This window comes from Staphylococcus sp. SUC_1.2, assembly GCF_026222585.1.
On record NZ_JANJPM010000025.1, the window covers coordinates 1 to 41,259 of the forward strand.

The 41,259-nt window shown below is 31.3% G+C and carries 42 protein-coding genes and 1 pseudogene; 2 read left to right on the top strand and 41 right to left on the bottom strand.

Annotated features, from left to right (window positions below; genetic code table 11):
• The 22 genes and pseudogenes from NR218_RS09160 to NR218_RS09265 form a co-directional block, all read right to left on the bottom strand.
• Nucleotides 1–567: type II secretion system F family protein (locus tag NR218_RS09160; RefSeq protein ID WP_265848492.1), on the bottom strand; the 567-nt coding region annotated here is incomplete at its 3' end.
• On the bottom strand, nucleotides 539–1,513 hold the full coding sequence (gene comGA, locus NR218_RS09165) for a competence type IV pilus ATPase ComGA (protein WP_011275668.1): 975 nt from the start codon (nucleotides 1,511–1,513) through the stop codon (nucleotides 539–541). The genes comGA and NR218_RS09160, both read right to left, overlap by 29 nt.
• Before the next feature lie 51 nt (nucleotides 1,514–1,564).
• A complete protein-coding gene (locus NR218_RS09170) occupies nucleotides 1,565–2,191 on the bottom strand; it encodes an MBL fold metallo-hydrolase (RefSeq protein WP_011275667.1) in 627 nt (208 codons plus the stop codon).
• Nucleotide 2,192: 1 nt separating this feature from the next.
• Nucleotides 2,193–2,516 carry an MTH1187 family thiamine-binding protein gene (locus tag NR218_RS09175; protein ID WP_011275666.1) on the bottom strand — a complete coding sequence of 108 codons (324 nt, stop codon included), beginning with the start codon at nucleotides 2,514–2,516 and terminating at the stop codon, nucleotides 2,193–2,195.
• On the bottom strand, nucleotides 2,516–3,502 hold the full coding sequence (locus tag NR218_RS09180) for an ROK family glucokinase (protein WP_037558191.1): 987 nt from the start codon (nucleotides 3,500–3,502) through the stop codon (nucleotides 2,516–2,518). The genes NR218_RS09175 and NR218_RS09180 overlap by 1 nt, the downstream gene beginning before the upstream one ends.
• Nucleotides 3,499–3,702: a YqgQ family protein gene (locus NR218_RS09185; RefSeq protein ID WP_011275664.1), complete on the bottom strand. Its 204-nt coding sequence runs from the start codon at nucleotides 3,700–3,702 to the stop codon at nucleotides 3,499–3,501. The genes NR218_RS09180 and NR218_RS09185 overlap by 4 nt, the downstream gene beginning before the upstream one ends.
• Entirely contained in the window at nucleotides 3,686–5,143 is a 1,458-nt protein-coding gene (locus tag NR218_RS09190; RefSeq protein WP_011275663.1) for a rhomboid family protein, read from the bottom strand. The genes NR218_RS09185 and NR218_RS09190 overlap by 17 nt, the downstream gene beginning before the upstream one ends.
• A gap of 15 nt (nucleotides 5,144–5,158) precedes the next feature.
• Nucleotides 5,159–5,695, bottom strand: a complete 537-nt coding sequence (locus NR218_RS09195) for a 5-formyltetrahydrofolate cyclo-ligase (RefSeq protein ID WP_011275662.1) — start codon at nucleotides 5,693–5,695, stop codon at nucleotides 5,159–5,161.
• A gap of 236 nt (nucleotides 5,696–5,931) precedes the next feature.
• Nucleotides 5,932–6,081, bottom strand: a complete 150-nt coding sequence (rpmG, locus tag NR218_RS09200) for a 50S ribosomal protein L33 (protein ID WP_011275661.1) — start codon at nucleotides 6,079–6,081, stop codon at nucleotides 5,932–5,934.
• Nucleotides 6,082–6,197: 116 nt separating this feature from the next.
• Nucleotides 6,198–8,243 (bottom strand): peptidoglycan D,D-transpeptidase FtsI family protein, encoded by a 2,046-nt coding sequence (locus tag NR218_RS09205; protein ID WP_011275660.1) that lies wholly within the window; start codon nucleotides 8,241–8,243, stop codon nucleotides 6,198–6,200.
• Nucleotides 8,244–8,370: 127 nt separating this feature from the next.
• Nucleotides 8,371–8,970, bottom strand: a complete 600-nt coding sequence (locus tag NR218_RS09210) for a superoxide dismutase (protein WP_037558187.1) — start codon at nucleotides 8,968–8,970, stop codon at nucleotides 8,371–8,373.
• A 455-nt stretch (nucleotides 8,971–9,425) separates the two neighbouring features.
• Nucleotides 9,426–9,848: a Fur family transcriptional regulator gene (locus tag NR218_RS09215; RefSeq protein WP_011275658.1), complete on the bottom strand. Its 423-nt coding sequence runs from the start codon at nucleotides 9,846–9,848 to the stop codon at nucleotides 9,426–9,428.
• Nucleotides 9,835–10,697 (bottom strand): annotated as a pseudogene (locus NR218_RS09220) (metal ABC transporter permease). The gene NR218_RS09215 and the pseudogene NR218_RS09220 overlap by 14 nt, the downstream one beginning before the upstream one ends.
• A 62-nt stretch (nucleotides 10,698–10,759) precedes the next feature.
• The gene (locus NR218_RS09225) at nucleotides 10,760–11,536 is read right to left on the bottom strand and encodes a metal ABC transporter ATP-binding protein (RefSeq protein ID WP_011275656.1); all 777 of its coding nucleotides are present in this window, start codon (nucleotides 11,534–11,536) and stop codon (nucleotides 10,760–10,762) included.
• A gap of 248 nt (nucleotides 11,537–11,784) precedes the next feature.
• Nucleotides 11,785–12,675, bottom strand: coding sequence for a deoxyribonuclease IV (locus NR218_RS09230; protein ID WP_011275655.1), 891 nt, complete (start codon nucleotides 12,673–12,675; stop codon nucleotides 11,785–11,787).
• A 9-nt stretch (nucleotides 12,676–12,684) separates the two neighbouring features.
• A complete protein-coding gene (locus NR218_RS09235; RefSeq protein ID WP_048667946.1) occupies nucleotides 12,685–14,031 on the bottom strand; it encodes a DEAD/DEAH box helicase in 1,347 nt (448 codons plus the stop codon).
• Nucleotides 14,032–14,078: 47 nt separating this feature from the next.
• Nucleotides 14,079–15,179, bottom strand: coding sequence for a Nif3-like dinuclear metal center hexameric protein (locus tag NR218_RS09240; protein WP_011275653.1), 1,101 nt, complete (start codon nucleotides 15,177–15,179; stop codon nucleotides 14,079–14,081).
• Nucleotides 15,169–15,858 carry a tRNA (adenine(22)-N(1))-methyltransferase gene (locus tag NR218_RS09245; protein ID WP_011275652.1) on the bottom strand — a complete coding sequence of 230 codons (690 nt, stop codon included), beginning with the start codon at nucleotides 15,856–15,858 and terminating at the stop codon, nucleotides 15,169–15,171. Before NR218_RS09245 ends, NR218_RS09240 begins: the two co-directional genes overlap by 11 nt.
• A 188-nt stretch (nucleotides 15,859–16,046) precedes the next feature.
• Nucleotides 16,047–17,153 (bottom strand): RNA polymerase sigma factor RpoD, encoded by a 1,107-nt coding sequence (rpoD, locus tag NR218_RS09250; protein WP_011275651.1) that lies wholly within the window; start codon nucleotides 17,151–17,153, stop codon nucleotides 16,047–16,049.
• A 300-nt stretch (nucleotides 17,154–17,453) separates the two neighbouring features.
• A complete protein-coding gene (gene dnaG, locus NR218_RS09255) occupies nucleotides 17,454–19,259 on the bottom strand; it encodes a DNA primase (RefSeq protein WP_016931115.1) in 1,806 nt (601 codons plus the stop codon).
• Nucleotides 19,260–19,318: 59 nt separating this feature from the next.
• Nucleotides 19,319–20,134, bottom strand: a complete 816-nt coding sequence (locus tag NR218_RS09260) for a pyruvate, water dikinase regulatory protein (RefSeq protein ID WP_011275649.1) — start codon at nucleotides 20,132–20,134, stop codon at nucleotides 19,319–19,321.
• An 11-nt stretch (nucleotides 20,135–20,145) separates the two neighbouring features.
• A complete protein-coding gene (locus NR218_RS09265) occupies nucleotides 20,146–20,769 on the bottom strand; it encodes a helix-turn-helix transcriptional regulator (RefSeq protein ID WP_075140644.1) in 624 nt (207 codons plus the stop codon).
• A gap of 338 nt (nucleotides 20,770–21,107) precedes the next feature.
• Between NR218_RS09265 and NR218_RS09270 the strand changes: the two genes are divergently transcribed.
• Complete coding sequence (locus NR218_RS09270; protein ID WP_011275647.1) at nucleotides 21,108–22,499, top strand: glycine--tRNA ligase; 1,392 nt, start codon at nucleotides 21,108–21,110, stop codon at nucleotides 22,497–22,499.
• Between the two features lie 77 nt (nucleotides 22,500–22,576).
• Here NR218_RS09270 and recO read toward each other — a convergent pair whose 3' ends face one another.
• The 19 genes from recO to lepA form a co-directional block, all read right to left on the bottom strand.
• Nucleotides 22,577–23,329: a DNA repair protein RecO gene (recO, locus tag NR218_RS09275; protein WP_011275646.1), complete on the bottom strand. Its 753-nt coding sequence runs from the start codon at nucleotides 23,327–23,329 to the stop codon at nucleotides 22,577–22,579.
• A 31-nt stretch (nucleotides 23,330–23,360) separates the two neighbouring features.
• A complete protein-coding gene (gene era, locus NR218_RS09280) occupies nucleotides 23,361–24,260 on the bottom strand; it encodes a GTPase Era (protein ID WP_011275645.1) in 900 nt (299 codons plus the stop codon).
• Complete coding sequence (cdd, locus tag NR218_RS09285) at nucleotides 24,261–24,665, bottom strand: cytidine deaminase (RefSeq protein ID WP_011275644.1); 405 nt, start codon at nucleotides 24,663–24,665, stop codon at nucleotides 24,261–24,263.
• Nucleotides 24,666–24,684: 19 nt separating this feature from the next.
• Nucleotides 24,685–25,020 (bottom strand): diacylglycerol kinase family protein, encoded by a 336-nt coding sequence (locus NR218_RS09290; protein WP_029376660.1) that lies wholly within the window; start codon nucleotides 25,018–25,020, stop codon nucleotides 24,685–24,687.
• Between the two features lie 4 nt (nucleotides 25,021–25,024).
• On the bottom strand, nucleotides 25,025–25,486 hold the full coding sequence (ybeY, locus tag NR218_RS09295; protein ID WP_011275642.1) for an rRNA maturation RNase YbeY: 462 nt from the start codon (nucleotides 25,484–25,486) through the stop codon (nucleotides 25,025–25,027).
• On the bottom strand, nucleotides 25,487–26,434 hold the full coding sequence (locus NR218_RS09300; RefSeq protein WP_011275641.1) for a PhoH family protein: 948 nt from the start codon (nucleotides 26,432–26,434) through the stop codon (nucleotides 25,487–25,489).
• Between the two features lie 312 nt (nucleotides 26,435–26,746).
• Nucleotides 26,747–27,436, bottom strand: a complete 690-nt coding sequence (locus tag NR218_RS09305; protein WP_016931117.1) for a hypothetical protein — start codon at nucleotides 27,434–27,436, stop codon at nucleotides 26,747–26,749.
• Between the two features lie 18 nt (nucleotides 27,437–27,454).
• Entirely contained in the window at nucleotides 27,455–28,441 is a 987-nt protein-coding gene (gene floA / locus NR218_RS09310) for a flotillin-like protein FloA (RefSeq protein WP_011275639.1), read from the bottom strand.
• A gap of 12 nt (nucleotides 28,442–28,453) precedes the next feature.
• Nucleotides 28,454–29,164, bottom strand: coding sequence for an NfeD family protein (locus NR218_RS09315; protein WP_011275638.1), 711 nt, complete (start codon nucleotides 29,162–29,164; stop codon nucleotides 28,454–28,456).
• 157 nt (nucleotides 29,165–29,321) lie between these two features.
• Entirely contained in the window at nucleotides 29,322–29,498 is a 177-nt protein-coding gene (gene rpsU / locus NR218_RS09320) for a 30S ribosomal protein S21 (RefSeq protein WP_000048060.1), read from the bottom strand.
• A gap of 129 nt (nucleotides 29,499–29,627) precedes the next feature.
• Nucleotides 29,628–30,974 carry a tRNA (N(6)-L-threonylcarbamoyladenosine(37)-C(2))-methylthiotransferase MtaB gene (gene mtaB / locus NR218_RS09325; RefSeq protein ID WP_033080110.1) on the bottom strand — a complete coding sequence of 449 codons (1,347 nt, stop codon included), beginning with the start codon at nucleotides 30,972–30,974 and terminating at the stop codon, nucleotides 29,628–29,630.
• Between the two features lie 5 nt (nucleotides 30,975–30,979).
• Nucleotides 30,980–31,732, bottom strand: coding sequence for a 16S rRNA (uracil(1498)-N(3))-methyltransferase (locus NR218_RS09330; RefSeq protein WP_011275636.1), 753 nt, complete (start codon nucleotides 31,730–31,732; stop codon nucleotides 30,980–30,982).
• A gap of 1 nt (nucleotide 31,733) precedes the next feature.
• Nucleotides 31,734–32,672 carry a 50S ribosomal protein L11 methyltransferase gene (gene prmA / locus NR218_RS09335; protein ID WP_059776561.1) on the bottom strand — a complete coding sequence of 313 codons (939 nt, stop codon included), beginning with the start codon at nucleotides 32,670–32,672 and terminating at the stop codon, nucleotides 31,734–31,736.
• A 4-nt stretch (nucleotides 32,673–32,676) separates the two neighbouring features.
• Nucleotides 32,677–33,810 (bottom strand): molecular chaperone DnaJ, encoded by a 1,134-nt coding sequence (gene dnaJ, locus NR218_RS09340; protein WP_029376661.1) that lies wholly within the window; start codon nucleotides 33,808–33,810, stop codon nucleotides 32,677–32,679.
• Between the two features lie 152 nt (nucleotides 33,811–33,962).
• Nucleotides 33,963–35,798 carry a molecular chaperone DnaK gene (gene dnaK, locus NR218_RS09345; protein ID WP_037558181.1) on the bottom strand — a complete coding sequence of 612 codons (1,836 nt, stop codon included), beginning with the start codon at nucleotides 35,796–35,798 and terminating at the stop codon, nucleotides 33,963–33,965.
• Between the two features lie 50 nt (nucleotides 35,799–35,848).
• Nucleotides 35,849–36,475: a nucleotide exchange factor GrpE gene (gene grpE / locus NR218_RS09350; RefSeq protein ID WP_011275632.1), complete on the bottom strand. Its 627-nt coding sequence runs from the start codon at nucleotides 36,473–36,475 to the stop codon at nucleotides 35,849–35,851.
• 31 nt (nucleotides 36,476–36,506) lie between these two features.
• Nucleotides 36,507–37,484: a heat-inducible transcriptional repressor HrcA gene (hrcA, locus tag NR218_RS09355; RefSeq protein ID WP_011275631.1), complete on the bottom strand. Its 978-nt coding sequence runs from the start codon at nucleotides 37,482–37,484 to the stop codon at nucleotides 36,507–36,509.
• 101 nt (nucleotides 37,485–37,585) lie between these two features.
• Nucleotides 37,586–38,707, bottom strand: a complete 1,122-nt coding sequence (gene hemW / locus NR218_RS09360; protein ID WP_011275630.1) for a radical SAM family heme chaperone HemW — start codon at nucleotides 38,705–38,707, stop codon at nucleotides 37,586–37,588.
• Nucleotides 38,708–38,839: 132 nt separating this feature from the next.
• The gene (gene lepA / locus NR218_RS09365; protein ID WP_011275629.1) at nucleotides 38,840–40,663 is read right to left on the bottom strand and encodes a translation elongation factor 4; all 1,824 of its coding nucleotides are present in this window, start codon (nucleotides 40,661–40,663) and stop codon (nucleotides 38,840–38,842) included.
• Between the two features lie 336 nt (nucleotides 40,664–40,999).
• On the opposite strand from lepA, the gene rpsT reads away from it, so the two are divergent.
• A complete protein-coding gene (gene rpsT, locus NR218_RS09370; RefSeq protein WP_011275628.1) occupies nucleotides 41,000–41,251 on the top strand; it encodes a 30S ribosomal protein S20 in 252 nt (83 codons plus the stop codon).
• The last annotated feature ends 8 nt before the right edge of the window (nucleotides 41,252–41,259 follow it).

Sequence of the window (41,259 nt, forward strand, 5' to 3'; positions counted from 1 at the left end):
TAAAATTACAAAGATTAAAATTAAAATAGTAATGAAAAAGATTAAAAAAGCGGGAAAAGAAGTAATCATTGAGGTTAAGAATTTCTGGTAAAATGATAAATTTACATCCATAGAAATGTATAGTTGTTCAAATTGTGGAATGACAGTATAGTTTAAAACTACTATCATACACATAAAAATACAGCATAATAAGAGTGGATATTGAACAGCTTTAATTACTTGCTGTTTTGCAGATAAATTTGTCTTTAAATATTTAATGGACTCCTCTAAAGCGTCTTCTAAATTACCATATTTTTGTGAAAAATAGATTTGAGTTGTAATTGAATTTGGATAACCTATCAAATTTAATACTTCATAACATGTTTCACCTGACTTAATAGATGCTATGATTTTATTTTTTAATTCTTTATCTCTGTATTTGAAATATAGGTTGATGAACTCAAAACTCTCTAAAAGTGTGAAGCCACTTTTTAATAAGTTTGACAGTGTTTCAAGTAAGTGAATCATTTGTGCACTCGTTAAATTCTTAGATGACAATTTAAAAATATTTACTTGCAGTATCTTCACAAATTGTTCCTTCTTTAGATAATAAATTTAATTGCTGTTGTAAATTATTAAAATTATGTGGCATTGTTTGTTCATGCTCGAAGAAAAATTGTATCTGCTTTTTATCTATTGTTTCACAAATTAAGCGACGCTCATTCTGAGTAGTCGTTATTAATCTTTGATTAGAAATGATATTGATCGATTGAGTTAATTCTTGAATTGAAATTCCCATCTCAAGTAATCGAAGTAATGCACCTCTACAATTAGTGGAATGCATAGTTGATAATACAAGATGTCCACTCAAACTAGCTTGAATTACACATTTAGCAACTTCTGCGTCTCTTATTTCACCTATTAAAATAATATCAGGATCACATCTTAATATAGCTTTAAATGAACTTACGTAGTCGATACCTGCTTTTTTATTAATTGATATTTGAGTAATTCCCTTTAGTAATTGCTCAACTGGGTTTTCGATAGTGATGACATTAAGATTTAATTCTTTATATGCATGTAGAACCATTTGATACATCAGAGTGCTTTTTCCGGATCCTGTGGGTCCAGTTAATAGAATTAATCCCTGTTTTTTATTTACTAAGTGTTTAAAATCGTTAAATTCTTTATATTCTTTTTTTGCTTGAAAATATTGAGGAATTATCCTAATTACACAACTTTCTATACCTAAAGACAAAGGTAATGTTGAAATCCGTAAATAAAAAGTAGATTTAGCTTGATAAGTATAACGACCACTTTGAGCGGATTGATGAGATGAAACGTCCAAACCTGATTTGAACTTCATAAATACTAATAATTTTTGATATACATCTAAGTTGAATATTTCATAAAGTTCAAGGTAATCATTAATTCTAAATTTAATATGAACTTCATCAACTGTAGGAATAAAATGTATGTCACTCGCATTTTTTGAAATAGCTTTATTAACTATCTCTCTGAATAATAGTTTCAAAAAAACACCTCCTACATATATAAACGTAAGAGGTGAAGAATTTACTTTATTTTATTGGCCATCTAAAAATGGATTTAATTGCTCATCATCTACTGTTGTATAAGGACCATGGCCAGGGAATAATGGTAAATCGCCTTCTAATTCAAATAATTTATCTTTAATAGAATCAACCAGTGTTTCATAATCACCGCGATATAAGTCAGTACGACCTATACCATTGTTAAATAACGTGTCACCGACTACAGCGAAATCCTCAAATACATACGTCAAACTTCCAGGAGAATGACCAGGAGTATGCAGTACATTGAATTCAAATCCTTCAATATTGTACTCACCTTCATCTAAATGGTTTGGTTTAACGTCACTAGTAATTAAAGGCATACCATATTGCTTAAACTTAGCAGAACCATTTTTATCAGGATCCTTTAGAAAACTAAACTCTTCTTTATTCATGTATAAAGGTACTTCATATTTATTAACGACATCGTCTAATGCACCAATATGATCAAAGTGCGCATGTGTTAATAAAATTGCTTTTAATGGTTTGTTAATTTGATTTAATTTTTTAAAAATCTTATCAGGTTCACCAGCTGGATCGATTAATATAACACTTTCTTCATTTTCAATAAAATATGCATTAGTATCTACCAATCCTAAAGTTAAGCTTGAGATTTTCATATTATTCTCCTTGATTATCGATATGTTTTTGAACTGATTTTAGTTTATCGTTCATTTTACGAGATTTATCGCGTCTATCATCTATACGTAAGTTTGTGCAAACTCTATCAATACCTTTATTAAACGGCAATTCATGGATTGCTTGTACTACTTCGAATAAGTCTTTTAAATCCCCTTCGATTAGAGTATTCATTGGAGTTAATTGATAATCAATTTTGCCTTCTTGTTTAAAACTTTCTAATTTCATTTGTATCTCTGCAATATATTTACTAACACTTGGTCCTTCAGTTCCAACTGGAATAATAACTACATCAACAATAGCCATTATTTAACACCACCCTTTTCTAATATATATGTTTTAATTAGCCCTGCTGCACCAGTTATTCCTGCATCATTACCTAGTTGAGCTTGAACAATTTCAGTATCTTTTTGAGCCGGAGTGAATGTTAAGTTGTGGTACTCAGTTTTTATATTTTCGATTAAAATCAAACCAGCTGTTGACATACCTCCACCTAAAACGATGTATTTGGGATTGCTTGTTGCGCTAATAATACTACATAAATAAGCGATGTGGTTTGCCACTTTTTCAGTAATAAAGATACAGAATTGATCACCTGCTTTAGCGGCATCAAATACGGCTTTAGCTGTAACTTTATTGTCTTTTATTAACGGTAATATTGATGATTTAAACGTTAATTTTGGATAATAAAAATTAACCAAATTAACGACACCAGTAGCTGAAGCAACAGTTTCTATACAACCTGATTTACCACAATTACAATTAAAGCGTTGATCAAAATCAGTTCTGATGTGACCTATTTCTGCTCCTGATCCATTATGGCCATGGACAAGTTCACCATTAGAGATAATACCTCCGCCTAAACCGGTACCTAATGTTATAGCAACTACATCGTCAGCACCTTGACCTGCACCTTTATGTTTTTCTCCTAATGCCGCTACATTAGCATCATTATCAACATACACAGGACAGTTAATAAATTCACTAAATATTTGTCGAACATTTACACTACCTGGCCAATGCAAATTAACTGCCCCATTAACAATGCCAGTTTCAAAATCAACAGGCCCTGGTACACCAATTCCAACGCCAATGACATCATCAATTTTTAATTGGTGAGTTGAAAGTGTTTCGTTAAATGAATCATAGATATTCTTTAATAATGTTTTACCCGTGTGGTCAGACGTATCTGTTTTAATAGACCATTTGTGTAGTTGTTCGAGTTCGCCATTGAATATTCCCAGTTTACAAGTTGTCCCACCAATATCTGCTGCTAAAATAATATTTTTCATTTATCCTCATTCCTTCTTTGGTTAATTAATAAAATACATTTTAGGTATTCATCTTTAGATAATAGTTCATAATGATATAATGATTTTATTTCTTGTAGCATCATTTCATACATGTCGTTTGGATTTTTAAAATAGATAATAAATCCATAACGCTTTAAAAGCTGTAATACATCATAGAAATTTTTAATTTCTCGATTCATTTGATTGATCCAACTCTTTTTTTAAATTTTTATAATCATTATCGTCAGAATTAATAGTTAAAGCTTTTTTTACATATTTGAGTGCTTTTTCATTATCATCAAGTGCTCTATTTGCAATTGCAAGTTCATAGTTCAAAAGACCAGAATTTGGATGGTTTTTTAAACCACGTTCCCAATCCGCCATGCCCTCTGCTCTAGAACTTGTAGCTGCAGTTATAAGCCCTTTTAAATAATACGTTCGATCGTCATCATAACCTTTGTCAATTGTATGGTTTACAATTGAACTTGCCTCTTTATAATTATAGTCTAATATAGCATCCTCAATTAATTTATCATAAATATTTTCTTCTTTAATAGTAAAAATTCTTACTTGTAATGCAACAAACAAAACAAGCAATATAATTAAGAAAATCCAAAATAAATTACGATTGTGTGTGAAATAATAACCAATTAAAGTGATTAAAACACCACCAATAAATCCTCCTAGATGAGCCATAATATTAATATTAGACATAAATAATGATAAAACAATTAGCACTAATAATGCGATTAACATTTGTCCAATTGTTTTTTTAGAATAGGTCTTACTTACAAACATCATTGCAAAAATTGAGCCTATTAGCCCGAAAATAGCTCCACTAGCACCTACAGATACAGTATGAAGATTAAATGATAGTGAAATAAAATTTCCGAGTAAACCAGAAATCACATAAATCCCTAACATTCTTAATGGGCCGACTATAGATTCGACTATCTTACCGAAAATAAATAATGACAGCATATTCATTAGAATGTGCTCAAAATTAAAGTGTAGAAACATGGATGTTATAAGACGATACCATTCGCCATGAACGACGTTAAAGTGTACTAATCCACCTAAATCTAACAATTTAACATCGGAAAAATGATTTAGATAAAGAATCATTATTAGCCATATTAAAACGTTAATTATGATTAACCCATATGTCATAGGTGTAAAACGCAACATATGTTTATCAATTGGATTTTGTGACAATACACGTCGCTTATAGTAATTTGATAGTTTGTTATCTTGTCTAAACATTAATTTAGTTAATATATTATTATGAATCAATTTATGTAAATCATTGTTATTTGAAATACACATGCTTTCTATTTTAATGGGACTAGAGTCAGCGGATTTGATATTATCAAATATTTGATCTGTGAAATAATAATATTTAACGCTTTTCAATTTAAAATTGAGGTCATCCTCATATTGTTGATAATTATCCAACATTTTAGCTTTATCAAACTGAATTTCTTGGTTCGAAGCGATATCTTTCCTAAATATCACTAGCTTGTTTTTCTTTTTATGTATAAGCCAAATTTCACTATCATTTTTATCAATATTTACAATGTGATAATTGTGATATTTTATAAAATAATAGATTGACTTCCAGAAGTATTTTTCTGTATCCATTAATTCCTCCAAAATTTAAGTATTGAAAATTATTAATTTTTCAACAGGTTGATCATGGGATTCGATTTCAAACTGTGTTAATTGTAGGTCATAAATTAAACTAATAGTATTGGCATTTGAATCACTTAAGAAGCGATCATAATATCCTCCACCATAACCTATTCGATAACCATCATCTCTAAAAGCAACTCCAGGAACAACAATTAAATCTAATTGATCAGTAATTTCAGTGTCATCATTAACATATAATAAGCCTTTTTCATCTTTTTCAAGACGGTTTAAAGATAATAGTTGTTTAAAATTCATTTCTTTTAATTTGTAGTTTGTATTAGGAACAAAGACTTTCTTACCATCAGATAACATCGTTTCGATGATGGGATAAGTATCTACTTCATGAGTCATAGATAAAACAATACCTATTCTTTTCGCATTTTTATATTCAGTATTATTGATTAATTGATTCTTCAACCATGCGTCTGCACGAAGTTTGTGTTCTTTATCTAATTGTTTCATTTGAGATAATATTTCTTTTCTAATCTCTTTTTTACTCATAACATCCCCACTCTCTAAACACTATATATATTATAACGTTATTAAAAGATGATGTCATTTAGATGAAATAAAAAAAGGAGCTAGACAGAATCCATTATGGATTCATAGTCTTGCCCCTGTAAGGATGACTTGAGCCGAAAAACGCAACTCTAGCGTTTAACTATCAAGTCGGCTACTGCAAATTAGCAATGTAGTCTTATAATATTATTTTTGAAACAAACTCTTTAGATGAGTTATTATTTAGTTTCACGGTGTAAAGTGTGTTTATTATCACGTGAACAATATTTTTTCATTTCAACACGTTCAGGATTAGTTCTTTTGTTTTTAGTAGAAATGTAGTTTCTATCTCCACATTCTGTACAAGCTAATGTTACATTTACGCGCATGTTAAATCCTCCTTACCTTTTCTAAATACGACTTTATTATCATACCACTTAGTACAATAATTGAAAAGTATTATTTTTTATACATTAATAATTTCAATCAATTAAAAGTGAATTGGTTACTTTTTATCATCAAAATAATAATTAATGACGTCTCTACCTAAATCTCCGCCATTTAACCATGGTGGTGGAACAGGTTGATTGGTGTAAACAATTGAAAATGATAGTTTAGGGTTATTGATTGGTGCATAACCTATATAAGTTGAATTAACTCTTGATTCACCATCTTGGAATACTTCGGCAGTACCAGTTTTCCCTGCAGAAGGTACTTTTGTTTTGTGGAAACTTGAATAGCCTGTTCCATCTTTTTCATTGAATGCCATTTCAAATCCTTTTTGTACTTCTTTAATTTCATCTTCTGAATTATTTACTTTGTTTAAGACATTGCCTTTAATTTTTTGTTTAACTGGACCTATGTCATCACTATTTGTAGCATCATGAATTGCTAATCCAATGTGTGGTTGAATTCTATAACCATCATTAGCTATTGTAGAAACGTACTGTGATAATTGAATTGGACTATATGTGTCATATTGACCAATTGATAAATCAAGATAATTGCCTGAATTGTTTGTTAATGGTTCAATTTGACCTATTGTTTCATTTGGCAAGTCAATACCTGTTTTAACTCCCAATCCGACTTGATTAAGCCCTTTTCTTAATTTCTGGCCAGCTTCACTTATATCTGTAGGTAAGCCCATTCCACTATAGTAAGGATCTCCGGCTAATTTAAGAGCAGTTTTAAACATATATACGTTTGAAGAGTGCATTAATGCTTCTTTATCATTAATTCTGACTTTATCATTTTTATTAAAGTATGAGCGCTTTGTTAATCCACCTTTAAAATGAAGTGGCTCATCTATCATTTCCTCGCCAACTTTAATCGCATTATTTTGATATCCAGCTAATAGGGTTCCACCTTTTACTGAAGAACCAACTGCAAATTGACCAGTAAAGTTCCCTAAATCATAATCTGTTAGCTTACCATTTTTATCGATTTGTTTTCCTGCCATAGCTAAAATATCGCCATTTTTAGGATTTTGCACTACAATAAGCGCGTTATCCATATCTTTAGCACCTTGACTGCGTAACGTCTTGATTTGATTTTCTAATAAAGATTCTACTTTCTTCTGTAAGTCTATATCAATTGTTAACTGTAAATCATCGCCTCTAGATCCAGGATTAATGACTTCAGAGTTTATGACTTTTCCAGATTTATCAGTAGTATATTTCATTTCTTTTTTCTTACCACGTAAAATATCTTCATATTGATACTCTAAATAGGATTTACCAACTCTATCATTTCGAGAATAACCTTTAGCTAAATATTGTTCGGTCAATTCTTTAGGAATACCTTCACTTGATGTAGATACACTACCAAATATACTTCTTAATGTATCACCATAAGGATAGCGTCGGTCCCAATCCATAGTTGTATTTACACCTGGAAGACTATCAAGTTGTTGTGACACTGCAGCATATTCTTTTTCACTTACATCCTCATTCTTAATTGTTTGCGGGTTCATGGTAGAACCAGCAGACATTTCACGATAAATTGCTAAAACTCGTAAGTCTTTTTTTGATAAACTATTAATTTGTTTGTCTCCAACCTTTTTATATAATTGTTTATCATATTGATCTTGGGTAATACTACCTTCATTTAACATTGAAGTTTCTTTTTTCATTAATTTGTCTACTTCATCTTGGTGTTTCTGAATCCAAAAATCTTGTTTATCTCTTTCAGTAATTTTGTCAGTTTTCATAGTAATGAGAGATGACAATTTTTTTGCAGTATCGAGCATATCTTTTTGACTTGTTTTCCTAGATCTTGTGTATGTAATCGTTAGTTTAGAAGCATTATCTACTAATACTTTTCCATTCCTATCAAGAATTCTTCCCCTAGGAACAGATTCATTTACAGTTATGTTTTCATCGTTTTTTACTAGTTGGCTGTATTGGGAGCCTTGCGCAATTTGTAAATATCCTAACCTTAAAACTATAATTCCAAATATAACTACAATAGCACCAAACACAAAACTTATTCGTTTATTCATTGTGTGCTTTATTTTTTCGTCATTAGACTTTTCCTTTAACCTTTTAAGCAAGATAACCTACCTCAATTATTAAACATGTTTACTCATAAATGATATATGAAAATCAAACATATTACCATCATTTTAATAAAAAAAGTGGCCTCTTATAGAGACCACATGTTAAATAGGAGATATAGAATTATTTTGTTGCATTGTATAATTCGTCAACTTTTTCCCAGTTAACAACATTCCAGAAAGCACTAATATAATCTGGACGTTTGTTTTGATATTTAAGGTAATATGCGTGTTCCCAAACATCTAAACCTAAGATAGGTGTTTTACCTTCCGTTAATGGGTTATCTTGGTTAGGTGTAGTAACAATTTCTAACTGACCATTGTTAACTACTAACCATGCCCAACCTGAACCGAAACGAGCTGCTGCTTTGTCAGCGAATTCTTTTTTGAATTCATCTAAAGAGCCCCATTGTTCTTTGATTTTATCAACAACAGTACCTTTTTCTTCAGAATTAGGAGTTAATAATTCCCAGAATAATGAGTGATTTAAGTGTCCGCCACCATTATTACGAACAGCTGTTTGAATATCTTCAGGTACACTATCTAAATTAGCAACAATTTCTTCAATTGATTTAGATTCAAGATCTGTTCCCTCAACTGCAGAATTTAATTTGGTAACATACGTGTTGTGGTGTTTGTCATGATGGATTTCCATAGTTTGTTTGTCAATGTGTGGTTCTAATGCATCTGCTGCATATGGTAAATTTGGTAATTCAAAAGCCATAATTAATCATCCTCCTAAAAATTCGTTACATTTATAATAACAAGTTATTAACTAAGCAACAAAATATTTGCTTGCAACTAATATTAATACGCTTATTATCATCTTACTTTTATAATATAACTCAAAATGATAACTTTTAAACATAATTACAGACTATAATTGGTTATTTTTAAATAATTCCTACTTTTGACCTATGTATATCAAATTTTTTTAATTACATTTAATTTTAAGATTGTTAAATTAAACTGGAGTATGAATTGTTTTCTATTTTGTAAATCTATTAAATTTTTAATGGAATTTCAGTCAACTGACTCAAAAAAACTGAGAAAGCTACAATTAACACTTTCTCAGTTTAGATTGCTAATATATATTTGCAATTTTGTCTTACAATAATTCATTTTTAAATTATTTAAGTATATTAGCAAAAACAATTGATATTTATAATTCATAAAATTTTATTTTGAGTTTTGTTTTTGACATTCTTCGCATACGCCATAAACTTCTAATTTATGGGTGTGAATATCTACATTAGGTAGATACACCTTTATTTGATCAATTGGGCAAAAATCAATGACTTTAGTATCACCACAATTTTCACAAATAAAGTGATGATGGTGATGATTCATACAAGCAATTCTAAATTTCATTTCACCATCTAATTCAGTACTCTCAATAATTTTTAAGTCTTTAAATAAATGTAAATTACGATAAATTGTATCGAAAGAGATACCTGGATAATCTTTGTCTAATTGTTGTTGAATATGTTTTGCATTAATGTATTTATCTTCTTTAACAAAAATATTAATCATATCTTCACGTTTCTTAGTATATTTCAAACCATTATCTTTTAAAATTTTAATTGCATCATTTGTATTCATAAGTTATTGCCCCTTTTTAAGTCTTACAATTGATTTTTGGAATAACATTGTAAGTCCTAATAATAAAACTAATAGTACTACAATAACACCACCTGGTGAAATATTCATATAAAATGCTAAAACAAGGCCCATTATAACTGAAAATTCGCCAATTATGACACTTAAAATGATTAATTGTTTGAAACCTTTAGTTATTCTCATTGCTATAGCAATGGGTAATGTTATTAATGCACTGACTAAAAGTATGCCAACCACTCTCATTGAAGCAGAAATTACCATAGCCACTATAACTATAAATAAAAATTGAATCCATTTAGGAATATTTATAACTCTACTATATTCTTCGTCAAATGAAAGTATAAATAATTCTTTATAAAATAAAGTAATAAATAAAACAACGACAATTGATATAACTACAACCGTTAATAAATCACTAAGGCTGACCGCACTTATGGAACCAAATAGTAAACCTACAATTTCTTGGTTAAATCCATCTGCAAGAGAAATAAAAATGGCACTTAGTGCAATCCCTGCGCTCATAATAATTGGTATGGCAATCTCTTGATAATTAGAATACGATGTTCTTAACTTTTCAATTAAAAGCGCACCTACGATAGCAAATAATATACCAAACCACATAGGATTAATAATAGCTAGTGCGGGTGACAAAGTTAGTATAAACATGCCAAATGAGATGCCGCCTAATGTAACATGGCTAAGCGCATCTGCAATCAAAGATAATCTTCTTACAACTATAAAAGCCCCAATTAAAGGTGCAATAAATCCAATTAAAATACCACTAAGTAATGAATATCTCATGAAGTCGAAATTTAATAACGCTTCAATCATAGATATCACCACTTACTTGTTTAATTAATACATTCATTTTGTTACTCCTAATATATTAAATTTTAAACTTCACAACATTCTCTATTATGTTGATGATCTACAAATTTAATGGGGTGACCATAAATTTTAGAAATTTCAACTTCGTCTAGTTTTTTGAAGTCCTCGGTTGATCCATGGAAATGTAAATGTTTATTTAAGCATGCTACTTTTGTTGCTGTATCAGCTACAACGCCAATGTCATGTGTTACTAATATAATCGTTATACCTTCATCTTTTAATTTTTCAAGCGTTTCATAAAATTCACTTACATGTTTTGCATCAATACCATTTGTAGGTTCATCTAAAACTAAGACAGAAGGATTGGAGATTAAAGCTCTCGCAATTAATACACGCTGTTGTTGTCCGCCGGAAAGTTCTGCAATATTTTTGTTGATAAGATGATTGATATTTAATCTTGTTAAAACTTTATCGACAAGTGCTTCATCTTTTTTATTAAATTTTTGAAATAACTTTTTAGTTTTAGTAAGACCACTAAGTACCACTTCTTTAACACTTGCTGGAAATCCAGCATTAAAAGCTGTAGCTTTTTGTGATACGTAACTTATCTTTAAAGCAGATTGATTTTGCTTTTTATATGATTTACCATCTATATATATTTCGCCCTTTTGCAACGGAAGCAACCCTAATATGATTTTTAGTAAAGTAGACTTACCTGCTCCATTGGGACCCACAATTGCTAAAAATTCACCTTTATTTATGTGTATATTAATATTTTCTAAAACTTGTTTATTATCAAATTGATAATCGATATTTTTTAATTCAAAAACAGGTTGATTCATTATTTCACCTCGTTTAATACTATACAATTAAGTTTGGAAGTTGTAAATAGTAATGTTTACGACTTGATTTGAAAGATAATAAAATGGAGCGATACAGAATTATTGTAAAATTCAATGTATCACTCCTGTGAAAATTATTAAGTCTGTGAAAAGTTAAGGTCTAACGCTTCTTAAGGTTATACAGCTATTGCTTTATTTCATCATAGCCCTAAATATTAATAGTTGATTCAGCTTCCAATTAATAGTAATTATTGTTGAAGAATTTTATCTTTTAATTCTGAATCAAATTGTTGTGCTTTTAACATCTCTATCTCAAATTTATAAGGTGGTTTTTTATTTTTTTTATCTTCACCAACATAGGGTGTTTCTAAAATTTTAGGAATATCTTTGAAAACATCATGGTGTACTACATAATTTAATGCGTCAAATCCAATGTGACCGAATCCAATATTTTCATGTCTATCTTTATGAGCACCTTGCTCATTTTTACTATCATTAACATGAACCACTTTTATTCGATCTAAGCCAATAATTTTATCAAATTCATTTAATACACCATCAAAATCCTCTTTAATGTTATATCCAGCATCATGAGTGTGACATGTATCGAAACAGATTGATAATCGATCATTATGTGTGACGCCATCAATGATCTGAGCAATTTCTTCGAACGTGCGTCCTACTTCAGATCCTTTTCCAGCCATAGTTTCTAGAGCGATACGCACATCATTATCATGAGTTAAAACTTCATTCAAACCTTTAATAATCTGTTGAATACCTTTATCAGCACCAGCGCCCACATGTGAACCAGGATGTAGAACAATATCTTTAGCACCTAAAGCTTGTGTTCGTTCAATTTCATTTTGAAGGAAATCTACCCCTAATTGAAAGACTTCCGGTTTTGTAGTGTTAGCGATGTTTATAATATATGGAGCATGGACGACTAAATTAGATAAACCATATTTATCCATGGCCTCATGTCCTTTTTCGATATTTAAATCCTCTATGCTCTTTCTTCTTGTGTTTTGAGGTGCGCCAGTATAAATCATAAATGTAGACTCACCAAATTTGTGTGCTTCTTCTGCAGAACCTTCTAACATCTTTTTACCACTCATGGAAACATGTGACCCAAGTAACATTGCTTTCACCTAACCCTTTTTATTATTTTTTCGTTGTTGTCTATTTTGTCTTTTACTAAATTGTTTTCTTTCTTGTCTCTTCATTCTTTCGACTTCTTGTTTGAATTTCTTTTTATAACCTGGTTTGACTTTATTTTTAGTCTTACTTCGCACTTTATGCTTCACTTCGTTCGTTAAGTGATCGTCTTTTCTTACACGCTTACGTCGAGTATTATGTGCTTTAATTGGTGTTAATTCATTATTTTTAACATCAACATTTTCAAAATGGTAGCCTTTATCTTCAATTAGTGTGATTAAATGTTCTTCATCCGGACTATAGAGTGTTATTGCCACACCTTTATAATTACCTCTACCTGTTCTGCCCACACGGTGTGTAAAGAAGTCAATATCTTTAGGTACGTCAAAATTAATAACATGACTAACGCCTTCAATGTCTATACCTCGAGAAGCTAGATCACTTGCGATTACAAATTGAAACTCTAAATTGCGTATACGTTTCATTTGTTGCTTACGCTCTCTTGGTGTTAAACCTCCGTGTATCATGCCAACTTTAATTCCAGCAGCATTGAGTGAATTTGCCAGCTCATCCGCATTATCTCTACTATTACAGAAAACGATACCTAGGTATGGATTTAAAATATCGATTAATTGAAGTGTTTTATCTACTTTTTCAGTTCCTTTAGTTGGAATTAAATAGAATTCAATATTTTTTTTATTTTGAGACTTGGAATCCACTTCTACATATTCCGGATTGCTTAGATATTTATTTAAAAATGGTTGTAATGATTTAGGAATTGTAGCACTGAAGACAGCTATATGTGAATTTTCATCTAAGCGTGAAGCAATTAAATCTACATCTTCAATTAATCCTAAATCAATCATTAAATCAGCTTCATCCACTATAAGATAAGATGCCAAATGCGCATGTAGATGCCCACTTTGAGCTAGATCATTAATTCTAGTCGGTGTTCCTATTACTAATTGCGGTTGATTACTTGTACGCTGTCTATCTTTCTCAATATCTGTACCACCAATAAACAAACTAACTTTAATGCCCTGTTTAAAAGTAGCTAGATGATTTGCTGCCTGATATAACTGTTGTGCTAATTCTCTTGTAGGTGCCACCACGATAGATTGAGGTTCTTTATTTTCAACATCTATTTTATCTATTAACGGTAATAAAAATGCATGCGATTTCCCTGTACCTGTTTGAGATTGACCTATTAAATTTACGCCTTTTTTAATTCTTGGAATTATTCTATTTTGTATTTCAGTTGGTTTATCAAATTTTAAGTCTTTAATTGCTTCTATAAGTTTTGAGTCTAAATTAAATAATTCAAATGGGTGAGTTGCCATCGATTTGGCCTCCTTAAAATATTCAGTTGAAGTTGTTTTAATTCAATTTACATGTAGTTGAATGGATCGGTATTGATATTAGAAGCATCAATTGGAAAATCTATACTTTCATCATATAGCCATTGTTCTAATAATTCTTTAAGTCCCTCTCTCATCACATACTCACTGTAATGATTGATATCTAAAATGGTCATACCATACGTTTGTGCATCTAATGCATCGTGGTGTTTAACATCTCCAGTTATAAAGATGTCTGCACCTTTGTTAAATGCAAGTGCCTCATAACCAATTCCCGCACCACCGATGATAGCTACTTTTTGGATATGTTTATTAGCATCGCCTGTATATCGAACACTTGGGATATCAAGTTCATGTTTCACAAATTTTACAAAGTCTGTTAATGACATCGCATCTTCTAAAGTGCCAATTTTGCCAAGACCATAATTTGCAGTTTTAGTCATTTTAATAAAATCATAGACAGGAGTTTCATAAGGATGATTGTCTATAATTGCTTTTTCAGCTAATGCATATTGGCTAGCTTTAATCATGAATTCAATTTTAACTTCATTTACATATTCTATGTTATTCAGCTGACCTAGATGTGGATTAGCATTTCCTACAGGTTTAAATTGGCCTTTACCTTCAGTTTCATAAAAACAATACTCGTAATTACCTTCTTTGGCAAGTCCATGTTTATCAAGACTATCTTTAAAGTTTTCTACATTATCCTTAGGTATATATGTTTGAACTTTATAATACGTTTCATTCTCTTGATTTAAAAATTGTATATCTTGCAATTTTAATTTATTAGCCAACATTTGGTTAACACCGTAAACGTAATTGTCTAGATTTGTGTGCAACGCAATAAGGTTGATATTGTGACGAATTATTTTTTTAATTAATTGACCATAGCCATCATCAATGATTGATTTTACCCCTTTAAAAATCAAAGGATGGTGAGCAATAATCGTATTATAGCCTTTGTCGATAGCTTGGTTAACAATCACATCTGTACAATCCAAAGTCGTTAATATACCATTGATTTCAGATTCATGATTACCTATAAGTAATCCAACATTGTCCCAATTCTCAGCTGTCTCTAATGGCACATGTGTATCGATAATAGACATTAATTGTTTAATTTTCATTATTTAACACCTCTGTTATTAATGATATATCATTATCTATCTCTTTAAGTCTCTCATGATGTAACTCTGAATTCAATTGATTACGAATGTGATTTAAAGCTTCTAATTCATGACGCCATTTTTTATAAAATATTTCATTTTTATTTTGTAATAATTTCGGTCCAAATTTTAATTCTTTTTTGTCTAAATGATCCTGATGACCCATATGCGCTGCAACCACAATTTCATAGATATGTCCTTTCTCTTCTAAAATGACTTCTTCTATGATTTGGTAATTCAGTGTCATGAGCGTGTATCTTAATACTTCAGTTTGAATATTACTTTGTAAGATTAATCTAGGACCATTTGCTAAGTGAATGCGTCCTTCATTCAATATTCTTGCTATAAGCGGACCACCCATGCCACAAATTGTTATATTTTGAATAGATTCATTCTGACGAAGTACACTTAATCCGTCCCCTAATCGAACATCGATAACATTATTGAGCTGATTATCTGACACATTCTTTTTCGCTGCTTCAAAAGGCCCTTTTATGACTTCACCTGCAATAGCATGTGTAATTAGACCATGTTGAATCGCATAGATAGGAAGATAGGCATGGTCTGAACCAATGTCAGCTAAGTTTCCCGGAACAAGATAGTTGCACACAGTAGTTAATCTTTGGTTTAAAGTTATCATAGATATCTCCTTTACTATAAAAAGAGACTGGGACAAAGTTAAGTGTCTCAGTCTAGCATTTTTCTAAAGCACATTATAGTAACACCTATAACAAAGTGTAATCATTACTAATTCGACTCGTATATAAGTGTTCAATCTATAATGTGTAATGAAAAATAAATCAATTTAAACTCGAATTATTTTATTTATTAATCCATAAAGTCTTTTAGTCGCTTGCTACGACTTGGATGTCTAAGCTTTCTTAAAGCTTTAGCTTCAATTTGACGAATTCTTTCACGCGTAACACCAAAGACTTTACCAACTTCTTCAAGTGTTCTTGTTCGACCATCATCTAAACCAAATCTTAAGCGTAAAACATTTTCTTCACGGTCAGTAAGCGTATCTAAAACATCTTCTAATTGTTCTTTTAAAAGTTCGTAAGCTGCATGATCAGATGGACTTTGCGCCTCTTGGTCTTCAATGAAGTCACCTAAATGACTATCATCTTCCTCACCTATTGGCGTTTCTAATGATACTGGTTCTTGAGCAATTTTAAGAATTTCACGTACTTTTTCTGGAGGTAAATCCATCTCTTCTCCGATTTCTTCAGGTGCAGGATCACGACCTAAATCTTGTAATAATTGTCTTTGAACACGTATTAACTTATTAATTGTTTCAACCATGTGAACTGGAATTCTAATTGTACGTGCTTGGTCGGCAATCGCTCTTGTAATTGCTTGTCGAATCCACCAAGTTGCATAAGTGGAGAATTTAAATCCTTTACTAAAATCAAATTTCTCAACAGCTTTTATTAATCCCATGTTACCTTCCTGAATTAAATCTAGGAATAACATGCCACGACCTACATATCTTTTTGCAATACTTACAACAAGTCGTAGGTTAGCTTCTGCTAAACGAGACTTAGCAATCTCATCACCTTGCTCAATTCGTTTAGCTAATTCAATTTCTTCTTGAGCACTTAGTAGATTAACTCGGCCAATTTCTTTTAAGTACATTCTTACAGGGTCATTAATTTTGACACCTGGAGGGGCACTTAAATCATTTGGGTTTAATTTTTCATCAGTATCTGAGCTATCTTTCTCATTTACTAAACTAATATCATTATCATTTAATTGGTCAAAGAAATCATCCATTTGATCAGAATCCATATCGAAATTTTGCAATTTTTCGGCTATTTCCTCATGACTAAGGTGACCTTCCTTTTTACCTTTATCGATTAATTGTTTCTTAACATCTTCTAATGTTAATGTCGGATCTATTGTTTGTTTTTTAATTTTAACTTGGTTATCAGACATGAAAAGGCCTCCCAATAGTAATATATGCTTTCAAACAAGATATTTAATTATATAATATTTCAATATAATAAGAAAAGTATTAATAAAAATTCATAATAATGGTAACATTTCATATTCAATATTTGAATGTTTAATATCAATTATATTTAAACGACATCACATTAATTAAATATTACTTATGTTCCATATCTACCCGTTAAAAACGCATAATAACCATTATACAATAATGGTTATTAAATAGAAATACTATTTATATGATTTATTAAAGTATGCATTTTCATAGCAGTTTTATAGTAATAGTTACATACGAGCTTTATTTTTATTAACGATTTGTTCCAAATAATATTTTTGCAATTCTACGTCGCCTATCCGTGACGCTTCACGTAATTTATGATTTAATTCTTCAAGTGTATCTCCATACTTTGATTCATTGATGACATTCATGTAATCTTCTATTTCACTATCATAAGGTTCTTGATTTATATCATAATTATCCAAAGCGATAATTGCATCTCTCAAATTATCATTATCTGTGTAAAGTATCATATCGCTAATTGTATAACTGTCATTTTCAGCGTAAAAATCTTCTAAAACACTATATATACGTTTGAAAAATTGATTATCAAAGTCATCACTTTCAAGTTGCTTATGATAATTTAAGAATAAGTCTTTATCATTCATAAAATGTTTAAGTAAGGCTCTTTCAGCACTTTCATGTTTTGATAAATGACTAAATAAATTATTTGAGTTATTTTGTATTTCAATATCATATGATTGATAATCATTAATATAAGGCTCGCTAGGAATATATTGTTGTTGATTCAATACATTGCTATTTAGAGTATTAGAATCCACATTAAATAAATGTGCTACATCTTTGATTATCTTATTCTGCAAAATTTGAGAATTCATTAATGCAATATCTTGGGTAACTTCTTTAAGATAGCGTTCATAAGCTAAGTCATTATTAGCAATTTCATCTTTGTGTTTATTTACTTTATAAATGATAAATGATTTCTTTTCATTATTTACATATTCAAGAAATTTTTCATTACCATATTTTGTTATATACTCATCTGGATCCATATCTTTAGGTAATTGAACAACAAAAACATTGAATCCTTGTTGTAGAAGGTGTTGCCCAGTTTTAATTGTTGCTTCTTGACCAGCGAAATCACCATCAAACATTAGAGTAATATGAGATGTTAATTTTTTAAGAACAGTAATGTGTTCATCTGATATAGCTGTTCCCATACTTGCGATGACTGGTTTTAGTCCTGATGAATCGGATTTAATTACATCCATAAATCCTTCTAATAATATGGCTTCATCATTTTTTCGTATATGTTTTCTAGCATTATCAAGATTATATAATAATCTTCTCTTTTGAAATATGGGTGTTTCCGGGCTGTTTAAGTATTTAGGTTCTTGATTATTGTATGTTCTACCTGAATAGCCCACAATACGACCCTGAGCATTATTTAAAGGGAACATAATGCGATCTCTAAATCTATCAAAATAGCTGAAATTTTCTTCATTTCGCGATAAAAGACCAGCTTCGTACGCGAGTTCTATATCATAACCTTTTTGTTGTAAAAAGTCATGACAAAAGTGAGTATGATTAGGAGCATAACCAATACCACGTGATTTAATAAGCTCTTCAGTAAAACCACGTTTTGTTAGATAATTTAATGCCTCTTCACCTTCTACTGTCTTAAGCAAAGCATATTGATAGTATTCATGCATTAATTCATGCATCTCAATCATTGTTAAATCATTCGATGCTATTTGACTTGTATAGTCACTACTATTACCAATATCAACTGAAATGTTAATTCTTTCTCCTAACTCTTTTACAGCCTCTACAAATGATAAATCTTTTATCTCTTGAGTAAATTGAAAGACATTACCACCTTTTTTACAACCAAAGCAGTGACAAATTTGTTTATCTTCAGATACAGTAAACGAAGGAGTCTTCTCATCATGAAAAGGACACAAACCAATGTAATTGCGTCCTCTCTTTTCTAATTTTACATATTCACTTACTAAATCCAAAATATCGGTCTTATCTTTAATTTCATTAATTACTGATTGTTCAATACGCAATATATATCACCTATAAATTGTAGTCATAATATTATACTTTGTTTAAAGATAAATTAAAACTATTTTGATTGGCTTTCGATTATGTTAATAACATCATTAGCTGTTTCTTCAATTGCTTTATCTGATACATCAATGACTGCACATCCAATTCTGTCTACGATATCTTCGAAGTATTTAATCTCTTCTTTAATACGTATTTCATTAGCGTATCTTGCTGAATCACCTAATCCAAGTTGTTTCAAACGTTGTTTTCTAATACGATTTAATTTTTCTTCACTAATTCTTAAAGCGATGCATTTTGATGAGTCAATGTCAAATAACATGTCCGGTGGCGTTACTTCAGGTACAATTGGAACGTTCATTACTTTATAACTTTTATGGGCTAAATATTGAGATAAAGGAGTTTTAGATGTTCTTGAAACACCAATTAATACTATATCCGCTTTAGGTAATCCTTTAGGGTCTTTTCCATCATCATATTTTACCGCAAATTCAATTGCATCAATTTTCTTAAAATATGCGTCATCTAAACGATGGACTCTACCAGGTTGATTATATGGATTCTCTTCAAAAGCATCTTTCAAATAGCCCATTAATGGTCCCATAATATCAATAGAACGTAACTTATTAGTACCTATCTTACTTTCCATATAAGTTTTCATTTCTGGTTTAACTAGCGTATAAACTATAATTGCATTTCTGTCATTTGCTACTTGAATAACTTCATCAATGTCCTCTTTTGTCTCGATATAGGGATACCTTAAAAATTCATGTTTACATTCCTTTGGATTGAATTGAGAAATACATGCTCTTGCTACTAATTCAGCAGTTTCTCCAATTGAATCAGATGCGATGATTATCTTTATATTCTCCATCGTTCTACCACCTATTCTTTAAATAATGATACAAATAATTTTGCAATTGTTGTTTTTGAAATTCTACCAGTGACTTGATATTTATTATTACCTTTATTTTTCACAATGGGTATTGAGTCGATTTCTTTTTCTATCATTTGATCTGCAGCATATATAATAAGTTCATCTTCTTCTAAATAAGTTAAGTTAGGCATTCTAGACATGTTTACACTGATAGGCATTGTATGAATATCCTCTCCAATCATAGATGCTCGTAACAAATCCTTTCTTGAACAAACGCCTATAAAATCATTATGCTCATTTGTAATGAATAAAGTGCCTGCGTCTTCTAAAAAGATGGTACAAATTGCATCATAAACAGTCATATCTTCTTTTACAATGACTGGTGGAGACATATAGTCTTTAACAACATATTGGCGTAATTTATCGGTCATTAATTTGTTTTTAGATTTTCCTGAATAATAATAACCAACTCGAGGTCTAGCTTCTAAAAAACCGGACATAGTTAAAATTGCTAGGTCAGGTCTTAGAGTAGCACGCGTTAAATCTAATTTTTCGGCAATGTGTTCTCCAGTGATTGGTCCACCGCTTTTGACTATTTCAATGATTTGCTCTTGTCTTTTACTAAGTTCTATAGGTCTTCACCCCTTTTTTATTCACGTCTATTATACCTATTTATTAATGTAGCTACAAATACATATAATTTCTTGCTATTAAATAATCAATCTATTAAACTAATAGTAAGCGAGTTAAGGATGGTGTAAGCTTAACAATTTTAATTTGGCTAATATTAAAACTTTATAAAAGAGAGTGGCTACACTAATTTGGGTGGAACCGCGGGTTATTAAGGTATCAACTATATTAAAACAATATAGTATAATAAATTAACTCGTCCCAAGATAATGATAAATGTAATTAATACATTTATTTATTGTCTTGGGGCGTTTTTATGTATTAAATAAGGAGAGATTATATGGTTAAAGATATGGAAACAATTGTATCATTAGCGAAACACAGAGGATTTGTATTTCCTGGTAGTGATATTTATGGTGGATTATCAAATACATGGGATTATGGCCCATTAGGTGTTGAATTAAAAAATAACGTAAAAAAAGCATGGTGGCAGAAGTTCATAACTCAATCACCATTTAATGTTGGTATTGATGCTGCAATTTTAATGAATCCTAAAACTTGGGAAGCTTCAGGTCACTTAGGTAACTTTAATGATCCTATGATTGACAATAAAGATAGTAAGATTCGTTATCGAGCAGATAAATTAATTGAAGATTACATGCAAAAAGAAAAAGGCGACGAAAACTTTATCGCTGATGGTTTGAGTTTCGATGAAATGAAACGTATTATTGATGATGAAGGTATTGTGTGTCCGGTAAGTGGAACTGCTAATTGGACAGATATTCGTCAATTTAATCTTATGTTTAAAACATTCCAAGGTGTTACAGAAGATTCTACAAATGAAATCTTCTTAAGACCAGAAACAGCACAAGGTATTTTTGTGAATTACAAAAACGTGCAACGTTCTATGCGTAAAAAATTACCATTTGGTATTGGCCAAATTGGTAAGTCATTCCGTAATGAAATTACACCAGGAAACTTCATCTTCAGAACTAGAGAATTCGAACAAATGGAATTGGAATTCTTCTGTAAACCTGGTGAAGAAATTGAATGGCAAAATTATTGGAAAACATTTGCTAGTCAATGGTTAAAAGATTTAAATATCAATGAAGAAAACATGAGATTACGTGACCATGACGAAGAAGAGTTATCTCATTACTCTAATGCTACGACAGATATCGAATATCGCTTCCCATTTGGTTGGGGTGAATTATGGGGTATCGCAAGCCGTACTGACTTTGACTTGAAAAAACATAGTGAACATTCAGGTGAAGACTTTAAATATCACGACCCTGAAACAAACGAAAAGTATGTTCCATACTGTATTGAACCATCTCTTGGTGCTGATCGTGTTACATTAGCATTCTTATGTGATGCATATGAAGAAGAAGGTGTTGAAGGAAGCAAAGATGCTCGTACAGTGATGCATTTCCACCCTGCTCTAGCACCTTATAAAGCGGCTGTTTTACCATTAAGTAAAAAATTATCTGAAGAAGCTATTAAGATTTTCGAACAATTAAGTTCTAAATTTGCAATTGATTTTGACGAGTCTCAATCAATTGGTAAACGTTACCGTAGACAAGATGAAATTGGTACACCATATTGTATTACATTTGATTTTGACTCATTAGAAGATAATCAAGTTACAGTACGTGACCGTGATTCAATGGAACAAGTGCGTATGCCTATTTCAGAGTTAGAAACATTTTTAGCAGAAAAAGTGGCATTCTAATAAAAAATGAATAATTAGTACTAACCCCACCTCAAATTTCTTTGTGGTGGGGTTTTAAGTGTGAGTATTGTTGTATATTAATATTCTATACGTTTAAGTTGGTTAATTAGCTTTTGACCTTTAAAGTACATGCCTGCATATTCTTTATAGATTAATAATATTAATTCAGACATTTCATCTAATATTTCTTGACTAATGTTAAATTGATTCATTTTATCAATGGGTAATTTTTGTAAAACATCTAATAAGTATAACGTTTTGTTAGATATTCGAAAGGCATGTGGGTCTTTATATAATTCTGATTCAAGAATAGTTCCATCATATACAAAACTATACGCAACTAATTTTGATTGATCATAGCTATTTGAAATAGCTGAGTGATTAAAAAATGCTGTAAACCCAAAACGATTCATACATTTTAAAAGAACTATAATTGACATTAATTGAGCTGAATCACCATTTGAGATCTTTTCAAGTACGAAGTGTAAAAGTTTGTAATGGAATGGTGAAATGTCATCATTATCCATAGAACGTTCAATTGCCTCTGTACATAACGTAGCATAACTACTATTAAATATATCTAAACGTAAATCATAATATTGATTGATAACATCAACTGAACTTAATGTACCCATACCTTTCCATTTATTATAAATAAATAAGCCATACACAAATAGTTGCGTATGGGCTTGTAAACCTGTTTTTGATTTTTTAGCTCGTCTAACCATTAATGGTATTTTTGCACCATGCTCGTTTAATATTGTAATAATTTTATCAGATTCTCCATAATCTACGGACTTTATGATGATACCTTTTTGCTTTTCGAGCATAGTTTCACGACCTTTCTAAAATCAAATATGTTTAATCTTGATCTTCAATATATCCCATTTGACGAATAAAATTAACTTTATTTCTCCAATCTTTTTGAACTTTTACCCAAAGTTCTAAATAAACTTTTGAGCCTAGTAACATTTCAATATCATGTCTTGCTCTTTTACCGACTTCTTTTAGTTTTTTGCCGCCTTTACCGATAACAATACCTTTTTGTGAGTCTCTCTCAACATAAATAGTAGCTTCAACTCTAACACGCTCGTCATTTTCTTTAATCATTCTATCTACATTTACGCCTATTGCATGCGGGATTTCTTCACTAGTTAAATGTAAAATTTTCTCACGTATGATTTCACTGACTACAAACTGTTCAGGGTGATCTGAGATTTGATCATCCGGATAGTATTTTGGACCTTCAGGTAAATATGTTTTTAGCACATCTATAAAATGGTCGACATTTAGTCCTTCTAATGCAGATATTGGTACAATTTCAGTAAAATTCATGTATTTTTGATATTGTTCTATTCTTGGCATTAAAGCATCAGGATGAACTAAATCGATTTTATTTAATACTAAGAAAACGGGTGTCTTAACATTCTTTAGCATTTCCATGATATATTCATCGCCACGACCAATTTCTTCATTGACGTTAACCATGAACATGATTGCATCAATTTCAGATAGAGTATTTTTTGCAACACGCATCATATAATCACCTAATTTGTGTTTAGGCTTATGAATACCTGGTGTGTCTAAAAATATGATTTGCGCATCATTTCTAGTCATTACACCTTGAATTTTATTTCGAGTTGTTTGAGCCTTGTCGGACATAATTGCAATTTTATGGCCAATAACTCTATTCATAAATGTAGATTTTCCTACATTCGGTCTTCCTATTATTGATACAAATCCTGACTTATGTTCTGTCATTTATTCTAAATCCTTTCCTGAAAAGCCATGTGGTAATAAATCACCCACAGTTGACTCAAGTAATTCCCCTTTATGGTTTGTCATATATACCGGCATATCATCATCGCATAATTCTTTAAGTACCTGTCTACAAGTTCCGCAAGGAGAAGAAGGTTTTTCAGAATCAACAGTTACTGTTATTGATTCAAAATCTCCAGGTCGATAACCTTCAGAAATTGCGGCCACTAAACTAGAACGTTCAGCACAAATGGTAGCAGGGTAAGCTGCATTTTCAACATTAGCGCCATAGAACGTACGGCCGTCTTTGGTCTTTAAATAAGCACCTACTTTAAAGTTGCTATATGGTACATACGCACGGCTCTGAGCCTCTCTAGCTTCTTGAAAATAATGTGATTGATAAGTCATTTAAACATCCCCTTTATAGTTAGAAAATATGAGGTAAAAATACAACTAATCCAGTTATTAAAGCAAATATTGATACCAACATAACACTAAATGCGGCAATATCTTTAGCTTGTTTAGCAAGTTCATGATAATCCATTGTAACTAAATCAACTACACATTCAATTGCAGTATTAACTGCTTCTAAGGTTAATACTAAAAAGATGGCTAATAATATAAATAACCATTCTATAGCACTCAATTGATAAATATAACCTAAAATAATTGTTATAAAAGCAATAATGATATGTAGTAAATAATTATGATCTTTTAGAAGAAGCGTTTTTAACCCATCATACGTATGTTTAAAACGTTTAATATGTTTAATCTCTAGTCAATCCATATGCGTTTAGTATAGTGTCTTGACGGCTAAACATTACTTTCTCATCTTCTTCATTCATATGATCATAACCTAATAAATGTAAAAATCCATGAAGCGCTAAAAATCCAAGTTCTCTTTCAAATGAATGCCCAAATGAGTCAGCTTGCTCTTCAGCTACATTAGTGCAGATAATAATATCACCAAGAACTCTAGGCATATCTAGTCCAACAATTTCTGGTTCGTCTTCTTCAAGAGCGAATGAAATAACATCTGTTACTTTATCTTTATCGCGATAAGTTTTATTTATTTCTTGAATTTCATTTTTATCTACGAATGTGACTGAAAGTTCAGCATCCTCGTTAATTTGCTCTTGTTCTTTAGCAAAATTTAGTAAATCTTCAATCTGATGATACCAAGATTCATTTACCAGGTCTGTATGATCATTAAAATCAATTGTAAACATTTAAATGTCTCCTTCATAGCGATCAATTATTTTACTTACTAATGGGTGTCTTACAACATCACTTTGATCTAATTGCATAATATTAATTCCTTTGACACCATGTAATTTTTTGACAGCTTCTTTTAATCCACTTTTAACACCTTTTGGTAAATCGATTTGAGTTTGATCTCCTGTTACTACCATTTTAGAACTAAACCCAAGTCGTGTTAAGAACATTTTCATTTGAGCATGCGTTGTATTTTGAGCTTCATCTAAAATTACAAACGCATCATCAAGTGTACGACCACGCATATAGGCTAAAGGCGCAATTTCAATAGTACCTCTCTCTATAAATCGGGCAGTTTGTTCTCTTCCTAATACAGTGTTTAATCCGTCATAAAGAGGTCTTAAATAAGGGTCTACTTTTTCTTTTAAATCACCGGGTAAAAATCCAAGAGACTCTCCTGCTTCTACAGCTGGTCTTGTTAATACAATACGTTTTACTGAGCCCTTTCTTAGTTGTTTAGCTGCATATACCACTGCTAAAAAAGTTTTACCAGTACCTGCAGGCCCAATGCCAAAGACTAAGTCATTATTCTTCATTGCATTAACATATAGTCTTTGTCCCATAGTTTTTGCTCTAATAGTTTTTCCGTAAGCATCTTTTGTAATTTCTTCGTCATATAAATCAATAAGGTGATGTATTGTATCATTTTTAGCCATTTTTATTGCAGCTTCTACATCTTTTAATGTAATTGTGTTACCCATTTCAATTACTTTTAATAAATTTTTAAGAACTAATTCTGACTTTTCTACAGGCTCTATTTTTTGGCCTTTGACTGCTATTTCTTGGCCACGAGCATGTATTTCGACATCAAATGCCTCCTCAATCGCATTAATATGTTCATCATTATTACCAATTAATGCTTGAGAATGGTTAATATCGTCTATTTGAATTATTCCTGGCATACAAGCGCTCCTTTTCACTTAAACAATGTAAAATCTTTTGATTATATCAGTTTCACTTAAGATTCAAAAATTAAACATGATTTGTTAATCTTCAAAAAAATAAAACTTAATTGAGTTTAGTAAATTTACTTTCATTTAAATTTTACTAAAGTCTGTTAAAGTATACAAATTTAATTGGCTTTATGTGCTGATTTATTAAATTGTAATATGAGCCTTTTCTTTTTAATTAAATAAAACAACCCGAAAATCATTTAAAAATGAAATTCGGGTTAAATATAATCTTTAATTATAAAATAATAACATTTCTTCAAATTATAATTGTTTAGGTTTATTGAGAATTTCTTGCCATAGAATACCATTTACAACAGGATCATTATCAAACTGAAAACTTTGATGTGTCATATCTTGTTCTATTGCTTTACTATTTAACAATTGTTTTAATCTATAGCGTTTGGTACGTTCAGATAGATTTTTATCATTGATAATAGCTCTTGCATTATTTTCAATTCTAGAAAGTTGTTTTTCTTTTTCACGGTCGATTTCTGTACGTACGTTATATAAATCGTCTACAAGTTGTTTTTCTAATTCTTTTTGAAGTTTATTCGAGTCTCTATTGCTCTCGCGTGAATTGGCAGATTGACGTGTTTCTCTTTCAACTCTGCCACGTTGTCTTGCAGAACGCTCTAATTCCTCTGGTACGCTCTCTTTTTCGATTTCTTTTTCAAGTTTTTGATCCTGATAAACACGTTTAGTGTTAGTTTGTTTATCTTTCTTTTGTTGGTTAGTTGTTTTATCTTCGTTTGTAAATTCCTTTTCTAACTCACTAAATGCTTCTTCAATTTGCTCAAAAAACCCTTTTTCATGAGTTTCTTTTTTGTCAGAAGTTGACTTTTTTGGATGAGGGGGTCTTTGATTTTTTCTATGTTCATGACTTTTATCCCTCATCGCACTAATACCTGTAACAATTATGGATATTATAAAAATTATAATACCAATATTCATCTAATCACCCCTTAAATTTTACTTTGGTGATTCATCTTCATTTTGTTCAGTACGTTTGTTTATCGCATTTCTCATGCCAGTGTCAGCCTCTACGTTTTTTAAATTGTAGTAATCTTTGACACCCAAATTGCCTTCACGTAATGCTTCTGCCATCGCAAGTGGAACTTCAGATTCTGCTTCAACCACTTTAGCACGCATTTCTTGAACACGCGCTTTCATTTCTTGTTCAGAAGCTACGGCCATAGCACGACGTTCTTCAGCTTTAGCTTGTGCAATATTCTTATCTGCAAGTGCTTGTTCTGTTTGTAAGTCAGCACCGATATTTTTGCCAATATCTACGTCAGCGATATCAATAGATAAAATTTCGAAGGCTGTACCTGAATCAAGACCTTTACTTAAGACAGTCTTAGAAATGTTATCAGGGTTCTCAAGTACTTGTGTATGATGCTCACTTGAACCAATAGTAGAAACAATACCTTCACCTACACGAGCAATGATTGTTTCTTCTCCGGAACCACCAACTAAACGAGAGATGTTTGCACGTACAGTAATTCTAGCTTTCGCTTTTACTTCTATACCGTTCATTGCAACACCAGTAATAAACGGTGTCTCAATTACTTTAGGGTTTACAGACATTTGAACTGCTTCAAGAACGTCACGTCCAGCTAAGTCAATAGCTGCACCACGTTCGAATGGTAAGTTAATATCTGCACGTTGAGCAGCAATATTAGCGTCGACTACTCTATCTACATTACCACCTGCTAAGTAATGTGATTCTAATTGATTTGTTGTAAGGTTCAAACCTGCTTTATGTGCTTTAATTAATGGACCAATTACCTTACGCGGTGATACTCGACGTAATCTCATACCTACTAATGTTCCAATACCTACTTTAACTCCAGCAGCAATTGCTGATATCCAAAGTCCTACTGGGACAAATGAGAATAACACTAGTAAAGCAATAACAATGATAACTGCTATAACTATAATGCCTAATCCAAACATTTAACCACTCCTCTATGTATTTTCAATTTCTCTAACAACAACTCTAGATCCTTCTACCTCAAGAATTTTAACTTCCTTATTTCTTAAAATAAAAGCGCCATCTGATACGGCATCTATTCTTTCATTATCAAGCGTTATAATTCCTGCAGGTCTTAAATCTGTCACAGTACGAGCTGTTTGACCAACTAAATGAGAACGATCATCGTGAGATCTATATCCTGCTTCTGAATTAGTAGAATCTTTTAACACAACTTTATCTAAAAATGGAATTTTCCTTTTAAACCATTTCACTAATATCACCCATTCAATAATTGCCAATATTGATGCAATCACAACATTTAATAGCATTAGAAGAATGTTATCTCCTAACATAATGATGCTAAGTATAATCAATGATATGCCAATAATACCTATGATTGCGCCAATGACAAATAATTCGATAATAACGAGTATTGCTCCAACGAAGAATAGCAATACAGAAATAAGATTAACATCACCGTTAATTAAAAAGCCGAGGAAGAGAATTAAAAGTGCAAGCATTGCGATAATTCCTGCAAAATTAATACGCTTCGAATACAATTGATATAAAAAGCCTAAAAAAATGATACACGTTAATATAAGTGATATTAATGGACTCGTTACAATCTGAGATAGATTATTGAATAAATTATTAGTAGTTAAAATGGAATTGATAACTGTATGTATTGCATTGAAATAGTTCACAATTTCACCTCGCTCTCAATTTCGATTATACATGAATACACTTAGTTATAATAGTGATAGTAGAATCTTTAACATAAAAAAGCTCTCGACTAGTTTAACTAATCGAGAGCATATATATAATTAATATTCTTGTTGAGGGAGTCAACAGAGTTATTAATTATTTGAATTTACGTTTACGTGCTGCTTCTGATTTCTTTTTACGTTTAACACTTGGTTTTTCGTAAAATTCACGTTTACGTACTTCTTGGATAGTACCACTTTTAGATACTGAACGTTTAAATCTACGTAATGCATCTTCAAGTGATTCATTTTTACGTACTACTGTTTTAGACATCTGTATTTCCCTCCCTCCAAATATCAACGGAACTTTAAAGTCATTGCATAGTAAGATACAACTATGCTTTACTTAGTATAATATATGAATTTATTATGGTCAATTCCAAATTATTATAAATTTTAAAAATTATAATAATACACCTTCTTCAGATTTGTTCGTTGCGTGTTCCACAATTCTCACGACTTTACCTTTATTAATAGGATAATCAGCTTTAGCGATTTTTACTTTTACAATTTGACCGATTAAAGAGTCATTGCCTTCAAATTGTACTTTCATATAGTTGTCAGCATATCCCACCAATGTTCCTTCTATCTCACCAGCTTCTTCAGGAATAACTTCTAAAACTTCATCTTCAAATTTAGAGGCATATTCTTTAGCTAATTGATCACTTAACGTGATTAATTTATGCACACGTTCATTTTTGATAGTTTCATCAATTTGATCATCCATACGAGCAGCAGGTGTACCAATTCTAGCTGAATAAGGGAAGACATGTAATTCAGAGAATTTGTGTTTAACAATAAAATCATAAGTTTCTTGGAATTCTTCTTCCGTTTCACCTGGAAATCCAACTATAACATCGCTTGTAACAGCTAAATTTGGTAGCGCATCATGTAATTTCGTGATTCTTTCTGAAAAATGTTCCATAGTATATTTACGTCTCATTCGTTTTAAAACAGTATCTGAACCTGATTGTAATGGAACATGTAAATGTCTAACAACTTTATTTGAACGTTTTAGAACATCTATGACCTCATCAGTTAATTGACTGGCTTCAATAGAAGAAATTCTAATTCGTTCAAGTCCATCAATTTCTTCTAAATCACGGAGTAACTGTGCCAAATTATAATCTTTTAAATCTTGACCATAGCCACCGGTATGAATACCTGTTAAAACAATTTCTTTATAACCAGCGTTAACTAATTGAGTAGCTTGTTCAACCACTTTTTCTGGATTACGTGAACGCATTAGTCCACGCGCCCATGGTATGATACAAAATGTACAGAAATTATTACACCCTTCTTGGATCTTTAGTGAAGCTCTTGTTCTATCAGTAAAATATGGTACATCTAATTCTTCATACGTACGATTTTTCATGATATTTCCAACACCATTGATTGGTTGACGTTCTTCTCTGAACTGTTGGATATAGTCTAATAGTTTATGTCTATCCTGTGTACCCACCACTACATCTACGCCAGGAATTTCCATGATTTCTGCAGAAGATGTCTGAGCATAACACCCTGTCACACATACCACTGCGTCTGGATTTTGTCGAATTGCTCTTCTAATTATTTGTCTACTTTTTTTATCTCCAGTATTTGTTACTGTACAAGTGTTGATTACGAAGACGTCTGCATTAGTTTCAAAATCAACTCTGTCATAATTAGCGTCTTTAAATAATTGCCAAATTGCTTCAGTTTCATAATGGTTTACTTTGCAACCCAATGTGTGAAACGCAACTGTTGACATAATATTCACCCCATTAATTCATTTTCATAACTGATAGCACTTAAAGCGTAAAGTGGCGCCGTTTCTGCCCGTAAAATTCGAGGTCCTAAACCAACATTGAAACTCGTTTCATTTAATAAAGTGATTTCTTTTTCTGAAAAGCCGCCTTCAGGACCAAATATTAATAAAATACGATCGTTAGTTTTAAACTTTTTCAAGGTTTCTTTAAAAAGACTAACTTCACCACGTTTTGCTTCATCTTCGTATGCTAACAAGATATAGTCATAATGATTAATAGTATCATAAATCTCATTTAAATTCGACTTAAAAATTATATTAGGAATAATTAAGCGATAACTTTGTTCAGCAGCCTCTTTAATAATCTTTTGCCAGCGTTCTAATTTTTTTTGAACTTTATTTGGGGTAAGTTTTACTACAGATCTGTCCATTTCTACAACTATAAAACTATCAGCACCTAATTCAGTAGCTTTTTGAATTAGCCATTCATATTTATCGGCTTTAATTAATCCACTACATATAGTAACTTGTACTGGTAACTCTGAATTGATATCAATCTGCTCTATTAGTTTAATTTCAATTGATTCATTTTCAATAGTAATAATTTCCGATTTAAAAACTATTTTATCTTTAAATGTTATAATAATCTGATTACCAATTGTATTTCTCATCACATTAGTAATATGATGTATATCTTCTTTATTTGTTATAAAAAAACGCTGACTTTCATCAGCGTTTTGATCGATAAAGTATCTTTGCAAATTATTCACTCACTTTCTGACCTACAATACATACCCAACCATTGTCATGATTTACTGATTTAATATCAAATCCAACATTTTGCATTTTATTTAATATTTGTTTATGTTTTTCCTCTATAATGCCTGATGTTATAAAATAACCATCTTTATTTAGAGTATTATAAGCATCTTCAATCATATCTTCAATAATATGAGCTAAAATATTTGCAATAACAATATCAAATTTTTCAGTTTCATTCTTTAATAAGTTTCCTGGTACAGCTTCAATTGCATCTTCACAATGATTTTTAGCAAAGTTTTCTTTAGCAACGTTAACAGCCAATTCATCAATATCCAAAGCTTTAATTCTTTTAACTCCAAGTAAATGACTGGCAATACTTAATATACCAGAACCTGTTCCAACATCAATGACGGAATTGTCAGAATCAACATAGGTCTCAATTGCTTTTAGACACATGCTTGTTGTTGGATGATCTCCAGTTCCAAATGCCATACCTGGGTCTAATTCAATACACATTTCAGAATCATCTTCTTTAGTGTATTGTTCCCAACTTGGCACAATTGTGAATTTTTCTGAGGCTCTAAAGGGATGAAAATAATTTTTCCACTCGTCCTCCCAATCTACTTCAGCTATAGTTTGCTCAGAAAAATTTAAAACAGTTGAATCAATATTTTCAAGGTTAGTAACAGCTGTCTTAATTTTATTTCTTAGAGAATCATCAAACTTTAATTCGTTGAAATAAGCTTTTAATCGGACACCTTTTTCAGGATAATCTTCTTGTTTCAGTTCATAAATTTCACCGAATTTATCGGCAGGTTGATTAATTAAATCATTAGAATCTTCAATTACAACACCATTTGATCCATAATTTTCTAATATATCAGTTACTAAAGGTTCAACTTCATGGTTTACAACAATCGAAAGTTCTGTCCAGTTCATTCGGTTATTCTCCTTTAAAGAATTTGCGTGCTCTGTCTTTAAAATTAGATGGTTGTTCTTCAATCGATTCACCATTTAATTCAGCAAACTCTCTCATTATTTCTTTTTGTCTATCTGTTAGTTTTGTAGGTGTAACTACTTTAATATTAACAAATAAATCACCATGACCATATCCATGAACATTTTTGACACCTTTATCTTTTAATCGGAACTGTTTACCAGTTTGAGTGCCAGAAGGAATTGTCAACATAACATTACCATTGAGTGTTGGAACTTTTATTTCATCCCCAAGAGAAGCCTGAGGGAAACTAACATCTAAATTGTAATAAAGATCGTCTCCGTCACGTTCAAATTTATCAGATGGTTTGACCCTAAATACGACATACAAGTCGCCATGTGGTCCGCCGTTTTCTCCTGGTGTTCCTTCGCCAGCAAGTCTAATTTGTTGGTCATTATCTACACCTTCAGGTACAGTTACTTCTAATTTAACTGTTTTATTTTCTGTACCTTTACCATGACAAGTTGGGCATGGTTCTTCGAATTCTTGACCTGTTCCATCACATTTTGGACATGTTTGTTGCGTTCGTACACGGCCTAAAATTGTATTTTGCTCAACTGACACGTGACCTGCCCCATTACAATAACTACATGTTTTTTTACTAGTACCTGGTTTAGCACCATCGCCATTACAAGTGTGACATGTCACATCTTTACGAATTGAGATTTCTTTTTTAGTCCCAAATACAGCTTCTTCAAATTCTAGTGTCATTGTATATTGTAGATCATCACCTTTTCTTGGTGCATTAGGATCTCTTTGACGTGAGCCACCAAAGAATGAACTGAAGATGTCTTCAAATCCACCTCCACCAAATCCACTAAAGTCTTGGCCACTAAATCCTTGACCACCAAAACCACCTTGAGGTCCGTCGTGACCAAATTGGTCATAATTTGCTTTTTTATTATCATCGCTTAGGACTTCGTAAGCTTCTGAAATCTCTTTAAATTTCTCATCTGCACCCTCTTCTTTATTGATATCAGGGTGATATTTTTTTGATAATTTACGATATGCTTTTTTAATTTCATCTTTAGATGCATCTTTACTTACACCTAGGACTTCATAATAGTCTCTTTTAGCCACAATCATCTCTCCCTTAACTTAATTATTAACTAGGTTTAAAAGAACGAAGTTATAAAAGAAAAAGTCAAAGCCAATGTTCAATTGACTTTGACTTTTTGGCTTACATTCATAATAGTTTGCTAATTAAAGCATACTTTACAAACGGTTAGCAATTATTTTTTATCTTCATCATCATTAACTTCTTTAAATTCAGCATCTTCAACATTGCTATCGTTTTGAGTTTGTTGAGCACCGTCTTGTGCTTGTTGCTGAGCTTGTTGAGCTTGTTGATATACTTTTGCTGATAAATCTTGAATTACTTTTTCAAGTTCTTCTTTTTTCGCTTTAATATCTTCGATGTCTTGTCCTTCAAGCGCAGATTTTAAAGCATCTTTTTTGCTTTCCGCATTAGATTTATCTTCTTCACTAATATTGTCGCCAAGGTCAGTAATTGTTTTTTCAACTTGGAATACTAAGCTATCTGCTTCATTTCTTAAATCTACTTCTTCACGACGTTTTTTATCTGCTTCAGCGTTTTCTTCGGCATCTTTAACCATACGATCGATTTCTTCATCAGAAAGCGCAGAGCTTGATTGAATAGTAATATTTTGTTCTTTATTAGTACCTAAGTCTTTCGCAGTAACATTTACGATACCATTTTTATCAATATCAAATGTTACTTCGATTTGTGGCACACCACGTGGAGCCGGTGGAATGTCAGTTAATTGGAATCTTCCTAAAGTTTTGTTATCAGATGCCATTGGACGTTCACCTTGCAATACGTGAATATCCACTGCTGGTTGATTGTCAGCTGCAGTTGAATAAACTTGAGATTTTGAAGTTGGGATTGTAGTATTACGTTCGATCAACGTATTCATACGTCCACCCATAATTTCAATACCTAATGATAATGGTGTTACGTCTAATAACACAACATCTTTAACATCACCAGTGATAACGCCACCTTGAATTGCAGCACCCATTGCTACTACTTCGTCTGGGTTTACACCTTTATGAGGATCTTTACCAATTTCTTTTTTAACAGCTTCTTGAACTGCTGGGATACGTGTTGAACCACCTACAAGAATAACTTCGTCAATTTCAGAAGTTGATAAACCAGCGTCTTTTAATGCTTGACGAGTTGGTTCCATAGTTCTTCTGATTAATGAATCAGCTAATTCTTCAAATTTAGAACGAGTAAGACTAATTTCTAAGTGTAATGGACCACTTTCACCAGCTGAAATAAATGGTAATGAAATTTGAGTTTGTGAAACGCCAGATAAGTCTTTTTTAGCTTTTTCTGCAGCGTCTTTTAAACGTTGTAACGCCATTTTATCTTGAGATAAATCTACGCCATTTTCTTTTTTGAATTCTGATACTAAGTAGTCAATAATTACTTGGTCAAAGTCATCACCACCAAGTTTGTTGTCACCTGCAGTTGATAGTACTTCGAATACACCGTCACCTAATTCAAGAATTGATACGTCAAAAGTACCGCCACCTAAGTCGAATACTAATACTTTTTGATCTTGATCAGTTTTATCTAAACCGTATGCTAATGCAGCTGCAGTAGGTTCGTTGATAATACGCTCAACTTCTAAACCAGCAATTTTACCAGCATCTTTAGTTGCTTGACGTTCAGCATCATTGAAATATGCAGGAACTGTAATAACAGCTTTATCTACTTTGTCACCTAAATAACTTTCAGCAGTGTTTTTAAGGTTTTGTAATACCATAGCTGAAATTTCTTGAGGTTTATAAGATTTACCTTCAATATCTACTTTATAGTCAGTACCCATATGACGTTTTATTGATTGTACAGTATTTGGGTTAGTGATAGCTTGTCGTTTTGCTACTTCACCGACTTGTGTTTCACCATTTTTGAATGCCACAACTGATGGAGTTGTTCTAGCACCTTCTGGGTTTTGAATTACTTTAGGTTCATCGCCTTCTAAAACAGCTACACATGAATTTGTTGTTCCTAAGTCAATACCGATTACTTTACTCATAATAAAATTCCTCCAATTTTAAAATTTAATATATGGTATTTTTCGTCAATTTATTGATTTACTTTTACCATAGATGGTCTCAATACTCTATCTTTTAACTTATAACCTTTTTGTAGTTCTTGAGTAATATCACCAGATTTGAAATCTGGATTATCATCTTGAACAACAGCCTGGTGGAAGTTAGGGTCAAAAGCTTGACCTTCAGATTCAATTTCTTCTAAACCATTATCTTTAAGTGCTCTTAGTAAACTTTCGTGTACCATTTGAACACCTTTTTGAAGTGATTTAAATGATTCATCATCACCTTCAATTTGTAGTGCGCGTTCAATATTATCAATCGTTGGTAAAATATCCGTTAAAACACGTTGAGATTGATAAGTTTTATTTGTTTCATTTTCTTTCTGAATTCGTCTTTTATAATTTTCGAATTCAGCATATAATCTTAAATATTTTTCTTCATTTTCATTAGCTTTTAATTGTAATTGCTGAATTTCTTCATCTTTAGGATCAACTGCAGTTTCTTCAGAACTTTCTTCGTTCGAACTGTCGTTAGATGAATTATCACTATCAGAAGTAGTATCTTCAACATTTTCAACTGTTGATGTGTCTTCATTCTTTACTTCTTGTTCTTCAGTATATTCAGAATTACTTTTTACTGATTCATCTTTTTCTGTCATTTTTTACCCTCCAATATAATTACAATTAAAATCACCATATTTGGTTAAGTAATTGAATCACATTCTGATAACGCATTGCTGTAGGTCCAATAACCGCAATTTGACCTTTCAATGAATTGTCGAAGTGATATTGACTCGTTACAATCGATATATCACTAAGGCTTTCATCAATCTCTTTTCCAATCTTAACGTTAATATCATTAGTTGAAATTGTCTGTAGTAATTCAGTGATTCTTTCAGATTCTAGATATTGCAAAATTGGTTGAATTGACGAAACATTAGATTCATTTAACGCATCAATTAGTTTAACCTTTCCACCTAAGAAAATGCTATTACTTTGTTTGCTAATATGAGAATTTATCATCTTAACAATGTCATTAATGAATTGATTTTCTTCATTTGAGTTGGCGAAAGAACGAATTTTATCTGATAGTTTAGCGCTTATTTCTATATTATTATTACTAATAAAATTAGAAATGGCGATTAATCTATCGGATGATAACTCAAGTGCAGAATTCAAGTGAAAATGCTCAACATGACCAGAATTATAAATAATTACTAAAATCATGATTGAATCATTTGCCTTAATTAAATGAACATTATTAATCATTTCTTCACTATGTTTTGGACGAACAACTAATGTTGCATAATGAGATTTCATTGATAACTCATTTGCAAAGTAACTTAATGCTGAAGAAATATCATAGTGATTCTCAATTAATAGTTGATTTAAACGTTGTATTTTATTTTTGTTTTGACGAGAGGTTTGTTTTAACAATTGATCGACATAAAGTCTAAACCCTTCTTCGGAAGGTGAACGCCCTGAAGAAGAATGCGTCTTCTCTAAAAAGTTCAAATCTTCAAGTTGCTTCATCTCATTCCTTATTGTTGCAGGACTGACATCTAAATGATGTCTATCAATTAAAGCTTTAGAACCTATAGGTTGTCCTAAATCAACATAATCTTCAACAATTGCATTTAAAATGCTTAATTGTCTTTGTGTAATCATGTTTTCACCTCATTAGCACTCTTTTGTCCTAAGTGCTAATTATAATTTATCAAATTGGTCAAAGTAAGTCAACGTTAAAGCTTTACTTTTTGGATTTTTTATTAATTTAATAAGAAAGCTTCAAATACTTCGTTGCCTATAACCTTTCCTCTTTCAGTAAGTGATATGTTTCCGTCCGTTTCAATCAAAAGTTGTTTTGATTTCAAATCATATATTGTTTCTCCAAATATGTCATCTAATGTTTGACCAAATTTTAACTTGAAACGTTCACGATTGACTCCTTGATTCATTCTCAAGCCTAAAAACATTTCTTCTTCCATCTTTTCGTTCAAGGTTGGACAACTAGAGGTTAAAACAGGTCGTTTTCCATTATTAATAGCATCAATATAGTGGCGAACTGGATTTAAATTTGTATAGCGTTCACCTTCAACATATCCACTTGCACCTGCTCCGAATCCGTAATATTCCTCATTAAACCAATACACTTTATTATGATCGGATTCATGATTAGTTTTAGCAAAGTTGGAAATTTCATATTGTTTAAAGTCGGTTTGATTTAATGTTTTCATTAGGTATTGGTACATTTCAGCGCCTAAGTCTTCATTCGGTAATTTCAATTTCCCTTTACGATACATATTATAAAACTGTGTCTTTGGTTCAAGTATTAAACCGTAACTTGAAATATGGTCAATATCCATATTAATTGCTTGGTTTAAACTATCTGCAAAATCATCTATCGTTTGTTCAGGTAAATGGTACATTAAATCAAGACTTATTGAATTAATACCAGCTTTCCTAGCATTATTTACTGCATTATAGATATCTTGAGTGTTATGCGTTCGTCCTAATATTTTTAATAACTCAGGTTTAAACGTTTGCACACCCATTGAAATTCGATTAACACCATACTGTTTAAGTAACTTAACTTTATTTAAAGTAAGTTCATCTGGATTTGCTTCAAAACTAAATTCGCCATTTATCGAGAATTTTGAATTTATCGCTTGTAATAAACGTTCTAATTGCATTTCACTTAGTGCAGTGGGTGTGCCTCCTCCAACGTACATTGTCTCTAGTTGTTTTGTTTTACTAAATGACATTTCTTTTATTAAGGCAGCAATGTATTCATCTACTGGCTGTTTATCAATAAAATATTTATTGAAATCACAATAAGTACAAATTCTCACACAAAAAGGTATGTGTATGTACGCACTTTTAACTTCCAATGTTACACCCCTTTTTATAACTTAAAAAAGAGATTGAGACTTTGTAATATAAGTTAGTAGCTTCTTTATCAATAATATTCATTATTGTTATGATATCTACCAATTTATATTCGTCTCGACCTCTTTTATGTTCTATTCATCATCCATTTTTAGTACAGCTAGGAAAGCATCTTGAGGAATTTCAACACTACCAACGGCTTTCATTTTAGCCTTACCTGCTTTTTGTTTTTCAAGTAACTTACGTTTACGGCTAATATCCCCACCATAACATTTAGATAATACATTTTTACCCATTGATTTGATGTTTGTTCTTGCAACAATTTTTTGGCCAATAGCTGCTTGTACAGGTACTTCAAATTGTTGACGTGGTATAAGCGTTTTTAATTTTTCAACTAATGCTTTTCCACGTTCGTATGCAAAGTCTTTATGGACAATAAAGCTTAAAGCATCAACTTTATCCCCATTAAGTAGGATGTCCATTTTCACTAAGTTACTTTCTTTATTTTCAATAAATTCATAATCAAATGAAGCGTAACCTTTAGTGTTGGATTTAAGTTGATCAAAGAAATCAAAAACAACTTCAGAAAGTGGTATCTCGTATACGATATTAACTCTAATATCATCTAAATAATCCATATTAATAAATTGTCCACGTTTACGTTGGCATAACTCCATAACTGCTCCAACGTAATCATTTGGAACCATCATTGTAGCTTTCACATATGGTTCATAAATTGAGTCAATCTTATCTCTTTCTGGCATTTGAGCCGGATTATCTACTGTAACCTCTGATCCATCCTTCATAATACATTGATAAATTACTGATGGCGCGGTAGCAATCAATTCAATACCAAATTCTCTTTCAATTCTTTCTTGAATGATTTCCATGTGAAGCATTCCTAAGAAACCTGTTCTAAAACCAAAACCAAGAGCCTGAGAAGATTCTGGTTCAAATTCTAATGAAGCGTCATTTAATTGTAATTTTTCAAGCGCTTCTCTTAAATCATTATAGTCTTTATTTTCAATTGGGAACAAACCACAATATACCATTGGGTTCATTTTTTTATAACCTTTTAATGGTGCTTCAGCTGGTCTATTAGCATGAGTAATTGTATCACCCACACGTGAGTCATCAACATTTTTGATGCTTGCAATAATATACCCTACATCACCTACAGTTAGTTCTTCTATAGGTAGTTGTTTAGGAGTATTAATGCCTACTTCACTAACTTCAAATTCTTTACCTGTAGCCATCATTTTAATTTTATCACCAGCTTTAACAACGCCTTCCATCACACGTATTGATGAAATAACACCTCTATAAGGGTCGTATTCTGAATCAAAAATTAATGCTTTCAATGGTTCACTAGGGTCACCTTCAGGTGGTGGGACAACTTCTACAATTTTCTCTAAAATATCTTCAATACCAATATTTGACTTTGCACTTGCCAGTACTACATCGTCTTGATTTAAACCAATTACATCTTCTAATTCTTGTTTTACTCTTTCAGGTTCAGCTGCAGGTAAATCAATTTTATTTACAACAGGTAATAATTCTAGATCATTATCAAGTGCTAAGTATACGTTTGCTAATGTTTGTGCTTCAATACCTTGTGCTGCATCCACCACTAATATTGCACCCTCACATGCTGCTAAAGATCGTGAAACCTCGTATGAAAAGTCTACATGCCCTGGTGTATCAATTAAATGAAATGTATATGTTTGACCATCATTTGCTTCATATTTTAATCGCACGGCATTTAATTTAATTGTGATGCCACGTTCTCTTTCAAGATCCATTGAATCTAATAATTGATCTTGCATTTCTCTTGTTTCTACAGATTTAGTATTTTCTAAAATTCTATCTGCTAATGTTGATTTACCATGATCAATATGAGCAATAATAGAAAAATTTCGTATATTTTCTCTTCTGTTATAGCGTTCTTGCATATCCATAGCCTATCATTCTCGCTTTCATAAAATTAGCCCGTATATGTATACATCTTTGATATAATAACGTTTTTAATGCTTAATTGCAAACTTAATTGTGCTATTAAAAATTTGAGCATAAGCTTAATAATTCATTACTTACATTACTTTTTCATTTAGATTACATACTAATTATAAAGTGTTAAAGAGTGCATTCCAACACTAATTATGATTTAATTCAGATTTTAATTACACTATACTTAATTAATGATTGCACAAATATGTATGTTTTGATAAAATATTTCTTGTTGTAATCAAAATAAAATTTGATATGCTTAAGATCACTTTTAGGAGGTGACAGTAATGCCAAATATTAAATCTGCTATTAAACGTGTTAGAACAACTGAAAACGCTGAAGCTCGTAATATTTCACAAAAAAACGCTATGCGTACTGCTGTGAAAAATGCTAAAACAGCAATCAACAATAATGCTGATAACAAAGCTGAATTAGTTAACTTCGCTATCAAATCAGTTGATAAAGCTTCACAAAGTAACTTAATTCATTCAAATAAAGCTGATCGCATTAAATCACAATTAATGTCTTCAAGTAAATAATTTGTTAA

Coding starts and splice junctions, on each gene's coding strand:
- recO (WP_011275646.1), bottom strand. CDS start 23,329: ATGCTCGAAAAGCAAAAAGGTATCATCATAAAGTCCGTAGATTATGGA.
- NR218_RS09210 (WP_037558187.1), bottom strand. CDS start 8,970: ATGGCTTTTGAATTACCAAATTTACCATATGCAGCAGATGCATTAGAA.
- rpsU (WP_000048060.1), bottom strand. CDS start 29,498: ATGTCTAAAACAGTAGTACGTAAAAATGAATCACTTGAAGATGCATTA.
- NR218_RS09305 (WP_016931117.1), bottom strand. CDS start 27,436: ATGAATATTGGTATTATAATTTTTATAATATCCATAATTGTTACAGGT.
- NR218_RS09240 (WP_011275653.1), bottom strand. CDS start 15,179: ATGAAAATTAAACAATTAATGTCTATTATCGATACACATGTGCCATTA.
- cdd (WP_011275644.1), bottom strand. CDS start 24,665: ATGACTTATCAATCACATTATTTTCAAGAAGCTAGAGAGGCTCAGAGC.
- rpoD (WP_011275651.1), bottom strand. CDS start 17,153: ATGTCTGATAACCAAGTTAAAATTAAAAAACAAACAATAGATCCGACA.
- NR218_RS09225 (WP_011275656.1), bottom strand. CDS start 11,536: ATGAATCAACCTGTTTTTGAATTAAAAAATATCGATTATCAATTTGAT.
- NR218_RS09175 (WP_011275666.1), bottom strand. CDS start 2,516: ATGGCTATTGTTGATGTAGTTATTATTCCAGTTGGAACTGAAGGACCA.
- prmA (WP_059776561.1), bottom strand. CDS start 32,672: ATGAACTGGACAGAACTTTCGATTGTTGTAAACCATGAAGTTGAACCT.
- NR218_RS09190 (WP_011275663.1), bottom strand. CDS start 5,143: ATGGATACAGAAAAATACTTCTGGAAGTCAATCTATTATTTTATAAAA.
- NR218_RS09300 (WP_011275641.1), bottom strand. CDS start 26,434: ATGCCAGGAATAATTCAAATAGACGATATTAACCATTCTCAAGCATTA.
- NR218_RS09260 (WP_011275649.1), bottom strand. CDS start 20,134: ATGGAGAATATAAAGATAATCATCGCATCTGATTCAATTGGAGAAACT.
- NR218_RS09245 (WP_011275652.1), bottom strand. CDS start 15,858: ATGATAACTTTAAACCAAAGATTAACTACTGTGTGCAACTATCTTGTT.
- NR218_RS09180 (WP_037558191.1), bottom strand. CDS start 3,502: ATGAAAAATATTATTTTAGCAGCAGATATTGGTGGGACAACTTGTAAA.
- rpmG (WP_011275661.1), bottom strand. CDS start 6,081: ATGCGCGTAAATGTAACATTAGCTTGTACAGAATGTGGAGATAGAAAC.
- ybeY (WP_011275642.1), bottom strand. CDS start 25,486: ATGTTTACAATTGATTTTAATGATCATACAGACCTGGTAAATGAATCT.
- era (WP_011275645.1), bottom strand. CDS start 24,260: ATGACAGAACATAAGTCAGGATTTGTATCAATAATAGGAAGACCGAAT.
- NR218_RS09195 (WP_011275662.1), bottom strand. CDS start 5,695: ATGAGTAAAAAAGAGATTAGAAAAGAAATATTATCTCAAATGAAACAA.
- NR218_RS09170 (WP_011275667.1), bottom strand. CDS start 2,191: ATGAAAATCTCAAGCTTAACTTTAGGATTGGTAGATACTAATGCATAT.
- rpsT (WP_011275628.1), top strand. CDS start 41,000: ATGCCAAATATTAAATCTGCTATTAAACGTGTTAGAACAACTGAAAAC.
- dnaK (WP_037558181.1), bottom strand. CDS start 35,798: ATGAGTAAAGTAATCGGTATTGACTTAGGAACAACAAATTCATGTGTA.
- NR218_RS09235 (WP_048667946.1), bottom strand. CDS start 14,031: ATGGCAACTCACCCATTTGAATTATTTAATTTAGACTCAAAACTTATA.
- NR218_RS09185 (WP_011275664.1), bottom strand. CDS start 3,702: ATGAATCGAGAAATTAAAAATTTCTATGATGTATTACAGCTTTTAAAG.
- mtaB (WP_033080110.1), bottom strand. CDS start 30,974: ATGTCAACAGTTGCGTTTCACACATTGGGTTGCAAAGTAAACCATTAT.
- hrcA (WP_011275631.1), bottom strand. CDS start 37,484: ATGATTACACAAAGACAATTAAGCATTTTAAATGCAATTGTTGAAGAT.
- lepA (WP_011275629.1), bottom strand. CDS start 40,663: ATGGATATGCAAGAACGCTATAACAGAAGAGAAAATATACGAAATTTT.
- NR218_RS09215 (WP_011275658.1), bottom strand. CDS start 9,848: ATGAATACAAATGATGCAATTAAAATTTTAAAAGATAATGGTTTGAAA.
- NR218_RS09270 (WP_011275647.1), top strand. CDS start 21,108: ATGGTTAAAGATATGGAAACAATTGTATCATTAGCGAAACACAGAGGA.
- floA (WP_011275639.1), bottom strand. CDS start 28,441: ATGTTTGGATTAGGCATTATAGTTATAGCAGTTATCATTGTTATTGCT.
- NR218_RS09230 (WP_011275655.1), bottom strand. CDS start 12,675: ATGTTACTTGGGTCACATGTTTCCATGAGTGGTAAAAAGATGTTAGAA.
- grpE (WP_011275632.1), bottom strand. CDS start 36,475: ATGACAGAAAAAGATGAATCAGTAAAAAGTAATTCTGAATATACTGAA.